Source organism: Bacillus sp. DC4300-2b2, assembly GCF_049895685.1.
Taxonomy (GTDB): Bacteria; Bacillota; Bacilli; order Bacillales; family Bacillaceae; genus Bacillus; species Bacillus safensis.
The window spans coordinates 402,494-460,164 of record NZ_JAFCSW010000001.1 but is presented as its reverse complement, the minus strand read 5'-3'; the positions used below and the strand labels follow the sequence as shown (position 1 = coordinate 460,164).

The window sequence follows — 57,671 nt, the reverse complement described above, 5'->3', positions numbered from 1 at the left end:
CAATCCGAATTTTCTCGGTGCAAAGTATGCGTATGAACAGCAATGGTTCACACCAGAGGCAGCGATTATTGGCGGGGCAAAATTCATTGGCAACAGCTACATCAATAATGCGACATACAAACAAGATACGATTTATAAAATGCGCTGGTCTGCTACAGCAACTCATCAATATGCAACAGATATTGGCTGGGCTTCTAAGCAAGTCACTCGTATGTATAGTTTGTATAACCTGCTTGATGACTATACGCTCTATTACGATATCCCAGTGTATAACAAATAAAAAAACGTCCGTGCTTCCTATTGAGAAGCCGGACGTTTTTTTTGTAAGAGCAGCTGCTGTTCAATGAATGAAAGGAGCTGCTGACTTGATTGTCCCTTTGAATATTGGTTCCATTCCTCAGCAAAGGTTTTGATTTGTTCTTTATTGGTTGATACGTTTAGGTGTAAAAGCTCCTGCAAAAGCATGTTTTGAGTAACGCAAGCCTTTCCAGGAATGATGTCTTCATACCGATCAACTAAGCCGCGTTTCTCCCGGTAAGTGTCTAAGTCATAAGTGAAGAACAAGACAGGCTTTTCGAGCAGTGCATACTCAAACACAATCGACGAATAATCTGTCACTAGGACATCACAAGCACAAAGCAATGTATAGAGCGGCTGATCGGACACATCAAATATCCATTCACCGTCTGTTTGTGCTTTTGCTAAATGTTTGACTGCAGGATGAAGCTTGACGAGCAGAATATAATCGCCATTCAGCTCAGTTTGCAATTGCTCTTTTGAAAAAGGCAGGACAAGGCTGTCCATTGCAAAGTCTCGATAGGTCGGTGTATAGAGCAGGATCTTTTTCCCTTTTGGGATATCATTCAGCTTTAATGAAGGCCGATGCTGTTCATAGTACAGATCCGTCAGTGGTACACCAGTTTGTAAAAAGCGTTCATCATTGGCCCCGAACGAAGTCTTGAAAATCTCACGCATGTGATCTGAGCCTGTCACGATGTAATCAAAAGAAGCATAGACGCGTTTGAAGCGTTTGATGTCACGGGGACTTCGTTCAGAATTTGAAGCATCTTCAAGCCCGAACTTTTTCAAAGCGCCATTGGCATGCCATACTTGAATACAGGTGGTAGAAGGCCGTTTTCTAAGCACACTGGTCATGAGAAAGTAATTATCCGTCACGACAACCTTGCTTTTAAACATCGTATACATACATTGAATGAGATGGAGAGGATTTTTTTCATGAAAATAGCGAAATGACAGATGAGGCCCGTCCTTTTCTATCGCAGAAGCATGCTTCGTATAGAGGACAGTAAGCTTCATTGTCATGTTCGCCTGTTGTTGATAAGTATGAATGAGAGCAGCCGCATTCTCTTGGAATGAAACAAGCAGCGTCACCTGGTTTTCACGCGGTTTCACGCCGCTCATCAGCCAACCAATGAAAGAAATAAAAGCTGCGTAACATGAAATCATCATTGAGCGTATATTCAACATTTGTCAGTCTCTCACAGCTGCTTCGTCTGATCCTTTACTTGCTCAGGATAGTAACGTTTTTTTCCTTTGCTTTCCTTCAATACGGCAAAAGCGTACTTAGGAATATTCAGCATTCGTTTCCATCTCCATGGATTCACAATCAATCTATACAGCCATTCTGTATTTGTCTTAATCATCCAGCGTGGTGCACGCTTCACCGTTCCGCTAAATACATCAAAGCTTCCGCCTAAACCGATGCAAACAGCCTGCGGGAATAAATGGCGGTATTCGTAAATAAAGTTCTCTTGGTTTGGATAACCTAATGCAACGAACACCATATCAGGTTTCGAGCGCGCGATTTGCTTTGCTACGAAACGTTTATCGGCTTGATAGCCGTCACAGCTTCCGGCAAGGATCACATTTGGATATTCCGTATCAATTCGCTGTTTCACAGCCTCAAGCACTTCTTTTTTCGCACCATATAAAAAGATTCTTTTAGACTGCTTGTTTGCTAGATCAAGCATAGACATGAAGACATCAAAGCCGGCAATTCTTGACTTAAGCGGACTTTGGGTCATGCGAGACATCAATACGACGCCTACACCATCCGGCAGTACATAATCCGCAGATGAGACGACTTGATGGTACGCATGATCTTTCATGACGGCATAGCCTATCTCTGGATTAACAGTCGCAATCATGGCGCCTCTTCTCTGAGAAATATGATGCTGATTCATATAGCTGATAAATTCATCTAAGTCGCCGTTTACATAAGAAAGGTTAGAGACCACTTCTGTTTGCATTGTTTAGACCTCCTTTTTATCTTGTTATCTATGAACGTTCATTGTAAATTCATTCTTCACCTACTCATCATTTTATCACAGATGCTCCATGAATTATTAACAATAACTTTACAAACCTTTAAATTTCGTGACATTTTCATCAATTCATATGGATGATACTCTGTAAAACATTGATTCCTCGGACTTTCCCTCCTGCACCCAATAAATTGGAAATAGTTTGTCTTTACATCCACTTAACGTTTGGTGGGCGCTGTGATATAATGAGGTTCCGAAGAGCGAATCGAATATCACAGAATTACGGATAAATTACTGCACGAATGCAGTCGAATAAGGATTGAAGAAAGGAGTTTATGTTTGCAATGAAGAAAGTTATTACTTACGGTACATTTGATTTATTACACTGGGGGCACATTAAGCTGCTAGAGCGTGCAAAGCAGCTCGGAGATTACTTAGTGGTGGCCATCTCTACAGACGAGTTTAATTTACAAAAATCAAAAAAAGCTTATCATAGCTACGAGCATAGAAAGCTGATTCTTGAAACCATTCGTTATGTAGACGAAGTCATTCCAGAAAACAGCTGGGATCAAAAAGTCCGTGACGTGCAAGAGCACGATATCGATGTGTTTGTCATGGGAGATGACTGGGAAGGTAAATTCGATTTCTTAAAAGAACATTGCGAAGTCGTATACTTGAAGAGAACAGAAGGCATCTCGACAACACAAATTAAGGAAGAAATTGCGGGACTTTAATAGATCGAAAAAAAGTACTTCTTATCTTTTGGTGAGAAGTACTTTTTCATGTAAAATACAATGAGCAAGTCATCATTATTTTTAAGGAGAGCTTCCTTTGTTTCAAAATTGGATGAAGAAAAAAGTTGAAGATACATTGGATCAATCTGAACAACATGAAACACTGGCATCAGTGGACATGCCTGATATGGACTACTACTTTATTATGGGTGATGTGCCAAAACAGGATGAGGGCTTAACGAAGTCTTTAAAGGCAAGAATAGAACCATTAGCTGATCAACATAAACGTACTGCAATTTTAACTTTGAATTATGATGTAAATATGAAGGAACGTATTCACCGCATGGAAGAAATTTTTTCTCCTGAGGTTGAGATCTTGAATGTGTATGAACACTATATTCTACCGGAAAGCGGAAGTAAAAGACGTTATTCGGAATTTATTGTCGGTGAATCATCGCATTCGATCAATGAAGCCGTAATTCCAGCAGAAGAATCCAAGATTCAGGTGACGAGATATGAACGGTCTTCTTCTCCCATTTGTTATATTGAACAATATAATGAAGAGCGGCAATTGGTGAAAAGGGAAGAATATAATTGGCAGGGCGTTTTATGCAGAGTACAAAGTTTTGTTCCCCATACAGGTGCACTATACTTGGAGGAATTGATCAATGACGATGGCAGTATTTATATGGAGTTCATCTACCATGGAGATGTAAAAAAGAATCCAGTTCGGCATATTAATTGGTATAAAAAAACAGGAATTCAAACATTTACAAAGAAGACGGATATTAAACAATTATGGCTATCCAGTATTCAATCCCAAAATGACCGTTTGAAATTGATGATTACAGAGGACCGGGATCAAGACCGCCACCTGTTTAAAATCGATCAGCCTGAAACAACATATTACGCTGCATTTGTGCATCATGCACATTATGAAGAAGATCTGCATCAAATCAATTCTCAATATGGAGAATTATTTAAACAAATAAGAAAACAGCAAGTGGATGCTGTCTTTTTTGGGGATACTAAGCATAAAGAAGATGTTGAGAAAGTCTTGGGAGAACAAGCTTATTTTTATCTTGTTCCTTCTGACGAAGAGACTGTTTGGAATACGGCCATTCATCATATGCTCGAAAATCGTAAGCATAAAGATGAACTGAGAGGAATCGTGGACCGTATGAAATGGGTCCTGCGTGATTTAAGCTCTGAGCATCATGTTCTTCACCTTCAACTCGATGTAAAAGATGAAATGAGTCATGCGGATCATGTGCAAATTGATTTTGCAGGATATGATCGAGTGAATGGAGCTGAAATCATCTCTCAAACAATCGATGAAAACCATCTAGTCAGCTTCCCAATCGGCCATTTTCAAACAAAGAAAAACATTGAAATCAATCAAACGAAATTTGTGGATTTTTACATTCGTTTTAAAACAGTAGAACTTCAAGAGGTTTTGCAGCGTCTAGAAATAGAAGGTGAGCTGCTTACGAATAAACCATCGTCTATCGATGGATGGTCATATCAAACGAAGCAAGGAAACTATTCTTGGAAAGTGAATTAGCCATATAACGGTAAGATTTCTGAACAGAGGAGATTAACGATTAATGATTGAAGAGGGAATTCATAAGAAGAAGAGTGTTGTTGAAGGGTTAAAAAATCACCATGAGAAATTAGAAATGCTGATTCGCATCGATGATGACATGCCATTAACAGATAGAGAATTTTATTTGTTTATGAGGGAAAGAGTATCAAAACAAGAGCTTTTCCTTCCGCTTGTTCATCAAGAAGAGAATCTATTCAAATTGGTATTGAGTGAATCATCGCTGCCGCTTGCGTTAGAACAAGGCCAGACATATAACTTGTATGTCACGGACTATTTAAGCACAAACCAAGAAGAGGATGAGGACGAGCTTGAGGACTCAGCTTATGATTCTGATTCCGAAGAAGAGGAAGAAGAAGTAAAAGAAGCAGATATCAATACAGATATTGAATCTGAAGAGAAAACGTCAAACTATAAACGCCGTTTAAAAATGGAAGTACAAAAGCCTGAGCTGACTTTTTTAGAAAATAAAGACGCCATGCTGTATATCATTCCATACCGCACAGACAAAGGGAATGCTTCTTTGAAAATTAAGCGTGAGCTAAAGGTTGTGAAATTCAATCATATCGAGCTCAACAAAGGATGTATGTTATCTTTATCCGGGTATGCAGGTGTTCTAAGTGCAGAACATCCATATGAGATCAAAGAAGCAAAACTTCTATTGAAGAAAAATGGTGAAGAACCAATTGAACATCGTTTTCCGGTCAATATCACCCATATAAAAGATGAAGTGATCGAATACCGCGATGATCAACAGGTACCACAGCTTTATCAATTTTTAGCAGAAGTTCCTTTAGAGGAATTGACCTATTCCTTGAACAGACGCCTTGTATATCGCTTCTATCTTGAATTTATCTGCGATGTGAACGGAGTAGAGGAAACATTAACAACCACTTCTTTAGTGCTTGGAGACCGCTCGAACAAACTCAAAGGACTTGTTCAAATCCATAAGCGTAACGATGTACCGATTCGATATGAAGTGTACCGAAAGAAAAAAAGACAAACGCTTGGCATCCGTATTAATGACTACACCATGAAAACACGTGCCAAGTATTACGTCAAAAGCAAGTGGAAGAAATTCAAAAAGAAGATCGGTAAAATCAAAAAAGTCCGTAACCGCCTTGTGACAAGAACGTTTAAAACGACCTTTAAACTGGCGAGTAAGCTGTCTGTGAAAAAGAAAACCGTTGTTTTTGAAAGCTTTAACGGAAAACAATTCAGTTGTAATCCGCGTGGTATTTATGAGTATATGAAAGAAAATCACCCTGAATATACGCTGATCTGGAGCGTTAAAAAGGGTCATGAAGCACCGTTTAAGGAAAAAGGCATCTATTATATCAATCGTCTGTCATTGAAATGGATTTTTGCGATGGCAAGAGCCGAGTATTGGGTCGTAAACAGCCGTCTTCCGCTGTGGGTTCCAAAGCCAGATCACACAACATACTTGCAGACTTGGCATGGTACGCCGTTAAAACGACTGGCAATGGACATGGACGAGGTGCATATGCCTGGAACAAACACGAAGAAATACAAAAAGAATTTCACGAAAGAAGCATCGAATTGGGATTATCTCATCTCTCCTAATGCCTACTCGACTGAAATCTTTACACGTGCGTTCCAATTTCAAAAGACGATGATTGAGTCAGGATATCCGAGAAATGACTTCCTTCACAATCAAAACAATGAAGAAACGATGAGAGCACTGAAACAAAAAATGAACCTGCCGCTCGATAAAAAATTGATATTATACGCACCGACATGGAGAGACGATCAATTTTATAAAAAAGGGCAGTACAAATTTGATTTAGACCTTGATCTGCATGAGCTCAGAGCTGCAATCGGAGATGAATATATCATCATTCTGCGTATGCACTATCTAGTTGCTGAAAACTTTGATTTAGGGCCGTATGAAGGCTTTGCCTATGACTTCTCTCATTACGAAGACATTAGAGACCTTTATATGATTTCAAATCTGCTCATCACAGATTACTCATCGGTGTTCTTTGATTATGCAAACCTCAAACGTCCGATGCTGTTCTATGTGCCAGACATTGAAACCTATCGAGACAAGCTCAGAGGCTTCTACTTCGACTTTGAACAAGAAGCACCTGGACCGCTTGTGAAAGAGACAGCAAGTGTCATTGACTGGGTGAGAGAAACAGAACAGCCATCCTTTACATTACCAGAGGCATTCTCGCCGTTTTATGAGAAATTCTGTTACTTAGAGACTGGAGAATCTTCGAAGCGAGTCGTTGAAGTAGTGTTTGATAAAAAACATAATGCTTAAAATTCGTGTATTATTGTATGAACAAGATTATGATTAAGAAGACAAACACCTTTAAGTTGATTTTCACTTAAAGGTGTTTTTTTATCCTGACTAGTAAACAAAAAAGCCAGTCGACTGTCTCGGACTGGCATCTTCAAAAAATAAATATTCTCAATATCGTTATTTAGTAGCTATTAATTAGAAAAGTTTTTTTTGTGTATGTTTCTTTTTAGATGTCTCTTAATTGTCTTAAGAGCTTTGAGTGTTTTTCGAGATTTACCTTTTAACTCTTTTACTTTTTTAACACTGATTGTGAAAAGATAGTTTCGGACTAGTGTTTGAATGGTCGCTATTTTTATATTTTGAAGAGTTTCTTTAGAAATTCTTGTTAAGGAAGCAATGATTGAAAAATCATCATCTTTTAAAGAAGATATTTCATTAAAAATTCTTTCGCAGTTTTTGTTATCAGTATACGTTAGAATTAAATCTCTTCTTTCTTCGACAAATAATTTCTCTCGGAAACCATTATGAATTGTATGAATAATTTCATTAACTAAGCTTGCTTGATCTTCTACAATTTCACCTAGGAAAGTTTCTTCCTTACTTCTTAAAATACCCTTATTGAAAAATTCTTCAAAATCAAAATGATAATATATAACTGGTTTTTTCATAAAACTTACATCAAATGACACACTAGAATAATCGGTAATAAGGAGAGAGGCTCTCATTAATAATTCTTGAACGTTTACTTCACCCAATTCCAAAATAGACACTACATCACTCTTATATTTGTTGAAATAAGAGATATATGGCTGCATTCGATAATGAGGATAAAATAATAGTTTCACTCTATGTTTTTTTAATTCTTGAAGCAGTTTTTTATCTTTTAGAATCGAAATATACTTCTCATAGTAATCTGATTTTAAGAAAGTTTCTTCTGTATTGAGCCATTCTCTCCATGTTGGCATGATTAAAATCTCTCTATCGCCATTATGATCTGTTGTCTTAGAATTAGCTAAATGATCAAATCTTGATAAGCCAGTCACCTTAACCTCTGATTCTTTGTAACCAAAATGATCCATCATCATTTTCTTTTCATAAACCGAGCTGACACAAACTATATGAAAAGGATATTGATAGAAAAATCGATGATATTCGGCTGATTTTCTTCCCATTACACCGTGTTGTAGAAAGATTCTTTTTGCTTTCTTCGTATGTTGATATTGTGGTATTTTAAATGGAAGGAAATATTCTAGATCATGAGAACCGATAAAGTGTGTAGCTTGTAGTGTTTTTTCAATATGTTCAGCTGAGCCAATGATCAGTACGTTTCCAAGATGTTCGATATTTCGAATATCTTTACTTCCTTCTTCAATAGCATAATAAACTTCTTTATCAGGATGCTTTTCTCTGCAATATTTGAAAAAGTGATAACCTGTATCTTGAGCGGTATCTGGTCTTTCTCCTATAATCCAAACTTCTTCTCTGTTTTCACTAATTTGATCCTCAGAAATAGAAGATTTAAAGGGAAGTACTTCTAGTTTTAGATTTCCCTTAGGAGTTGTTGACGAAAAGTTAAAAATCTTATTGTTATCATTACCTTTATATTTGATAATAGAAAGATACTTGTCTTTCTTATAAGTATACTTAACAAACCCTAGACGCCTATTAAATGAAAACTTTTCTGTATCGAATCTTATAAAGAAATCCCAAACTCCTTTTTCTTCAGGGAGTGTGGATGTATCAAATAACACTTTGAACCCACAGTACGTATAGTCTTTCTTGTCCCGTTTATAATGATAAGCAAATGTTAAGTCTCTTTTATTTTGTACGGGAATGGTTATTTCTTTTAAAGATGCGCGTTCTTTTAAGACTAATGAGCGCTTAACAGAATCTGAATGAGGCATTTCTAAGCCTCTTAAGATAGCAGCGCCCTCAATTTTTAAGTAGTGACCACGTATTTTTTTGACTTGATAGAGATTTCTTACGGTTCTAGCTTTCCTAACTGTAAAACTCAAGTTTTGACTGGCGGTTCGATGTAGTCCTACTTCAAAAGGTACTTTCTCAAATATATTAAGAACGTTATTTTCATCAAAAGTCAAAGAGGTATTTGTGACTTTGGCGAAAATAGTTTTCTGACTTTTTTTGTTTGTTAATAAAAAGAGCCAGTCAGATTGTTTCTGACTTCCATCTTGTAAGGCTTCAATGATACGTTTAAAAGGTATCTTTAAAATAAAATCTTCATCATTTATACGTTTTATTTTAGTTAACACAGTACTCTCTGTGTCTTTGTTATTTATCATGTGAATTTCAGAGACATGATGATCTATTAATGCTAATTGTTCACTTGCTATAGATATTTGGGCAGTCATCGTTTGATTTTGAATATAGCTCTCTTTAAAAGAAACAAGTAGACTTTCTTGTTTGACATCTAATATCAATCCACTATTTTTCTTTTTAAATTGACACTGAAAGAGATGATCAGTAGTTTTAAATGAATTTGTAGGAACCAATTTTTTTCTGTCTTTTATAAAAGATCCTAGTAGCTTACCCTCTATTTCTTCATAAAAATGCATTTGCCAGATACCCTCATATAAATTATGAAGGCCAAGTGAACTTAAATCTATGTGTGCAGACCAAATTCCATTTTCTGAAATTGAATCAACAGGAAATAATATCTTATCCTTTGAAGGTACTCTATGAAGTGAAATAAAGAATTTTCTTTGATTTAATGGAGCATCAATGTCTAAAATGTTTGAAACACCATTTATTGTGAGAGTATAATTTTCAAGCATGAAATCAATCATATTGGTTTTGTATAAATTTGTTCTTTTTCTAGCGTTTAAAATTTCGAACGTTATTTTTGTTTGTAAGTTTTCATTGCTTGTTCTTTTAATTAGTACAGCCAATTCTCTATGCAGAATCTTTCTTTGCCATTTGTGATGAACGGCATATTGTAGCGGAGTGAGTATTCCAACTTGATCTGCTACGAAAATACTGAAAGAGGAACCTTTTAGAGGGAGAATGTCTTTAGCACGTATTTCTGCTACGTAAAAACCATCTTTATTCTGCTGTAGAGGAAAATCAAATGATTGATTATCACGAATGAAATTTATTGTTTTTAGGTCTTTTTTATCATATGAATGTATGAACAAAGATAAGATAGAGTTACTAGTTAAAATACTTTCTAAAGAAACCATAGTCTCTCTCCTTAAAATCTAGTTAATAATCTATTTTTAATTAGTAAAAATAATACTGAATAACTATAATATGGATATCCAAATAATATGCTCTGATTATATAGTCAAGATAGTTTAACATACATTATTCTGAAATGTAAATATCATCCCAAATTTGCTTATAACCTATGATCAAGCAAATAATTCCTATACTTATGAAGGATAGCATCTTTGTTTTGTCTTTAAAGTGAAAAAATAAACAACATCTGTTACAATTATGAGCGGTGCTTTTAATTTTGGTACTCAAAACTTTTGTTAAGGAAGATAACAATGAACGCAATGTTGACGATACTAAAGGAGCAAATCAGCTCATTTCCGCTGATTATGCGACTTGCTGTTTATGAAACAAAATCAAAATATCAGATGAATTATTTAGGTGTTTTATGGCAGTTTTTAAATCCATTGATTCAAATGCTGGCTTACTGGTTTGTTTTTGGTATGGGCATTCGCGGAGGACAGCCAATTGTCATTGGCGGTGTGGAGATTCCATTTATCATCTGGATGCTTGCCGGATTAATCCCGTGGTTTTTCATTAGTCCGACCATTCTTGATGGATCAAACAGTGTGTTTAAACGCATTAATATGGTATCGAAGATGAATTTTCCGATTAGTGCGCTGCCGTCTGTGGTGATTATGTCCAACTTGTTCAGCTACTTTGTTATGATGGGTGTCTATCTGATTGTGCTGATTTCCTATGGCATCTACCCTGACGCGCATTGGCTGCAATATATATACTATTTTATTTGTATGATCGCGTTTATGTTTTCGTTTAGTTTGTTTAATTCCACGATTAGCGTACTCGTGAGAGACTATCAATTTCTTTTACAATCCGTGACAAGATTACTTTTCTTTTTGCTGCCGATTTTTTGGAATATTTCAGAGAAGCTCACAGGAGACAAAGCGTGGATTGGGGACATATTAAGATTGAATCCTCTTTTCTACATTATTGATGGTTTTAGAAATAGTTTGTTAAAGGGAGAATGGTTTTTCCATGATGTCAAATACACACTTTATTTTTGGCTGATCACGCTTCTTCTTTTAACTGTCGGTTCATTGCTTCATATGAAATTTAGGGATAAATTTGTCGATTTTCTTTAAAAAGTAAGGAGATTATACGATGAAACTAAAGGTTTCGTTTCGAAACGTATCCAAGCAATACGTCCTATATAAAAAGCAGTCAGATAAGATTAAAGGGCTGTTTTTTCCTAATAAAAATGAAAAAGGTTTTTTTGCTGTCCGTGATGTGTCCTTTGATGTATATGAAGGCGAGACGATTGGTTTTGTAGGGATTAACGGCTCTGGAAAATCGACAATGTCGAACCTTCTAGCGAAAATCATTCCACCGACAAGTGGTGAAATTGAGATGGACGGCCAGCCTTCGTTAATTGCCATTGCAGCAGGGTTGAACAACCAATTAAGCGGAAAAGATAACATTCGCCTAAAATGCTTAATGATGGGGCTGACGAATAAAGAGATAGACGAGCTTTATGAAAAAATCGTAGAGTTTGCGGATATTGGAGACTTTATTGACCAGCCTGTAAAGAGCTATTCAAGCGGAATGAAATCCCGTCTTGGTTTTGCCATTTCAGCGCATATCGATCCAGATATCCTGATTATTGATGAAGCACTGTCTGTTGGAGACCAAACCTTCTATCAAAAATGTGTGGACCGCATTACAGAATTCAAGGAACAAGGAAAGACGATCTTTTTTGTCAGTCACTCCATTAGCCAAATCCAAAAAATCTGTGATCGGGTGGCTTGGATGCATTATGGTGAGCTTCGTATGTTTGATGATACGAAAAAGGTCGTAAAGGAATATAAGGAATTTGTTGATTGGTTTAACAAGCTTTCCAAGAAAGAGAAACAAAAATACCAAATGGAACATAAGGAAGGCAGAAAAGGCGTACAAAAGACAGAAAAGGTGTCTCGTTATCAAGAGAACGGAAAACGGCGCTCATTGTTCGGACCCGCATTTCAAGTGACAGTTTTAGCGGCCTTAACGATATTGCTTGCCTTATCGATGTTTTCGGATCGCCCGCTTCGTACACTGGCGACATTTGGTGCAATCCCATCAGATAAGATAGAAGCGCCTCATTCGAAGAACCAAGAGACGAAGGGGGCACCCGATATGAAAAAGGTGGATCAACAGATGATTATCACGGCTGATCCACTCAAGGTTTACAAAGACCGAGCCATGAAAAAAAAGGCTGATGTCACTTTGCCATTTGGACAAGAAGTACAGGCTGTGGCTGAAAATAAACAAACCGTTCAAATTAAAACAGCGTCAGAAACGTATTTTGTTAAACCTGATGCGCTTCAAAATGCAGAGGATTTAAAGTCATTATCCATTGGACCAGGACAGTTTAATTCCTATGTATCGCCTGCATCAGCAGGTTCATATGAGTATTTACTTTCTTTCCTTGGAAAAGAAGAGTCTGTTCTAAAGCAAAGAATGCAGACGCTGAGCTCGATCAAAAGTGATCAAGGGGATACGATTGAGCGTTTGACCACAGAGAAAACTGACTATGTCATTCAAAATGGTCAGGCAAACACCATTGTGTTTCGAGAGGTGATGTCCATCTCTCCTTCCACACTTGGGCTGACAGAACAGAATGTCTGGATGAATGAGAAACAAACGAAATTCGCAGTGAAGGGCGAAAACAATCTGTTTGTCATTGATAATGAACAGCATACACTGACTATTTCCGTGATTAATTAAAAAAGCTGCCGATGCCGGCAGCTTTTTTAGTTCACTTCTTCTTTTTCGAGAAGCTGTTTCATAAATGGAATGAGTTTCTTTTTCAATTCTTCATCCTGAAGAGCAAACTCAAGCGTTGTTTCAATGAAGCCTTGCTTCTCACCGACATCGTATCGTTTCCCTTCGAAATCATAGGCGAAGACGCGCTGGATGTCATTCAGTTTTTGAATGGCATCTGTCAGTTGAATTTCGCCACCTGCACCAATTTCTTGCTGATCGAGGTACATAAAGATCTCTGGCGTGAAAATGTAGCGACCTAAGATGGCTAGGTTCGATGGTGCTGTTCCTTGCGGCGGCTTTTCAACAAAGTTTTTGACTTGATAGCGGCGTCCTTCTTGTGTAAGAGGATCAATGATCCCGTAGCGATGAGTATCGCTGTCTGCTACTTGCTGAACCCCAATGACAGATGAAAGAGTTTTTTCATATTCATCCATCAGCTGGCGAAGCCCAGGTGTTTCGGCTTGAACAATGTCATCACCTAATAAAACAGCAAAAGGCTCATCACCGATAAAGTTGCGTGCGCACCAAACCGCGTGTCCGAGTCCTTTAGGCTCTTTTTGACGTATGTAATGAATGTCAGCAATGTTAGAGGATTTTCTCACTTTTTCTAAAAGCTCGCTCTTTCCTTTTTCCTCAAGGTTGCGCTCTAACTCTGGTGCAAAATCAAAATGATCCTCAATGGCTCTTTTCCCTTTTCCAGTGACGATAATAATGTCTTCGATTCCAGATTCAACAGCTTCTTCAATAATATATTGAATGGTTGGCTTATCAACGATTGGAAGCATTTCTTTAGGCATTGCTTTTGTTGCAGGGAGGAAACGTGTCCCAAGACCTGCAGCTGGTATAATGGCTTTACGTACTTTTTTCAATGAACTTTGCACCTTCCTTACATATAGAAAAAATGATTTGGCTCTATTTTTCATCTTTCATAAAGTGTAACTTACAAATGATAGAAATGACAAATGATTTACGATAAATGCATGATCTGATTCAATGTTTATTGTAAAGAGTTTGTGTAAATTTTTATGTTGAAAAGAGTAAAGGTGATGTAAAAATTGAAAATAGAATGATTAGGCTTCGTTCCTAATCTTTTGTATAATACACTTATGATAAATGAGAAGGAAAGAGGCATCGACTATTGAAAACATTACATGTAATGACTGTATTCGGGACGAGGCCTGAAGCGATTAAAATGGCACCCCTTGTCCTTGAGCTGAAAAAACATCCGCAAATCAAATCCTCAGTCACTGTGACTGCACAGCATCGGCAAATGCTTGATCAAGTGTTGAAAGCCTTTAACATTCAACCAGATCATGATTTAAATATTATGAAAGAACGCCAGACATTATCTGAAATCACATCAAATGCACTATTGAAACTAGATCAATTATTCCAAGAGGAAAAACCTGATATTGTCCTTGTTCATGGAGACACAACAACAACCTTTGCAGGAAGCTTGGCCGCATTCTACCACCAAATTTCTGTCGGTCATGTTGAAGCGGGTTTAAGAACACACAATAAATACTCGCCGTTCCCTGAGGAATTGAACCGACAAATGACAGGCACGATTGCCGATATTCATTTTGCTCCTACAAATGAGGCGAAACAGAATCTTTTAGTCGAAAATAAAAAAGAAGAGACGATTTGTGTGACAGGAAATACTGCGATTGATGCTTTGCAAACAACGGTAACAGAACAGTATCAACACTCTATTTTAGAGAAAATAGGCACAGATAAAATGATCTTGTTAACGGCTCACCGAAGAGAAAATCTCGGCCAGCCGATGAAAAACATGTTTAGAGCGATTAGACGTATTGTAGAAGAGTTTGAAGATGTTCAGGTTGTATATCCTGTACATTTAAACCCTGCTGTTCGTGATGCGGCTCAGACAGAATTCAGTGATCTTAATCGTGTGCACTTAATTGAGCCGCTTGAAGTCGTTGATTTCCATAACTTCGCTGCTGCCTCACACTTTATATTAACGGATTCTGGCGGTGTACAAGAGGAGGCGCCTTCTCTAGGGAAGCCAGTACTAGTTCTGCGTGATACAACAGAACGCCCTGAAGGTGTGAAAGCTGGTACGCTTAAGCTCGCTGGTACAGATGAAGAGACCATTTACAACATGGCAAAACAGCTGCTAGTCGATCAGAAAGAGTACGACAACATGTCGAAGGCGTCTAATCCATATGGTGATGGACAAGCGTCAAAACGAATTGTTGAAGAGCTTCTTCATCGTTTTGGATTAAGCGAAGAAAGACCAGTTCCATTTCAATCATAAAAAAAGAAGACTACATTTCTGTAGTCTTCTTTTTTACTGCTCCAAACTTTCCTTCAATTCCTTCTTCACTTTAGCCAGACTGCTGTCATCAAGCTGGTAGTAATAAATGTTATTGATACGTGCGCCTGATCCTTTCAACTCGTGCTGCTCCACATGCTGTCTTGCATCACGATAATCATTCATCATCGTCCACATATCGTCAAATGACATGTTTGTCTTCATATTATTTTCCACGACTTTGAACATATCGCCGAATTTCGTTATAGATGAAATGTTGGCACCTTTTGCAATGATGCCCTCAATGACTTGGCGCTGTCTTTGCTGACGTCCGAAGTCACCCTTTGGATCTTGCTTTCTCATTCTCGTATAGGCAAGGGCTTGATCCCCGTTCAGGTTAATCTCTCCTGTACCAAATGAATGGCCGTCATAGCTAAATGCAAACGTGCTGTTCACCGTAATTCCGCCAAGTGTATCGACAATATCCTTAAAGCTTTCCATATTGACTTTAACGAAGTAATCAACAGGTACATCAAGCAGTTCCTCTACAGTATCTGCTGCCATTTGTGTACCGCCGAATGCATAGGAATGGTTGATTTTATCCATTGTGCCTTTTCCGACAATTTTCGTATACGTATCACGCGGGATGCTCACCATCTCGGTCGTTTTCGTTTTCGGATTTACTGTCATGTATATTAATGTGTCTGCACGGCCTCGGTCATTTTTTCGTTCATCGACTCCCATAACTAAAATAGAAATCGGGTCTTTCTTATTTAAATCGACATCTTTGTCACGCTTATCTGACTTCTTTAAATTCTCCTGAATGCCTGCGACGGTCGATGCTGCTGTGTTCCAAAGATGATATGCGTATCCGCCAGTTGCTAATACGAATAAGCCAATAATCGATAAAACAATCCAAAGAACCTTTTTCTTCTTTCTTTTTCTTTCAGCTCTCATAATGTCCCTCACCTTTTCTATGATTCTTCCATGATTATAGGTTTACGAATCTTGATAAACAAGTTATTTTTTTACTCTGAACCTAGATATAGACGTTGTAACAAAAAAAAGGTTTCAAAAAACCTTAAATTTACCTTAAAATAATAAGTTATAAGACGATACAAAGACATGAGGTGAAAAAAATGAAGAAAATCGTCGTTTTACCGTTCTTAATACTGCTACTAGGTATCGTGCTCACAGCATGTGGAACGGCTGAGCAGTCCACAGGAGAAAACAAGACAAGCAGTTCAACTCCTCAGGTACTGGAAGAGAAAGCTGAATTTATTGGAATGGCTGATGCACATACAGTCGAAGTGAAAAAAGTGAATACGACCCTAAGCTATGAATTTACGGATAATTTTAAAGATGTGTTAAATGAATTTAAACCAGGAGACACAGTAGAAATCTCTTACTTTATTAATGACAGTGGTCAAAAGGAAATCCAGAAGATTGAAAAACAGAATTAAAAAAGATGGGCGGGATGAACAAAATTGAAGAAAACAGGCGTTACACTAATCGTTCTCATGATACTGACTCTACTAGTTGCACCCTTTCAGTCTGCCATGGCAAGCTCGGCAATTTCAGTGAAATTGTCTAATTATATCGGAAACAAAACAAGCATGGATATCTCAACAACTGGGGAATACAAGCTATCAGGATCAAATGTTGCTGTGACGAAAAGATATGACGGCAAAAATAGATACGAAGTAGCCAACAGCATCGCATCTGCTGGCTGGAAAAATCCATCAACTGTCGTCATTGTCAGTCGTGATGCATTTGATCATGCGATTTCTGTATCACCGTTAGCATACAAATTGGGCGCACCTATTTTGTATACGAATATTGAAAAGCTTACGAAAACAACAGAAAACCAGCTGAAGAAAATGAAGCCGGATAACATTCTGATTGTCGGAAATACGAAGAGCATTTCAACAGCTGCTGAGAAATCTATTAAAAAGTATGGCAAAGTCAGACGTATTAGTGGAAAAGACAAGTTTGAAATCTCCCAAAAAATCGCTAAAGAAATGGGTAACTATAAGCAAGCTGTCGTTGTCGGCGGGAACTCATTTATGAATGGGATTGCCATTGCATCCTATGCATCGAGAAAGGGATACCCTATCCTGTTAACAAAAAAAGATTCCATTCCGTCTTATAGAATGCCAAGTAAAGTGATCATCATCGGCAGTACGAAAAGTACTGGACAAAAAGTTGAAAATCAAATCAAAAAAACCTCACAGGTGACAAGAATCAGCGGTGCCAATCGCTATGAATTATCTGTGAATATTATAAAGAAATTAAATATTAATGCAGATAAAGTTTATTTGGCGAAAGCCTCTAGCTATATTTATGCTATGCCGCTGTCGCAATTGGCTGCAAAATCTAACAGTACCGTTGTGTATGTGAAACCCGATTCTGTCACAGCGTCTTTAAAAGCACTGTTGAAGGAAAAAGGTACATATGCTTATCATCTTGCGGGCAGCACAAGTGCGATTAAAGATAGCTTGAAAAATTCATTAGCCAAACAAGTTTATCTGAAAAAAAATCAAAACTACCAATTGAATATTTCTAACGGAAAAATTTCATTAAAAGGCATAAAAACGTATAACACAGTAAGAGTTGTTCCTGAGAAATATTCAACAAAAAATGTCCTTCAAATTGCAGGAAAGCCGTATTTAGGCAGCGTAAACTTTGCAATTGAATCAGGGTATATCAGGCCGACTCTCGAAAATATTCCATTTGAAGACTATCTAAAAGGCGTAGTGCCAAATGAAATGCCTGCAAGCTGGCATGTTGAAGCGTTAAAAGCACAGGCGGTTGCCGCTAGAACGTATTCGGTGAAAAGTATTGGAAAAGTCGTCCCTGATACAACAGCCTTCCAAGTCTATGGAGGATATAACTGGTACACAAATTCGACAAAAGCTGTCGATGCCACAAAAGGAAAGGTTCTGAAATACAACAATCAGCTCATTTCAGCAACCTATTACTCTAGCAATGGCGGTTATACAGAGGCAAGTGAAGAAGTATGGGGAAATGCACTGCCATACTTAGTGGCCAAAAAGGACACAAAAGATCCAGTCAATCCATGGACACTGAAACTCTCTAAAAAACAACTCGGCACGACATTGACTGCTAGTACGGCAGCATCTCAATGGTCTAAAGCAAAAGAGACAAATGCAGCTGACCTTGCTGGCCTGAAATCATGGCTGCTTAAAAACAAAGAAACTGCTGCATCTGATATGAAAATCGCATCAATCTCAAGCCTGACGTTCTCAGGGAAAACAAAAGGCCAGCGTGCGAAGACGGTATCGATCAAACTGACATACCATCTGAAAAACAAAACAGGCACATATTCGGTGAACAAAAGCACAACGGCAAGTATGAAGATGACCGAGTTTCGATCAGTCATGGGCGCAACAAAAGTGAAAAGCACGTTTGCGTCAGTCAAAAATAACACAAATGACTTCACGATTTCAGGAAAAGGGTATGGCCACGGCATTGGTATGAGCCAATACGGAGCCAAAGCGAGAGCTGAATCTGGAAACTCATACTCTTCCATACTCTCGTTCTACTATCCAGGTACAAAACTAACAAACTATTAAAGGGTAAAAGGAGGACATAGAAGATGCGCTCATTGATGAAAACAGCCATCCTCAGCCTCATCGCTATTTTCGTTATCGTTCCAACAGCTTTGGCAGACAATTCAGTATCAAGAATTGATGGCGGGAGCAGATATGCCGTAGCGGCAAACGTAGCGAAAAAAGGATGGGGAACTGCAAGTACAGTCATTTTAGTAGGGAAAACTGCGTATGCAGATGCAACAGCAGGAATTCCACTTGCACACCAAAAAAATGGACCAGTTCTTTACACAAACAGTAAAAGCCTTTCGGGTGATACAAAAAAAGCCTTAACTTCATTAAAAACAAAAACTGTGATCGTTTTAGGCAGCACATCAAGTGTGTCAAACAACGTGGTCAATCAAGTGAAGAAAATGGGCATCTCCACACAGCGTATTTCAGGAAAAAACCGATATGAGCTATCTGCGAATATCGCGAAAAAAATGAAAAAGCCAGCAGGCGTCGTTGTCGTTGAAGGTTCTTTCTATGCACATGGTATTGCGATTGCGCCTGTAGCTGCACAAAAAGGATTCCCAATTCTATACACAGATAAAAAGGGACTTCGTTCTGAAATCGCTTCTGTTGCAAAAGCAAGCAATGTGAAACAAACCATTGTAGTCGGCGGAGAGAATTACGTCACAAAAGCAGCTTATAATAAATTGAAATCTCCAACGCGAATCAAAGGCTCGACTCGTTATGATGTTGCGGCGAATATTGTGAAAAAGTACAATATGAGCGTCAATAATACCTATGTAGGAAGAGGATTTGGCTATGCCACTTCATCTTCTGCAGCAGGAATTGCAGCAAAGCAAAACAAAGCATTGCTTCTAACGAATGAAAAGACGCTTCCAAAAGTAACAAGAGCAACAGTGAGCAGCAAGAAAATCACCAAATTTACTGTCGTAGGCAGTACAAATACTGTGACACCAACTGTTGTAAACCAGCTGAAAAACCCGGCTGTTGGGAAAAAAGTATTCATTGATCCAGGTCATGGTGCGCATGATTCAGGAGCTGTAGGTTACGGATTATATGAAAAGAATTTGAATTTAGATGTAGCAAAGCGTTTAAATACGAAATTAAACAACGCTGGTGCACTTGTGACCATGTCAAGAACATCAGACACATTTGACAGTCTTCAAACACGAGTGAGCAAAGGTGCCAATGCGAAAGCAGATATCTTCATTAGTGTCCATGCGAACTCAAATGATAACAGCAGTGCAAATGGAACAGAAACATACTATGACAAAACATATGCGGCTGCAAACAGCCTGAAGCTGGCGCAAAACATCCAACCTAAAATGGTCAGTGCACTAGGTACAAGAGACCGTGGTGTGAAAACAGCTGGCTTCTACGTCATTAAATATTCTAAGATGCCGAGCGTTCTTTTAGAAACTGGTTTTGTTTCCAGCCCAGTTGATTCAAACATCTTGAAATCTGCTACGTATAAAGATCGATTAGCGTCAGGCATTTCAAGCGGTGTGTCAGGTTATTTTAGATAAGAAAACACAAACCTGGGGGGTGCCTCAGATCCTCTTAGGCTGCTCGAGAACGTACTCGGCAGCCTTTTTTTAAAAGTCCATGAAGCATCCTGGGTGAAGGGTTCAAACCAAGGAGGTTGACTTCATGCGTTTTGATATCAAATGTATTTTACTGATTGCTATTTCACTATGTTTATATACACCATCCGTTTTTGCTCAGCACACTGTATCGAGGATAGAAGGAAGAAATCGGTATGAGGTGGCGGTAAATGCTGCGAAAAGGGGCTGGCAGGAAGCGCCTGCAGTTGTTCTTGTGGGCGGTGATGCTTATGCAGATGCCCTAAGTGCTGTGCCTTATGCCTATCAGCAAGGGGCCCCAGTCCTGTTAACGAATGCGGGCAGTCTTTCAGGTGCTGTAAAGACAGGGTTGCAGCAGCTGAAAACGAAGCGGGTAACGATTCTTGGCGGGACTGCAAGTATTTCTGAAAAAGTCGTGAAGCAGTTAAAAGCGATGAATCTATCCGTTTCCCGTATTCAAGGAAAGAACCGCTATGAATTGGCAGCAAATGTGGCTAAGCACATGAAGAGTGCTAGTGCAGCTGTCGTCGTGAATGGTTCTGCTTATGCTGATGCTGTCGCGATTGCTCCATACGCTGCCAAACAAGGCTATCCTATTTTATTAACAGATGCCAAAGGACTGCGCGCGGAAACAGCCAATCTATTAAAAAACAAAGCGGTCAAGCGGACCATTGTGATCGGCGGAGAAGCAAGTGTTAATAAAACCGCTTTTCAAAAGCTTCCATCACCAGTCAGAATAAGCGGAGCCGATCGGTATGAGGTGGCTGCCCACATTGCTAAAACGTATCCAATGAAGACCAGTCAAACATTTATAAGTCATGGGTATGCTTATGCAGATGCAGCAGCTGCGGCAAGTATAGCAGCGAAGCAGGAACAAATCCTTCTTCTCACAGACGCTCAAACGGTGCCGAATGCCATCAGAAAAGTCATTGGAGCAAAACAAATGTCAGCATTTTCTGTGGTAGGCGGAACATCAACCATTCAATCAAATGTCATCACACAGCTGAAAAATGCGGTGTTAGGCAAAACGATTTTTATTGATGCAGGTCATGGTGCGCAGGATGCTGGAGCGGTAGGGAATGGACTGCTTGAAAAGAACATCAATTTAGGAGTAGCATTAAAGCTGCAGTCCAGGCTTAATCAAGCGGGTGCCCTTACTGTCATGTCGAGAACATCTGATACATTTGACTCCTTGCAGACACGTGTCAGTAAAGGAGCGCAGGCAAACGCTGATGTATTCATCAGTATTCACGCCAACGCAAATGATAACAGCCGTGCGAATGGAACAGAGACGTATTATGATACGACATATGCGGCAGCTCATAGTGTCAAGCTGGCACAACAGGTTCAACCCCGAATGGTCAGTGCCCTTGGTACAAGAGATCGCGGAGTGAAAACAGCAGGTTTCTATGTCATCAAGTATTCCAGAATGCCGAGCATCTTGCTAGAAACCGGCTTTGTGACAAGCCCAATTGATGCGAGTATTTTAAAATCAACCGCTGCAAAGGATCGGCTGGCTTCTGGAATTGCGACTGGTGTGTCCAACTACTTTGCCGTAAAATGAATCGTGAATGATGTGTCAAGTTAAAAATACATTTCATTTTTGGTTATGTTTGTTATAATTGAAACATAGAAGGTGAATGGTTTACGCATAAATCTTCAAAAGACAGCAAACCGACAAATCATGAAGAGGTGACGATCTTGAAAAAATTAATCACAATGCCGTTTCTAGTATTGCTTCTAGGAGTATTGCTCACAGCGTGCGGCACAACAAATCAATCAAGCGATAACAAAAAGGATGACAGCAAAAAAGAAACAACTGAAGCAGCCGATCAAAACAAAGATAAGGCTGCAGACAAAAAATCAGAAGATCAATCATCAAATGAAAAAGCAGATGATCAAAGTAAAGAAACAGCTGCTCAAACAGAAGAACCAGCAGGTCAATCTGATGAAGAAGCAAAAGACAGCTCAAGCAAAGAAATCACAAAAGAAGAACCTGCTAAAGACCAATCAAAATCTGACTCAAAAGGTGACTCTAAAACAAAGAAAGAATCAACAACTAGTAAGAAAAATGAAGTCACCAAAGAAGGCACATATGTCGGTTTGGCTGATGGACATACAATTGCTGTCAACATTGATGGAAAAGAAGTAGCTATTCAATTCGGAAATACCTTTTCTAAACAAGTGAATAGCTTAAAAGAAGAATCAAAAGTGAAAGTAACCTATACAAAAGATGCAAACGGAACACTTCGATTGAAAACAATCGAATCTGTAAAAGCAAAATAAAGAAAAGACTCGGAGACCCGCAGAATTGCGGGTCTTTTTTACGTTGAAAAGGGCATAACTTGATATAAGTGCACATTCTTAACACAGTTTTACAAGACTTAACAGCGCATTTACATTTGCTTAATGTTGCTCTGCTAAACTGACTTTCATAGAACATCTCTTTACACAACAACTACTTTGAATGGTGAGGTGCAGGTCAGTGAGTGCAGAGAAAGCGATGAATCTTTACAGAGAATATGAAGTGAGACGAAATCACTCTTTTGCCTTAACAGAACATATGGTTCGTTATTTATTTGCAAAACGTTTCATAGATTTAATGTTCTCGTTCATCGGATTGATGTTGAGTACGCCAGTCATTTTGCTGTTTGCTCTTTTGATTAAGCTGGAAACACCAGGGCCAGCCTTTTATATGCAAGAAAGGGTTGGGAAAGACGGTGTTTACTTTAAATTATGGAAGCTCAGATCGATGAGAACTGACGCAGAAAGCGGAGGAGCGAAATGGGCTCAAAAAAATGACCCGCGTATCACCAAAGTGGGGGCATTCATCCGTAAAACAAGAATTGATGAACTTCCACAATTTATCAACGTGTTAAAAGGAGAAATGAGTATCGTAGGCCCTCGTCCAGAAAGACCGATGTTTACCGCAGAATTTAATCGGACGATTCCAGGCTTCACAAAAAGATTGGCAGTAAAGCCGGGGCTGACAGGTCTTGCTCAAGTAAATGGCGGATATGAAATGAGTCCAAGTGAAAAATTAACACATGACTTACAGTATATTCAAAACTTGACATTTTCTCTCGACACGAAGATTATGGTAAAAACGTTAAAAGTCATCATGACTGGTGACGGAGCCAGATAAGTAAAGTAGGGAAGAGAATGGCAAGTATGAAAAAACGCATGCTAGGCGGGGCAAAATGGACAAGCTTGTCCGCATTGATCATCACCATCATCCAAATTGCACAGTTCGCCTTTTTAGGGAACATGATGTCACTCAAAGAGTTTGGACTCGTTGGTATGATCACAACTGTCACAATATTTACGCAGATTTTACTTGATCTAGGAATTGGGGCAGCGATCATTCAAAAGGAACAAACGACAGAACGTCAATTATCTACATTATATTGGATCAACTTGCTCACAGGGATTATCTTGTTTTGTCTGCTCATCCTGCTAAGCCCAATGATAGCCGCTTTTTATAACCGGCCAGAGCTAGAGGGTCTGCTCAAGCTATTATCGATCATGTTTCTGATAGCACCGATTGGCCAGCAGTACCAGTATATGATGCAAAAAGACTTAGCCTTTAAAACTTTAAGCACCATTGAAGCCATTGCGACCATCATATCGCTGCTCGTTTTACTTGTTTTCGCCTTCTTCATGAATCCGATTGTCGCCTATGTCATCTCTCAAGTGGTGCTGCAATCAGGAAAAGGTCTCATGTATGCAGCGGCTTATTGGAAGAAGTGGCGTCCAGCACCTGTTTTTGCATTAGGAGAAGTGAAGGAATTTTTCTCATTCGGTGCATTCCAGCTCGCATCCAGATTGGTTAACCGAGCAGGATCGAACATCGACATGATTTTAATCGGACGGTTTCTTGGAGCGGAAGCGTTAGGTATTTACAGCTTGGCGTATCAAATTGTGACGATTCCCGTGCTGAAGATTAATCCGATTGTGACAAGAGTGGCTTTCCCAGTTTTCGCAAAAAGTCAGCGTGATCACTCCATGCTGCGTGAGGGCTTCCTAAGTATGACGAATATGCTCGCATTGGTTAGTTTTCCATTATTAATCGGCCTTGCTGCCGTATCAGACAGCTTTATAGAAGTCGTGTTTGGAGAGAAATGGCTAGTAGCGGTTCCGGTTTTAAATATATTGTGCATTGTCGGCCTGCTGCGTGTGCTAATGAATCCAAACGGTTCCATACTTCTTGCAAAAGGGAGAGCGGACTTAGCCTTTTATTGGGATACGGGGATGCTCATCGTGTATGGCTGCGCATTATATGCAGGTGTCATGACAGGCAGTCTGCTCACAGTAGCTTGGATCTACTCAGGTGTCAGCCTGCTCAACTTTATTGTCGGCAGATGGCTCATGGCATATGTCATTCAGCTTGATATGAAGGTGTATTTAAAATCACTTGGAAAGCCTGCTGTCATGACGCTGCTTATGGCGGTCTGTGCGATAGCTTTACATCAAGGGATGAAGCTGACGTCAGCAGATATTTCACTTCAATTACTACTGACTGTTTGTGTCAGTGCTGCATTGTATGGCTTGCTGCTCATCAAAATGTATCCGCAGGCTGCAGGCAAATTATTGAGAAGAGGTCGTTCGTCATGAAGGTACTATGGCTGACAAGTGTATATCCTAGTGAAAAACACCCGAGTGAGGGCGTATTTCATGAAACGCAAGTGCAGGAGCTGCTCAAACAAGGAATAAAAGTGACTGTCATTTGTCCTAATCCAGTGAATCCGCCGGTTTTACGGATGCTCAAGGCATCCTATCGGCAGAAAAAAGAGCTGCCTGAACAGGAAGTGAGGAATGGAGTGACGGTTTACAGACCGCCTTATCGAGCGCTCCCTGGACAGCTGAAATGGGCACAGCCGAGTAAACGAATAGCGGCTTCCGTTCTCGAAGCAATGCAGCGTCATCAGCTGTCACCAGATTTTATTCATGCGCACTTTGCCATGCCGTCTGGCGGAGCGGCGGCTGTCATTCAGAAAGAAACGCAAATCCCTTATCTCTTGACCTTACACGGCAGTGATGTGAACGTATATCCGAGCTATAGCAAAGGGGCACAGGTAGCCTTTGAAACGGCGGTGAAGCAGGCATCTGTTGTTCTGACAGTGAGTGAGGAGCTGGCTAAAAAGACAAATGATATGACGAAGGTAGAAGCAAAATGTCTTCCGCTTGGTATTCCGCTCCAATCATTTTCCAGAACGGAAGAAGATCAAAAAGGCATCAGAAAGCACTTAGGTTTACCGATTCAAGATAAGCTCGTTGTTTTCGTCGGGCGTTTAGTGAAAGAGAAGGGCTTGCTGGAATTAGCTGATGCTGTCAGCAGCATGGATGGTGTGAAAGCAGTCTTTGTCGGAAAAGGCCCCCTTGCAAAGGAGCTCACGGAACGGACGGGAGGAGCATCTATTATACTTCCAGGGCAGGTGCCGAATGAGCAGGTAAGAGACTACTTAATGGCAGCTGATCTGTTTGCACTCCCTTCCTACAGTGAAGGAATGCCAACCGTCGTTCTAGAAGCGCTCGCTTTAAAAGTACCTGTCATTGCAACACGGGTTGGTGGTCTCCCATCCTTATTTTCTACCTATCAACACCTGCTCGTTGAACCGCGTTCGACGCGTCAGCTGAAAGAGGCGATTCACGCCTGCCTTTATGAAAACAGATGGAATGAAGAAGTGAAGAATGATCTTCATGAAATGGTTCATACAAAATATTCATCAGAACATAATGCGAAGCATCTCGTTCAGCAATATGAGAAGGTGCTCAATCAATCAATCAACATCCATCGTTTAAACAAGATGAAATGTGCAAAGAATGATAGATAGATAAACAGCTTGGAACGGACAATATGCTTTTACTGAGAGGATGAAAAATGTTGAAGAAAATTGCTGTGATTGGAACAGGGTATGTCGGGTTAGTATCGGGTACTTGTTTTGCTGATATCGGAAATCGTGTCATCTGCTGTGACATTGATGAATCAAAAATCAACAGCTTAAAAAGTGGTGTCGTTCCCATTTATGAACCAGGTTTAAAGGAATTGATTCAAAAGAATACAGAAGAAGGAAGACTGTTTTTTACAACGAATATTCCTGCCGCTATTAGGGAATCAGAGATTATCTATATTGCCGTAGGGACACCGATGACACCACAAGGGGAAGCGGATTTAACGTATGTGAAAGCCGTCGCTCAAACGATCGGTGAACACCTGAATGGCTATAAAATCATCGTCAATAAAAGCACAGTGCCCGTTGGAACAGGCCGCCTCGTTCAAGCCATTGTGGAAAAGGCATCGCGCAGCAAATATCCCTTTGACGTCGTATCCAATCCAGAGTTTCTCCGAGAAGGCTCTGCAATTCAAGACACGATGAATATGGAGCGGGCGGTCATTGGTTCAACAAGCACTCATGCTTCCACCATCATCAAAAGGCTGCATGATCCGTTTCAAACAGAAGTTGTGGAGACCAACTTAGAAAGTGCTGAAATGATTAAGTATGCTGCAAATGCCATGCTTGCCACAAAAATTTCTTTCATTAATGACATTGCAAATATTTGCGAGCGGGTAGGCGCTGACGTTGAAAAAGTCAGTGAAGGAGTTGGATTAGACAGCCGCATCGGGCATAAATTTTTAAAAGCAGGCATTGGATTTGGGGGTTCTTGTTTCCCGAAAGACACGATGGCTCTTCTCAAAATTGCCGAAACATCCGGGTATCGGTTCAAGCTGATCGAATCTGTCATTGAAACGAACAACAACCAAAGAGCCAACCTTGTCAGCAAACTGATGAGTGTGTTCGGTGATATTAAAGGAAAAACCATTTCTGTCTTAGGCCTTGCATTCAAACCGAATACGAATGATATGCGTTCCGCACCTGCATTAGATATTATCCCAATGCTGAGAGAGCTAGGTGCTTTTGTGAAAGCCTATGATCCAATTGCTTATGTAGAAGCTGAACGGGAGCTTGGCCCGCAGGCGGTTTTCAGCAACGACCTGTATGAAACAGTAAAAGATACCGATGCCTGTCTCATCCTAACAGAATGGGACGACGTACAGAAGATGGATAAAGACCAGATCAAGCAGCTGCTTCGTTCGCCAATTGTAATTGATGGAAGGAATTTGTTTGATCCAGCAGAAATGAAAGAGAGAGGATTTATTTACCAGTCTATCGGCCGCCCAAGTGTATGGGAAGCAGAATTGGTATCGAAGGCACAATAACAGGGGGAGCTTTGATGAAGAAAGTATTGGTTACTGGGGGAAGCGGATTTATTGGATCACATACGGTAGAGGCTTTACTAGAAAAAGGCTATGAGCCCATCGTTCTTGATAACTTTTCAACTGGATCTCGAGAAAATATTGCCCATCTTTCCGTGCGATGCATAGAGGCAGATGTCACAAAGCCAGCGACGATTGATTTGATCAAACAAATCGCACCGGATTACATCATTCATCTTGCAGCACAAGTGAGTGTAGCCATTTCCGTTAAGGATTTCGTTTATGACGAAGAGGTCAATATCAAAGGATCTCTGCACGTCATGAAAGCTGCGGCTGAAGCAGGAGTGGAAAAAGTCATCTTTGCCTCTTCAGCAGCTGTCTATGGAGACCCGGTATATCTGCCAGTAGACACCGCACACCGGCTGAAGCCTGGTTCACCTTATGGCTTAGCAAAACTGACAGTAGAGCGGTATTTAGAAATGGCAAAATCACTCTATGATGTGGACTATTGTATTCTCAGGTACAGCAATGTATATGGTCCGCGCCAAGACGCACTTGGCGAAGGCGGTGTTGTCTCTATTTTCTCTGATAAGTTTGCAAAGGATGAGGCCCCTTTTATCTTTGGAGATGGGGAACAAACAAGAGACTTTATCTATGTGGGTGATCTAGCAGCAGCAAATGTTGCGGCTTTAACAGCCCAATCAAACGTTTGTTTAAATATTTCGTGTGGTGATTCCATCACTGTGAATGAACTGTTTCAAACGATGAAACGGGTAACGAGTTCACAGCTTGAACCGATTTACAAGCCGCAGCGTGCAGGAGATATCGTGCATAGTACTTTAGCAAATGAGGAAACGAAACAAGTCTTAGCTTGGGAGCCTGTTGTGAGTTTACAGGAAGGTTTGGCTCGTACCATTTCCTACTATAAACAGGAAGTCAAGGCTTAATCCCTCAAATCGGATGGGTTGCTTAGGAGGAAAATGGGTATGAGCGTGAAACAAACAGCATGGCAAATCTTGATTGGATGTATATTATTTGCAGCAGGGCTAGGACTTGTACAAATGGCGTCTGCGCAGCCCATCGGGTTAAAAAAGATCGTCGCCATTCCGGTCCTGCTTTTGGTCCTGACGGCTTTTATTGTGTTAATGAAGCTATACATGAACGGTGAGCAGGTGTTCATGTCAGCCATTTATCTTTTAATTGCATTGACCTTTCTCAACAACGCTTTCTTTTCTATTAGTGCCGGATTCTTTAGTCTTTTTCTCTACCGTATCATGCTCATTGCTGCCTTTGCTTTATTCATATGGCGGATGAGAGATAAGGGGACATACATATCGCAGTGGCAGCAGATTCGTGTAAAAGGGATTCTTGGCTTTTTTGCTGCATGGTTTCTTTACGGGCTCATCTCACTGATGTGGGCTCATTCGGTGACAGACGGTCTTAAATATATGTCCCTGCTTGCTATGGGGATGGGATTTGTCTTTCTTGTAGTCATGTACATTCAGCGAATGGATCAAGTGGTCACCTTTTATAGCATTTGGCTCGTCATGACTGTATTTGTCATGGGGATAGGGTTTTATAATCACTTTACTTTGAACCATTTACCGAATACTTCATTGTATCTTGGGCCGGCGTATAAACAGCACTATCCTACAGCTGTCTTTTTTAATCAAAATGACTTTGCGACGTTTTTATCGATTAGCTTTTTCTTATATTTAGCTTGTATGCGGCAAATGAAAAATGGTTATATCAAAGCATTTGGATTATTTGGCGCCATTGCAGCACTGTATCTCATTTTGTTAACAGAATCCCGCGCGAGCCTGCTTGGCATATTTGCGGGAGTCGCCATCTATGTGTGGCTGCTCATGCCGCGCTTTCTCAAAAAGTGGTCACTCATCGCAGCCGGCGGACTTGGTGTCATCTGTATCGCTGTTTTTTCAGCCAAGATTTATTCAGTCTTTTATGACTTGTTTCTCGCTTCTCAGGTCGCGCATTCTTTTAGTGAACCACTCCCATCCAACATTGCGAGAGCGAATTTGATCAAAAATGCATGGCATTTCTTTACGGATTCATACGGATTTGGTGTCGGAGCGGGGAATGTGTCTTACTACTTAGCCCACTTTTCGATCTTTGATACAGATCAAGTCGTTGAAGTGCACAATTGGCTGCTGGAAGTGATGACGAACTTTGGATTTGCAGTCATGCTGGGCTATATCTCCGTCTACGCTTATCTCATGTTCACGCTGTATAAACAATACCAATGGGCTGACACAAGATCAGCAAAAATGATCATTGAAGGTTTGTTCGCTGCCATGCTGAGCTTTCTCGTTTCAAGTATCAGTCCTAGTTCTGTCTCGAATTTATATTTCCACTGGGTCTTTTTAGGACTCGTGATCGCAGCGGTGAATATGTTGAAAAACAAACAGCGGTTTAAGACTTGGTAAACCGTGTGTGATGCTGCACTGGTATGGCTACACTAGTGAAAAAGCAAATACGTCAATGTTGGGAGAATGAACATGTCTGGTTTCATATCTAGAATAGGGAAGCGAATCAAAAAGTATATCGTATGGCTCGTGCTGCTGCCTGTCGTATTAGGCGCTTTTGGATTCTTTTTTGCCAAAGGAACAACGCAGCAGTCTAGTTACACAGCTGCTGTTACTCTCACGCTTGGCAAATATGATGACGGAGTGTATAACAATATAGCTGAAGTGACATCTCTATTAAAAAGCGATGCATTTCTGAATGAAGCACTCAGTGACGTCAAAGAAGAAGAAAGGCAGGATGTGAAAAGTCGCCTCGTCCTCACCAATCAATCAGATACACAATTACAGCTGTCCTTCACAGATGCTGATAAGGATCATGCTTTAGCTGTCGTAAAGCAGGTGTCGGATACATTTCTGAAGCAAGACAAAGCATTATTTACAAAAAGGCAGCAGGTGATTGAAAGTAGATTATCTGCTCTAGAAGACGAATCTGTCAGTAACGATTCCAAAGTAGATAAAGAACGATTCTTATATGAATTGGAGTCTACAAAGCTTGGAATGAAGCAGGCGAAGATTGTTGACCCTGCTCAAGTTCTTGATGAAGGCAATAAAGGCATGTCAGCGAAAAAGCGTGCACTGCTTGGACTTGTCATTGGCTTTAGTATCTCGCTCATGTTTGTGGTCTTACCCGAAGTGTTCAAAGAATCTTAATGATGAACTGGAGATGAGTCTTAGGTGAACAATCAACCGTTAGTATCAATCATTACACCGGCCTATAATGCGGAACGTTATTTAACGGATACAGTTCATTCCGTCCTTGCCCAAACCTATTCCAATTGGGAACTGATCATCGCAGATGATTGTTCAACAGATGGAACAAGGAAGCTGCTTGGGGACTTAAGTGAAGCAGACGACAGAATCAACGTCATTTATTTAGAGCAAAATGGGGGAGCCGCCATCGCTAGAAATACAGCCATCAAACAGGCAAAAGGCCGCTTTATTGCTTTTTTAGACAGCGATGATAAGTGGAAAGAGACGAAGCTCGAAAAGCAGGTAGACTTCATGCTGACAAACGATTATGCCTTTACATTCACGGCATATGACATCATTGCAGAAAATGGAGAACCACTAGAAAAAACCGTCACTGCACCCGTAAGATTAACTTATGATGAAGCTTTGAAAAATACCATTATCGGCTGTTTAACGGTGATGCTTGATGTACAGAAGATCGGACATATAGAAATGCCAAACATCCGTACAAGACAGGATTTAGCTACGTGGCTGTCCATATTAAAAAGAGGATTTACAGCTTATGGTATGAGTGAACCACTCAGTGAATACCGCATCGTTGGGAACTCGATCTCTAGTAACAAGTGGAAAGCAGCGAAAAAAACGTGGTTCGTCTACAGAGAAATTGAGCAGCTTCATTTTGTCAAAGCATCTTGGTGTTTTATGCACTATGCGACAAATGCTGTGAAGAAGCGCTTATAAACAGAAGGGAAAAAAGGTGATAAAGGTGAAAGCAGACTCGATCATACATGTTATCGTAGCGACGGGAGAATGGGGACAGGACGGCTTGAGGTACAGACGGCATCGACTGGCGGAATTTCTAGCATCTGATCCAGAAACGAAAGAGGTCATCTGGGTATGCCCATCTGCATTCCGTCATAAAGCTCCCTTTCAGCCCATAACCGATCGAATGAAGCAATTGACCATTCCTGATGTGCTTAAGAGCAAATTTTTTCGCTTTGGCCGATATCAAGACATGTTCTATATTCATAAATTGTCCCCCCTTCTTGAGCATTTGCGGCAGGAGGAAAAGAAGGGAATCGCTGTTTGCTTATGGTATACGTTTCCGGGCTTTCCGCTCTTATCTTCTTTATTTGAATGGAAACATATTGTCTATGATTGCAGTGACCTGTGGGGAGAGCCGATAAGCGGCAAAAATAATTTGTTTTCTTATATGAGGCAGCGTGTCATTGAGAAAGCAGAAAATCGAATTATCAAATACGCACACAGCATTACATGCTCTTCTCAATACTTACACGATCAAATTAAAAAACGTCTCATGGGTGAACCGAAAGATGTCTTTACAGTGGAAAATGGCGTTGAGTACGATGTGTTTGCCAAAAGCAATCTTCCATGTAAGGAGGATGTGTTGGGAGGAAGAGAAGGAACTGTTCTTGGCTTTATTGGAGGCATCAAGCCGAAGCTCGATTTTGACATGATAGCAGAAGCTGCTCGCATGCAGCCTGATTGGACATTTTTATTTGTCGGTCCGGATGGAACAAATGGCGATCCATCTTTTCAGCATGCACTTAAACTGCCAAATGTGATCTGGACAGGTGCTGTTGCACCAGAAGAAGTGCCTGCGTATATGAAGCTGATTGATGTAGGCATGATGCCATACAAACAATCTCCTTACAATCAAGCCGTGTTCCCACTCAAGCTATATGAATTTTTAGCCGCAGGAATACCGGTTGTTGGTTTAAATCTTCCGTCAACGGAAAGGCTAAAAGAGAATGATGTGTATGAATATTTAGAGGGCGAAGATCCTGCACTCTTCGTAGAAGCCTGCCAAAAAGTGATCAGCAAAAAAGACGACATGGACTATAGACATCTAAGACAAAGCCGGGCGAAGAAAAAAGATTGGCACGCGCTGTTCACAAATATGGTGGAACTAACGAATATTAAAGAAAACGCATAATTCATCAGGGATTGTGCGTTTTTATTTGTTTCTTCTTCACAGGGGGAGCTTGTGATCATCCTCTATTCAATTGTATAATGGAAAGAGCGGCCAATATACAAAATACAGATTTCAATTTAGAAGGAGACTGACCTATGGATTACGAACGCGCCTTATTAGCGTTTTTTGTCTCTCTGGCTACAGTTTTAATTGTGACACCAATCGTCAAAAAGTTTGCAATTAAGATTGGTGCAGTGGACCAGCCGAATAAACGAAAAGTTCATGATAAAGTAATGCCTCGAATGGGCGGTTTGGCAATTTTTATTGGGGTAGCGGCTGGAGCATTAGCAGGCGGGCTGTTTCTACATAATAAAATTACAGCAATTTCAGTTGGTGCCGTACTTATCGTCATTCTAGGTATATTTGATGATAAATATAATTTAAGTGCAAAATTCAAATTTCTCGTACAAGTTCTTGTTGCTTGTCTGATTGTAAGCACAGGCTTAAAAATGGACTTTTTTTCTGTTCCTTTCTTAACAGATCGAATTGAGTTAGGCTGGATGGCATATCCCCTAACCGTGTTATGGATTGTCGGAATCACAAATGCCATTAATTTAATTGACGGCCTTGATGGACTGGCTGCCGGTATTTCTGTCATCGGTTTATCAACCATTGCCGTGATGGCATTTTCAGCTGATAAAATTTTGATTCTTTCTTTATCCCTTGTTGTCATTGGTAGTACCATCGGCTTTCTTTTTTACAACTTTCATCCGGCGAAGATTTTTATGGGTGACACCGGCTCGCTTTTTTTAGGTTATATGATTTCGGTACTGTCACTATTAGGGCTGTACAAAAGTGTCACTTTGTTTAGTGTTGTTGTTCCAGTGATCATCTTAGGTGTCCCAATTTTCGATACCACCTTTGCCATCATTAGACGAATATTAAACAAACAGCCGATCTCAGCACCTGACAAATCTCATATTCATCATAGACTGATGGCTTTTGGCTTGTCCCATCGTATGGCTGTCATCGTGATTTATATGATTGGCTTAGTCTTTAGCTTAAGTGCGATTTTGCTGACAAGCGCCACCATTTGGTTATCACTGATTATTATCTTTTTACTGGTCATGTTCATGCAAGTGATTGCAGAAGTCACAGGCTTGGTGAATGAAGAGTTTAAACCATTTACGAAATTTTATAAACGAATGGTCAAAAGGCAGTAAAAAACAGCCCGTTCCTAGGAACTGGGCTGTTTTTATTATTGTCCAGGTGTGCTGGTCGATGAGTTAGTTGTATCACTTGACCCTGTTTCACCAGAGGACGGATTGGTTTGTGAATCTGTTTCAGTTGGAGATTCAGTAGGAAGCTTTAAATGGGTCCGTAATTCATATTGGACGTTAGCTAGATTGGTTGGATCTGGCTCAAAGTAATACGTCCGATTCGGACCTAAGTAAAGGTCTTTTCCTTTAATAGAAAGTGTTTCTGTGTCGTCTCCTTTAAATCCGCTGTAGATTTGCTGAAGCGCAAGACCTTCTGTGATACGGAAATTGGTCGTAATGTGATCACTGACTTCTTTAGCAATGTTATCGACGTTCGCAATGTTATTTGGCTTCGCCATTTGATCAATCATTGCACGTAAAATTTGTTTCTGACGATCGTTACGTCCGAAATCACCGCGTGGATCTTGTTTTCTCATCCGTGCGTAAGCAAGTGCTTCTTCCCCGTTTAAATGCATATTGCCTTTTTTGAAGTAAATCTTTTTCGATTTTTTAACATCACTTTTTTCATTGAAGTCAAATGGAACATCGATATCAATTCCGCCGACTTCATCGATGACATCCTTGAACCCGTCAAAATCAACGGTTGCATACTTATCAATCGGAATATGCAAGAATTGTTCGACAGTTTCAATCGTTTCGTCTTTACCACCTTTAGCAAATGCTGCATTGATCTTTTCTTTACTTCCTGTCGTATCACTTGCAAGCTGTACGCGTGTGTCACGAGGGATACTAACCATTTTCATCGTTTTGTCTTGAGGGTTAATCGTTGCGACAATGAGTGAATCTGAACGGCCATGATCACCCTTTGTGGCATAATCCTCAATTCCGACAAATAATACAGAGAAAGGTTTTTTCTTAATATCAATGACAGCATCACGAAGATTCGATTTCTCTCCGCGATCTAGTTCATCATATGTTTTGTCAGCAGCTTGAAGAGTATTGACGATTTTATATACTGCAAATCCGCCCATGCAGATGATAAGAAGTAAAAATAAGACCAGAATACGTTTGATAATTCTCTTCTTCTTACTCTTTTTCTTTCGTACACGCACTTTTACTCGTTGTGCCATTCATCTGTCTCCTTTATCGGACCAATGTCCTTTTCTAAATAAATCAATTCGCCTTCTTTTGTAACACTCTTTCCATTTGTCAGCTCAGTCATCCACTCAATGAACTGCTCTGTTTGTGTTTCTTCGACATATGTCTCAAAAATAACATCTTCTGCATAATGGATTTCTTTTAGCTGAAAAGATGAGGCTCTAAGCTCATTCTCTACCTTTCCAAGCCATGTATAATCTATTGTTGTGTGCATTGTACGCATTAAACAGCGCTCTACCATTCCAACATGGTTGATAGCTTCTGATACAGATTTTCCGTAGGCACGAATCAATCCACCGGCACCTAGCTTGATACCGCCGAAATAACGAGTGACCACAACAACTGTATCTTTCAGCTTCCGTTTTTTTAGCACTTCAAGCATTGGGACACCTGCTGTACCGCTTGGTTCACCATCATCATTCGCTTTTTGAATCAGGTCATGTTCACCAATGAGATAGGCTGAACAATTATGTGTGGCATTCCAATGTTGTTTTTTAATGGATTGTATAAATGCTTGTGCTTCTTCTTCTGAGACAGCACGCTGTATATGACAAATAAAACGTGATTTTTCAATGACGATCTCATGCTCGCCACGACTTTTTACTGTAAGATAGCGATTCAGCAAAAGACATACCCTCCTGACAAGCAAATTGTAAGACTAGTGAAAATTTGCATTGGTTTTAGAATTTTACAGCGTATTTTGTTATGATGATAGGAGTGGAAAAAGGGTCGTCATAAAAACTTCATGATTTATACGCATTCTTTCATTATAATTCGACATAAAATGCAGATCAATGACATTTATAATAAAAAAAGATGACATCACTGTTACGGGAGGGAAAAGCCATGACAACACCCAAAATGGATCCGAAATTATTGGATTCAATCATCATGAAAATGCTAAGTACAGTTGATGGCAGCAAGGACGAAGTATTTAGAATAGGCGAACAGTCCCGTCAACAATATGAAAGCCTAGTAGAAGAGCTCAAGCAAATCAAGCAGCAAGTAAACGAAGTAATTGATTTTGGGGACAAGCTGGAAGTCCATACAAGACATGCTAGAAATCGCTTATCTGAGGTCAGCAGAAATTTCAACAAATTCAGCGAAGAGGAAATTCGTGAGGCCTACGAAAAAGCACATAACTTGCAGGTGGAACTCACCATGATTCAGCAGCGTGAGAAGCAGCTGAGAGAAAGAAGAGACGATCTTGAAAGACGATTATTAAGCTTACAAGACGTCATAGAACGCTCTGAAACGCTTGTGAGTCAGATTACAGTTGTTCTCAACTATCTCAACCAGGATTTACGTCAGGTCGGCGTTTTACTTGAAGATGCTCAGGCAAAACAAGATTTTGGGCTCAGAATTATTGAAGCCCAAGAAGAAGAACGCAAAAGAGTGTCTCGGGAAATTCATGACGGCCCTGCTCAAATGCTGGCAAACGTGATGATGCGTTCCGAATTAATTGAACGTATTTTTAGAGACCGCGGTACAGAAGAAGGCTTTAAAGAAATTAGAAGTCTCAGACAAAATGTGCGAAATGCACTGTACGAAGTGAGAAGAATCATTTATGATTTAAGACCGATGGCTTTAGATGATTTGGGTCTGATTCCAACACTGAGAAAATACTTAAACACAATTGAAGAATATGATGGGAAAACCAAAATTACGTTCCAATGCCTAGGTGATACAGAAAGCGAAAGAATTGCTTCTCAATTTGAAGTAGCACTGTTTAGACTAGCCCAAGAAGCTGTCACAAATTCATTAAAGCATTCAGAAGCTGAAGAAATCTCTGTCAAAGTAGAAGTAACGAAAGACTTTGTGACCTTAATTATTAAAGACGATGGAAAAGGCTTTGATATGAAAGATGTGAAAACAAACAAAAACAAATCCTTCGGTTTACTTGGTATGAAAGAACGCGTAGACTTACTGGAAGGTAAAATGACCATAGACTCAAAAATAGGTCTAGGGACATTCATCATGATTCGCGTGCCGCTAACATTGCAAAATAAAATTGTAAAATAGAGTCAAAAGACATATTGACCATAAAGTTCAGGTGTAGAACAATAAACATGGGGAGGCGTAGCTTGTGACTAAAGTAAATATTGTAATTATTGATGACCACCAATTATTCCGTGAAGGTGTCAAACGGATTTTAGATTTTGAACCTACTTTTGAAGTAGTTGCAGAAGGAGACGACGGTGACGAAGCTGCACGTATCGTAGAACACTATCATCCGGATGTTGTCATTATGGACATTAATATGCCGAATGTAAATGGTGTTGAGGCTACAAAGCAGCTTGTTGAGCTTTATCCCGAATCAAAAGTCATTATTCTATCTATTCATGACGATGAAAACTATGTAACACATGCATTGAAAACAGGAGCGAGAGGCTACCTGTTAAAAGAAATGGATGCAGACACACTTATCGAAGCAGTGAAAGTTGTAGCTGACGGAGGCTCTTATTTACATCCGAAAGTCACTCATAATTTAGTAAATGAATTCCGACGCCTAGCAACTAGTGGCGTTTCAGCACATCCACAGCACGAGGTATATCCTGAAATTCGCAGACCACTTCATATCTTAACTAGACGTGAATGTGAAGTTCTTCAAATGTTAGCTGACGGAAAGAGCAACAGAGGAATCGGTGAATCGCTCTTTATTAGTGAGAAAACAGTCAAAAACCACGTGAGTAACATTTTGCAAAAAATGAATGTAAACGACCGTACACAAGCTGTTGTTGTAGCTATTAAAAACGGCTGGGTAGAAATGAGATAATGTTCCGGACAAGTACTCCTTTTTCGCCTGTTTTTTGTTCTCTCACATTTAGCTGGAGAGATATGATAGACAGGGTAAGGAGTCTTTTTCGGATATAGCGGGCTTGCCTATTGATTAGGCAGGCTTTTTTGATTACTATTATAAATCTAATGAAAAAATGATCATTCTTTTAAAATAAAAAAGAGTAACTTAACGAATAAGGAAGGTATTTAAGAATGAAAATAGCCGTTGTAACAGACAGTACTGCTTATCTACCACAAGAGCTGCGTGATAAACATAATATTCATATGATCCCCCTCAACGTCATCTTTGGCAGTGAATCATACCGTGAAGAAATAGAAATGGACTGGAAGACATATTATGAAGAAATCAAAAAACACAAAGATCTTCCAACAACCTCTCAGCCTGCTTTCGGTGAATTAATAGCCTTATATGAAAAACTAAGTGAAACATACGACGCCGTGATTAGTATTCACCTTTCAAGTGGAATTAGTGGAACGTATAATAGTGCTGCCTCAGCGAATGATCTAGTTGACGGGATTGATATTTACCCGTTTGATACAGAAACAAGCTGTATGGCACAAGGTTTTTATGTGTTAGAAGCTGCTGAAAAAATCCAAGAAGGTGCTTCTTTAGAAGAAGTGTTAGCACATTTAAATTACCTGAAAGAAAGTCAGCGGGCGTATTTTATGGTAGACGATTTAACTCATTTGCAAAGAGGCGGCAGATTAAATGGTGCACAGGCTTTTATTGGAAGCCTCTTAAAGGTAAAGCCTATTCTGCATTTTGACAACAAGCTAATTGTCCCTTTTGAGAAGATTCGCACACGTAAAAAAGCCATTTCACGTATTTTTGAATTATTTGATGAAGATGCATCACGTGGTGTTCCGATGAGAGCAACCCTGATACACGGTAATAGAGAAGAAGAAGCAGAAGAATTAATTGCGCACTTATCAGAAAAATATCCTCATGTTGAATTTTATAAAAGCTACTTTGGTGCAGTGATCGGCACCCATTTAGGTGAAGGCTCTTTAGCCCTTGGCTGGGTAATTAGATAATTCCTAAAAAACCTCTTTTCGTATAGAAAAGGGGTTTTATTTTTCTATGTTAACTGTTGGACGAAAGATCATGTCTTTGCGCATAATAGGCAAACATCAATTGAAAGGTGTTTGGTGAAGTTGAATATGGACAAAGCAATGGAACTAATGCGGCAGCTGCATTCACGCCATCTGCTCACCGCCGAAACAAGGTGCCCACAGTCCAATTTGGATTGGTTGGAGGAGAAGGGCTTAGTCAATCGAACACCTGCCATTGAGAGGAAAGCAAATGGTTTTACATGCTGCCGGTGCGGTGTATCACACAAGCGGTACTTTGCTCACTCTCCATGTGAAGTGTGTCAAAAGGATTGTATATACTGTAGATCATGCATCATGATGGGAAAAGCAACTGAATGTGGGTTTCTTTATGAATGGACAGGTCCACAAATGGTAGAAACATATCGAGCTGAATTAACATGGCAGGGAGAGCTGACTAAAGGGCAAAAAAGAGCGTCAGAAGGAATGATTGAAGCTATCAAAAACAAATTTGATCTACTTGTTTGGGCGGTTTGCGGAGCAGGGAAAACGGAGGTGCTTTTTCACGGAATCGAATATGCGTTAAATCAAGGAATGAGAGTCTGTATTGCGACACCTAGAACAGATGTTGTGCTTGAACTCGAACCACGACTTAGAAAAGCATTTCAAGGGATGACAATAGCCGTACTTTATGGAGGCAGTTCTCAAAGGTTTCAGATTGCACCGCTTGTGATCGCCACAACCCATCAGCTGATGAGGTACAAAAATGCATTTGATGTCCTCATTGTAGATGAAGTCGATGCCTTCCCTTATTCAATGGATGAGCGTCTCCAATTTGCTGTTCTAAAGGCGATGAGTAGGAACGGAGGGGTTAGGATTTATTTAAGTGCGACACCCTCTAAAAAAATGACGAGAGAGGTTTCTAGTGGAAAACTGGAAGCGATAAAAATTCCTCTGCGTTTTCATAAACAACCATTACCCGTACCGACCTTTCATTGGATTGGACATTGGAAAAAGAAATTAAAAAAGAATCAGCTGCCCCGTAAAGTGATGAATTGGATGCAGAGACATATTGTAAATAAAAGAAGAGTATTACTTTTTGTTCCTTCAATTGCTACCATGAAGAAGGTAACGAAGATTCTTCGAGAACACTCCTTAAACGTGGAGGGAGTATCTGCTGATGATCCAGATAGGAAACAAAAGGTTCAGTACTTTAGAGATTACGAATACGATGTACTAGTTACAACCACTATTCTAGAAAGAGGCGTAACCATTCCAAATGTTCAAGTCGGGGTTTTAGGTTCGGAATCTACTATTTTTACAGAGAGTGCACTTGTTCAGATTTCTGGAAGAGTAGGCAGACACCCGGATTATTGTACAGGAGACGTTTTCCTTTTTCATTTTGGTTTAACGAGAAGTATGAAACAAGCAAAGAAGCATATCGTAAAAATGAATGATACGGCTGCAAATGAGTTTTCTGAAAAACAGTGTGGGTTCAACTAAATCATGGTACATTATATTCACAATACACAAATGGCAGGAGAGACAAAATATGCTACTCAATGCAAAAGAAATACTACTCAAGGAAATTCTCTATCAATATCTCAACCAATTAAACATGATTTGTCATTGTGAAAAGTGTATGGAAGATGTATTAGCAATTTCACTGAATCAAGTGAAACCACAATATATAACAGATATCGATAAAATATCTTACAGTAAATCTGAAATGGTGGATAAACAGAAGAATACTGCTATGCTGGTAATTCTGACAGAAGCAGCTTCCAAGGTCTCCGCATTTCCAAGATGTGAAAATCGTCTGCTGCTGAACAAGGAAACCAATTGATTTGCCAAATTTGTGAGGGACATTTTGTGCCTGCTTTTACATGGAAATCATTCCTACTATTAAATGATGATCGTCTTTGTGTAGCATGTAAGAATGACTTAGTTAAGATTGAGCGTCCTATTTGTCCAACGTGTGGAAGGGCGCAGTCAAATGACGAAATGTGCCAGGACTGTGATAGATGGAATGAACGCCCTGATTCTACTAAAGTCCTTTTGAAAAATAGGTCAGTTTATACTTACAACGAGTTGATGAAAGATGTCCTTGCCCGCTTTAAATTTCGGGGTGATACGGCTTTAGTTGAGCTGTTTAAACGAGATGTACAAGCAGCATTTAAACATTCCTTCAGCAAAAAAGAACAATTGCTGATTCCGATCCCTTTAAGTCATGAAAGACTAAAAGAAAGAGGATTTAATCAGTCCGTCATCATCGCTTCCTTGATAGGTAAGCCAATATTGCAGCCACTCGTGAAAATACATCAAAGTAAGCAGTCCAAAAAAAAGAAAAATGAACGCCTAGATCAAAAAGGATTGTTTCAAATAAAGCATACAGATGTGATTGTTCAAAGGGATATTATATTAGTTGATGATATCTATACAACGGGAGCAACCATTTATGATGCAGCAAGAATTTTAAAAGACGCAGGTGCCAAAAGTGTTTCTTCTTTTACGTTGATACGTAGTTAAAAATCATGATAATTAACCGATAATAAGTAAAGAAAATAACGTAAGGGGTTTTGGTTATGAATCAATTGGCAAACTGTCCACAATGTAATCAGCTATTTTTAAAAACCACCATCCAAACGGTTTGTAACAAATGCTATGAAGAAGAAGAACGTTCTTTTGATATCGTATATAAATTCTTGAGGAAGCAAAGTAATAGACAATCAACCATTGCTGAAATAGTAGATGCAACTGAAGTTGATGAAGAATTAATCTTGAAATTTATTCGTTTGAAAAGACTGCAAATTAGTCAATTTCCGAATATTAATTATCCTTGTGAAAGATGTGGCAAAGCGATCAGGAAAAACAAGCTATGCAGCCAATGTGAACAGGATATTCATTCGCAAATCAGCCAAATGAACCAAGAAGAAGAGCGTAAAAGGGAGATTGAATCTAGGAAAAAAGACACCTATTATGCCATTAATCCTAAAAACGACTGATTCCCTAAACTAAGTTGCAGTTTGGTCGATAAAATGGATAGAATCAAGACAGACTGTAACGGAAAGCGAGAGGAATCCCGTGAAAATTAATCGATATGGAACACAACCAGTAAATCCTTACAAGAAAACATATGAGAAACAAACGTTGCAATCGAATCAAGCAAAATCAACTGATAAAGTCGAAATTTCTAAAAAGGCAATCGAAATGCAAAAGGTGCCGAATATTATGAGAGAACGTCAAGATAAAATTGACCAAATTAAAAAAAGCATTGAAGCCGGAACATATCAAGTAGATACAAAAGGCATTGCAGATAAAATGCTGAATTTTTATAAACAACAATAACAAAAGGGAGCAGCGTGAATGTCAGTTAAAATAATTATTGAAGAACTGCATCGTCTCTATGGATTGCATGAACAGCTATTAAAGTTGTCTAAGGATAAAACAGAAATGCTGAAAAGCAATGAGATTGATGCTCTTTCAGAGGTTCTGAATTTGGAGCAAAAGTATATTCAGGCCATTTCTCAATTAGAAGAAAAACGAATTGAAGCGACCGTTCAATTTTTACAAAGTGATCAATCACCAACCATCACTGCATGTATCGAAAAGGCTGAAGGTACAGATCAAGAAGAGCTCATTTCATTATATGAGAAACTAAATGACATCATGGTGGAACTAAAAGATGTAAATGAACTGAACAAGCAGCTTATTCAGCAGTCACTTCAATTTATTTCACTGACATTCGATCTCGTTAACCCTAATAAAGAAAATTTGAATTACGGACAAAATGGTCTTGAGAGTTCAAAGCCTAAACAGCAAAGGGCTTTGTTTGATTCAAAGGCGTAAACAAGGAGGATACCAATGGGTTCTACATTCATGGGACTAGAAACGGCAAAAAGAGGAATCACAGCCCAGCGTGCAGGGCTTTATGTCACATCAAACAACGTCTCCAATGCAAATACGGAGGGCTACTCAAGACAAAGAGTGACCTTTAAAGCAGAAAATCCTTATCCAGTCCTTTCTGTTTATGATGGAAAGACGTATGGTCAAATGGGGACAGGTGTACAAGTTGGAACGGTTGAAAGAATTCGAGACAGCTTTTTAGATCTACAATATAGAGATCATAACAACAACTTGTCTTACTATTCAACGAAGTCAGATGCCCTTTCACAGATGGAAGGGGTTATGAATGATTTGACGGATGAAGGCTTGAACAGAGCTTTTGATAACCTATGGAAATCATTACAGGTCTTATCAGAAACAAAAAATGCTGATACAGCTTCTGCACGTACAGTTGTTAAAACAAGTGCACAGGCTCTAGTTGACCAATTCCGTCTGCTCAATTCTTCTTTAACAACGGTACAAAAGAATTTGAAAACGGAACTCGATTCAACTGCCAAAGATGTAAACACTCTTTTATCTCAAATAGATGAAGTGAACAAACAGATTGCAGCAGTTGAGCCAAATGGATATCTTCCAAATGATCTTTATGATACACGTGATACTTTGGTAGATCAATTATCCTCACTTGTTGATATTAAGGTCAGCTACAATCCACCTGGTGGTAATGCACTCAAAATTGCTGAAGGAACTGTCAACATCGACATTATCGGTGCAAATGGACAATCTGCTGGAAACATTTTGAATGGTATTACAAATGAAAAGTCTGAACTGCAAATCTCTTACGATAATACTACGGGACTTGTTAACTCACTTCAATTCGGAACAACAACTATTGCAGCGGATCAATTACAAGTAAACGGTAAAGTAAAAGCACTTGTTGAGGCTTATGGCTACATGTCAAACGGTGCTGAAAAAGGCATGTATCCAGATATGCTTGCAGAACTGGATGAAGTAGCACAAGTATTCATGGATACATTTAACGATGTACATAAGCAGGGGTACACGTTAACTGGTGCAAGTGGACAAGACTTTTTTGATATCGAGAATAACAATGAGTTGAATAAAGGTTTGGCAGCTCGTATTAAAGTGAGCGATGTCATTTTAGCATCAACAGATAATATTGCAGCATCTCTCAATCAAACTCAAGGTGACGGTTCGAATGCTACGAAATTAGCTAATATACAAGACTTAAAATTACCAATCGGCGGAAATACAACGACCATTCAGGATTATTACCAAAATGTTATTGCTGAGATGGGGGTACAAGGGAAAAAGAACATGACGCTTGAAAGCAGTTCAGCTGCTCTTGTCAATTCAGCCAATGAACGTAGAATGTCGACTAGCGCTGTCTCCATCGATGAAGAAATGACGAATATGATCCAATTCCAGCATGCATATAATGCGGCTGCGAGAATTATGACATTACAAGATGAAGTACTGGATAAAGTAATAAACGGCATGGGTGTCGTAGGAAGGTAGGGATAACGGATGCGAGTCACACAAGGTATGATTTCTCAAAACTCACTTCGAAATATTAGTAAAAGTTATGAAAAACTTTCTAAAATTAATGAGCAGGCACAAACAGGAAGACGTTTCACGAATACGTCTGATGATCCTGTTGCAGCAGTAAAAAGCCTTCAATATAGTACTGCCTTGTTTCGAAATGAACAGTATAAAAATAACTTAAATGAAGCACAAAACTGGATTGATACATCTGAAACAAGTGTCACTGAAATTATTGATATTATGTCAAATATACGAGATAAAGTGCTTGATGCGGCAAACGGAACAAAGCAGCCAGAAGATTTAGCAGCTATCGGAGTGGAAATTGGTCAGATGAAGAATCAAATCATCGATGCAATGAACACTCAAATGCTAGGTAAGTTCGTATTTAATGGGACGAATACAAATGTTAAACCAGTTGTTGAGAATGCAGACGGAACGTATACATTTAACTTCGGAAATTATACAGATGCGAATGCTGTTCAAGCAAATATTTCTGATGGGATTACTTTAAATGTAAACTCAAATCCAATCTCAGCGTTTGGTGGACAGGCCAATGGTCAAAATGTCATTGAAATGCTGACTGATTTAGAAAATTCATTGAAAAATGGAACATTCGCGAATTCTGATGATGCATTAGGAAGTATTGATCAGTTTAAAGAAGTGATGAGTGCTGAGCGATCTGACCTAGGAGCACGTTCGAATCGTGTTGACTTAGTAGGAAGTCGTTTGACTTCACAATACCAAGTATTGAAAAATGCTAAATCAGATAATGAAGATGTTGAAAGTGAAAAGGCCATTCTTGATCTTCTTCAACAAGAGACGGTGAATAGAGCTGCTTTAGCGACAACAGCTAAAGTCATTCAGCCATCCCTTGTTGATTTCTTAAGATAATAAAAAGCATCCGATGGGTGCTTTTTTGCATCATGGAGGTGAACATATGCAAATCCCTAGATTGTTAATGCAGCAAACCTATGCAAAACTTCAAATGTCGACAACACCTTCCCGTCAAGAAGTAGAGCAGCCACGAGCTGATCTTGAGATTCAGCAGCCACGAGCTGTCATGAATATCAAAAGGACACCGTCGAAATTAACCATTGATCAAACCGAGGCATTTGCCGATATGGACATCAAGTCGATTTTTAGACGTTCTGAGGAATGGGCAGCTGAGGGGAAGCGTGCTGTTGGAGAAGGAATGGGTCGAAGAGCGGAAGAAGGAAGTGAACTGATCAAGATCGAGAATGGCGGGAATGCGATTGCTGAGTTTGCCAAGATCAACGGCAGTCCTCCAGCAAAACAATTCACCATTGGTGTAATACCTTCATTCTTTAGTGTGAAAATCCACTATCAGCCTTCTGAGCTTCAAATTGATGTGGAGCCGCAAAAAGCTGTCATAGAGGCAACACCTCATAAACCAATCGTTAACTACCAGCCAGGTAAAGTCAATATTGATATGTTACAATACCCGGAATTAAAAATAGAAGTTGACGAAACGGGCCAAAATGGTGATAAGGTATAGTTAAGAAAAACGAAAAAGGTCGTGAATTATGATCATTCAAACAAAATACCATGGTGAAGTGACAATCAAAGAGGAGCAAATTATTAACTTCTCTAACGGGATACCAGGATTTCTGGATCAAAAACAGTTTGTCATTTTGCCTTTATCAGAAGAATCTCCGTTTTTAGTTCTTCAATCATTGAAAAACGCAGCATTAGGCTTTATCGTCAGCAGTCCGTTTTTATTCTTCAATCAATACGAATTTGATTTAGACGAAACGGTTGTAGACATTCTGGAAGTAGAAGATGCCAATGATGTGGAAGTAATGGTTATTTTAACAATGGAATCATCTATTGAAAAAACAACAGCTAATTTAAGAGCGCCTATTATTGTGAACCGGAAAAACATGAAAGCCAAGCAGGTGATTTTGCATGATTCAGCCTATCATACAAAACATTTGTTAGAGGTGGCATCCTCATGTTAGTGCTGTCTCGTAAATTAAACCAGTCAATTCAAATAGGCGATGATATTGAAGTCAAGATTATTTCAATCGAGGGCGATCAAGTGAAAGTCGGGATTGAGGCTCCTAAGCACATCGATATTCACAGGAAAGAAGTGTACCTGTCTATTCAAGAAGAGAACAATCGTGCTGCGAGCTTATCCTTAGATCTCCTCTCTCAATTATCCTCACAAAAAAAGTGAGGATTTTTTTATTGCATTAAGCTGTCCTTCTCCGTGTGAACGTGTTCCGATACAGATGTTCATGATCTATAGGAAACTTTAACAAATCGGTCCATTTATATTTAATTTGCAAATTCAAAGCCGATATAAAAGATAGATTAAAGCACAGGAGCTGAATAACTATGTCTGTTGGTAAGTTGACATCACTAGAGCCAATTATCGATGCATTTCAAACCCGTGTTTCTAATAACCAGAATGACAATGTAAACTCTGACTCACAAGCAAATGGCAGGGCTGTTTCAAAAGAAGAAATTGAAAAAACGCTTCAAGGCGCAAACAAGCTGATTGAACCTACTCAATTTCATCTTCAATTTGAATTACATGAAAAACTCAATGAATATTATGTCAAAGTCGTAGATAACCAAACAGAAGAAGTTATTAGAGAAATTCCTTCCAAGGAATGGCTTGATTTCTATGCGGCAATGACAGAAATTGTCGGTTTATTTGTAGATAAAAGAATGTAAATGAAGGGAGAACATAAACAATGGTCAATCGTATTACTGGATTTTCAAATGTGTTCGATATTGATGAAATCGTATCAAAGCTGATGAAAACGGAGCAGGCACCACTTGATAAAATGACACGCCAGAAACAAACACTTGAATGGCAAAGAGACAGCTATCGCGAGGTTAACTCGAAAATCAAAGAATTAGATGATTTGATCAACAGTTTAAACTTAACGCGTCCAAGTACATATGGCGCAAAAAAGGTAACAAGCTCTAATGAATCTGCTGTCACAGCAACTGGGTCAACAAATGCGACCTCTGGCTCTATTCATGTCACTCAACTAGCGACAGCTTCTGTCTTCAAATCCTCTGGTACATCTGGATTTACACCAGCAAATGGCACGTTTACGTTTGAAGTGACGACACCAGATTCAACAAAACCGAAAATGGTGACGATCAATACCTCTGATTCCGATACAATCGATGACATCGTGAAAAAGCTGAACAGCGCGCAATTAGGTGTGACGGCTTACAAAGGCCAAATCTCTGATGGCACTAACTACGTGGATACAATTGCTCTTACTTCTCGGACAACGGGTGAAGGCGTCAGTATTAAAGCAGCTGATGGCAATTCGGCTTCATTTTTAACGCAATTAGGATTCCAAGTAGATGGAGATAACAAATTAGTTGCGACCACTCAAGGACAGAAGGCGCAATACGAGATTAATGGTCTGAAAATGGAGAATAACAACAATACATTCACACAGGCTGATATTACGTACGAGCTTAAAGCAACTACAGATAAGCCCGTCAGCTTAAACGTTTCAACAGATGTTGATGCCATATATGATAAAATTAAACAATTTGTTGATAAATATAACGAACTCGTTGAGCAGATTAATGGAAAAGTCAATGAAAAGAAAAACAGAGACTATCATCCATTAACGGCTGAAGAGAAAAAAGCGATGTCTGAAAAAGAAATAGAGCTATGGGAAACGACCGCGAAGTCTGGCTTGCTGAGAAGTGATTCCATTTTACGATCTGGTGCCTCTAAAATAAGAAGTGATTTTTATGCTAATATTACGACAAGTGATGGGGATAAAATCCAACTCACACAAATCGGTATTTCGACATCATCCAGCTATAAAGATGGCGGGAAGCTTGAATTTATTAAGGGTAGTGATGGAGTAGAGAAATTAAAAAAAGCCATTGAAGAAGACCCGGAGAAGGTCAGACAAATGTTCATCTCGGGTAGTTTAAATGTGGATTCAAAAGATAAAGACAAAGCGCAGCAGCAATATCAAGAACAAGGAATCATTTATCGTGTCAAAAATTCCTTATCAGCCTTAACGAAAAGTATTCAAAAAAAGGCTGGCAGCACAACAATGGAATCAAAGGAATACGGACTTGGTAAGGACCTTGATTCTTTGACAAAACGAATGAGTACATTCCAAGATCGTTTAAAAATGGTTGAAGCCCGTTACTACAAAAAGTTTAACGCCATGGATAGTGCAATTCAAAAGCTAAACAACCAATCTGGCTACCTTTCTCAACTGCTTGGACAATAATTGGAGGTTTATAACATATGGCAATACAGAACCCTTATGCCGCCTATCAGAAAAATTCTATTGAGACCGCAACACCTGCCGAGTTGACGCTTATGCTTTATGAAGGCTGCTTAAAGTTCATCAGACTAGCGAAGCATGCCATTCAAAAAGAGGATGCAGAAACGAGAAACTTGAACCTGAAAAAGGCCCAAAACATCATTCAAGAATTAAATGTCACCTTAAATCGTTCCTATGACGTATCAAAGAGTATGGCAAGTATGTATGATTACATTTATCGCAGACTGATAGAAGCTAATCTTCAAAATGACGAAGAGATATTGAATGAAGTAGAACAGTACGTAACTGATTTCCGTGATGCGTGGAAGGAAGTCATTCAAACCGATCGAAAAGGCCGTCACCACTCTATCGGGGGCTCTCTATGAGTATTGTGGACCAGCTGCATGATCAAACATTAAAAATGGCAGCCGAAATAGCGGAAAATCCGCAAAGTGAGACACTGGTTGAAGACTTTGATGCCTTTTTAATTGAAAGAGACGAATTAATGAGAGATATACAGCATGAATTGACGGATCAAGAAAAAGAGAAAATCCGAGAAATCATACAAACAGATCAACAGATGACGAAGCAATTAACGGTTATCCAAAATGGGATAAAAGCAGATATTCAAGCCATTCAAAAAAAGAAAACAAAACAGCTGAATTATCAAAATCCATACCAGCCCCTAACAAGTGACGGCGTATACTACGATAAACGGAAATAAATAGGTGAGACCTGTGGCGTATCGTTCAAATGACTATATTTTATTAACCACATATTATGAACTTCTATACACGATAGAAGAGAGTCTAAAATATTTAGATGAAATTGAGAAGGATTTTGACAAAACAGAAGGGGATCGGATCTTTAATGATCTGATCCATGCCTTCTTTCATTTAGACACAACACACCCCCTTCTGCTTTCAATTATTGAAAATGAACACTTTGCCAAAACGATTCGTTCGTTTGATCAAATATTTTTAAGTTTTGATATACTAGCTTTCTATACATTCCCTTCAAATCACTTCCAATCATTCCTGAAATCATATTTTATACCTGAATATAGAAAGTGGATGGATGAAATACATGCCTGTATGAGGCCGTATGTCATTCATTAATTTTTGTCCAATTCAGACCATTCGGAGGAAATTATGAGACTAAAAAATCAATTTTTATTTGGGCTTATTGTCATATGTGTATTATTTGTCAGTATGTTAGGATTCTCAAGCTTTCTCTATTACAAAACAGATCAATCCTATAAAGCGTTATTAAGCAAGGAAGTGAAGCTTTATCAGACCTCGCTGGAATTAGAGGCGCTTCTGCAAAAGCAGGAAGCACAGATCAAAACATATGTTGTCGTCCAAGATGCAGAAAATTTGCAGAAAATTGAGCAAACATATGAAGATATTAATAAGAAAACAACAGAAGCTTCAAAATTAAGTACGGTCAAACAAGCAAAAAATCTATTAGATCAAATCTCAGAAAAAAATTATCTCTACTACACCTCAACGAATCGATTATTTAATTCATTAAATATGCAAAATCAAAAAGAATTCAACACCCGCCTCACTCAAGAATTACAACCTATCGAACAAGAAATACATACCTTTACAAAAGAATTCGCTCAAAACCAGCTAAAACAACGTGATCAAAAAATCAATCAGCTCAATCAAGATAGTAATCAATTATTGCTTACACTCATTTTGGTCAGTGCAGCGATTATTGTTGGCTTTCTGGTGATTGGTGTCAGATTCGTTCATCGCATGACAAAACCAATTGTTTCTGTCACAAATGCCGCAAGAAGGATGGCAGATGGTGACCTGACCCTTGAAGAGATTGAAGTGACCTCTAAAAATGAGATTGGTCAGCTCGGCACAGCCTTTAATCAAATGACGGCTCATTTGCGTCAGCTTATTTTGCAGGTGCAAAGCGGATCAAGACAGCTTGCTGATTCTGCTGCTCAATTTGAGGAAACCATCAGTCAAACGATATCGGCTAGTGAGCAGACATCTAGCTCGATCGAACAGGTCAGTGAAGCTTCACGTGAACAATCAGATGCGGTCGGAAAAGTCGCCTCTGCCATTCAAGAAGTATCGACTGGCATGCAAAATGCAGCTGTACACACGTCCGATGTTTCGGGTCACTCAATTTCAGTGACTGAAAAGGCTGAAGAGGGTGCCGCCCTTATTCAACAATTTGTGAAACAAATGAGTTCTATTAAAGAATCTGTGAATGAACACCATTCCACAATGGCCAATGTACAAGCGCAGTTTACAGGCATTCAAGGTCTGTTAGGTCATATCCATGCCATTGCTGACCAGACGAATTTACTTGCTTTAAACGCAGCCATAGAAGCAGCAAGAGCTGGAGAACATGGAAGAGGTTTTGCAGTTGTAGCAGATGAAGTGAGGAAGCTGGCAGAAGAATCTAGTCAGCTGACAGATCAAATTAGTCAATTACTCGAGAACGTGAACAAAGATACAGAAAGGTCATCGCAATCGATGACGAAGGTTGAGCGGGATGTAGCAGAGGGTGTAAAAGTATCACAATTATCTGAACAGAGCTTCCATGAAATCCTGGAATCTATTCGTGATATTTCAATGAAAGCCGAAGAACTGTCAGCCACTGCAGAACAGATTTCTGCTAGTACAGAGGAAATTTCTCAAACGGTTGGTGTCATTGAAGAAGGTGCGAAACGAAACTCAGAAGAGACGGAGTATATGTCTGCTGCTGTTGAAGAATCATTAGCGGCCAATGAAGAGATGAAAGCCGCTGCGGAGGATTTAAAATCCTTGTCTCAATCGCTGAAAACATCGATTTCATCTTTTACCATTTAATGTGCGCTGGTCTTTTTCAAGAATCAGCCGAATATATATTCATCACCTATCAAGCAACAGTTGAAGCACCGCAAAATTCGACAAATTTCAATAAATATTCACATTTTTTTTACGTTTGAGCAGGAGAAAAGGAGGGAAAAGTAGAAATAGGTTTACATATCCTTAATTTTAAAGGAGGCGTTCTTTACATGAATTACAATGTCAGAGGAGAAAACATCGACGTAACACCTGCACTAAGAGATCATGTCGAGAAAAAAATTGGAAAGCTGGAGCGTTATTTTGAGACAGATGTTGATGCTTCAGTCAACGTGAACTTGAAGTTTTACAACGATCAAGAATCTAAAGTTGAGGTTACCATTCCAATGACTGATCTAGCACTTCGAGCTGAGGTGCATAATGAGGATATGTACAATGCAGTAGACCTAGCAGCCAGTAAATTAGAACGTCAAATTAGAAAGCACAAAACAAAAGTAAACCGTAAATTCCGCGAGCAAGGTGCCAAAAAGCACTTATTTGCTGGAGGAAATGGTACGGCTGAAGTAGCAGTTCAAGATGACGAAGAGATTGATGAAACAGAAATCGTCAGACAAAAACGTTTCAACTTAAAGCCGATGGATAGTGAAGAGGCCATTCTCCAAATGAACATGTTAGGTCATAGTTTCTTCGTTTTCACAAATGCTGAGACAAATTTGACCAATGTGGTTTATCGCCGAAATGACGGTAAATATGGACTCATTGAGCCAAACGCTTAAATATCAGTTGATGCTGATTCAAAAACAACCTAAATAAAGTAAGCCCGTTCCTTTCATAAGGGGCGGGTTTTTTGTGCGAAATTATGGCAAATTCTTTGGAAATGAAAGAAGGTATGGTATGATAAATGCAGGTAAATATGGACCTGTCAAACTTTTGGACATGCCGAAAAATTGCATGAAATAGAGGAGCGTTATTATATGCTTGGAATCTTAAACAAAGTGTTTGATCCTACGAAACGTACGATCAGCCGATATGAAAAAAAGGCAAATGAAATCGAAGCTCTCGCTCAAGATTTTGAAAAATTATCTGACGAGGCTTTACGAAATAAAACGATTGAATTTAAAGAAAAACTTGAAAAAGGACAATCCGTGGATGACCTGTTGGTTGAAGCATTTGCTACGGTTCGCGAGGCTTCCCGCCGCGTAACAGGAATGTTCCCATTTAAGGTGCAGCTTATGGGGGGGATCGCACTTCACGAAGGCAACATCGCTGAAATGAAAACAGGTGAAGGGAAAACATTGACATCCACAATGCCTGTTTACTTAAATGCTCTTTCTGGAAAAGGCGTCCACATCGTGACAGTCAACGAATATTTGGCAAGCCGTGATGCGCAGGAAATGGGCAAAATTTTTGAATTCCTTGGTTTAACGGTCGGCTTAAACTTAAACAGCTTAGACAAAGATGAAAAAAGAGAAGCGTACGCCGCTGATATCACGTATTCAACAAACAATGAACTCGGCTTTGACTATTTACGAGATAACATGGTGCTTTACAAAGAGCAGATGGTTCAAAGACCACTTCATTATGCTGTGATCGATGAGGTTGACTCCATTTTAATTGATGAAGCGAGAACACCTCTTATTATTTCTGGACAAGCTGCGAAATCAACAAAGCTTTACGTACAAGCCAATGCATTTGTCCGCACATTAAAAATCGAAGATGATTTCACGTATGATATTAAAACAAAAAGTGTGCAGCTGACTGAAAGCGGAATGACGAAGGCGGAAAAAGCATTCGGCATCGAGAACCTGTTTGATGTCAAACATGTCGCGCTGAACCATCACATCGCTCAGGCGCTGAAAGCACATGTTGCGATGCAAAAAGACGTGGATTATGTGGTAGAAGAAGGCCAAGTAGTCATCGTAGACTCCTTCACAGGACGTTTAATGAAAGGACGCCGTTATAGTGAAGGTCTGCATCAAGCCATCGAAGCAAAAGAAGGTCTTGAAGTGCAGAACGAAAGCATGACACTAGCAACAATTACGTTCCAGAACTACTTCCGTATGTATGAAAAGTTATCTGGTATGACTGGTACAGCAAAAACGGAAGAAGAAGAATTCCGTAACATTTACAACATGCAGGTTGTGTCAATCCCGACCAATCAACCAGTAGTTCGTGATGACAGACCTGATTTAATTTACCGCACAATGGATGGTAAATTTAAAGCAGTGGCTGAAGATGTTGCGCAGCGCTATATGACAGGACAGCCAGTTCTTGTCGGAACAGTAGCAGTTGAGACATCTGAGCTTATTTCTAAGCTGCTTAAAAATAAAGGCATTCCTCATCAAGTGTTAAACGCGAAAAACCATGAGCGTGAAGCCCAAATTATTGAAGAGGCTGGTCAAAAAGGTGCTGTGACCATTGCGACAAACATGGCAGGACGTGGTACAGACATCAAGCTTGGAGAAGGTGTAAAAGAACTTGGAGGTCTGGCTGTTATCGGGACAGAGCGTCATGAATCCCGCCGGATTGATAACCAGCTTCGCGGACGTTCTGGACGTCAAGGAGACCCAGGGATTACCCAATTCTATCTATCCATGGAAGATGAATTGATGCGCCGATTTGGTGCAGAGCGAACGATGGCGATGCTTGACCGCTTTGGCATGGATGACTCTACACCAATCCAAAGTAAAATGGTGTCTAAAGCCGTTGAATCATCTCAAAAACGTGTAGAGGGGAACAACTTTGATTCCCGTAAGCAGCTTCTGCAATATGACGATGTGCTTCGTCAACAGCGTGAAGTGATCTACAAACAGCGTTTTGAAGTCATCGATTCCGACAACTTAAAATCAATTGTCATCAATATGATCCAATCTTCAATTGAGCGTGCTGTGGGATCTTATACGCCAAAAGAAGAGCTGCCTGAAGAATGGAAACTAGATGGTCTTGTTGAATTAATCAACACGAACTATTTAGACGAAGGTGCCATCACAGTCAAAGATATCTTCGGTAAAGAAGCAGATGAAATCACAACTTTCATCATGGATCGTATTAAAGAAAAATACGATGCAAAAGAAGAAACATTTGGCGAAGAACAAATGCGTGAATTTGAAAAAGTCATCGTTCTTCGTGCGGTGGATTCGAAGTGGATGGACCATATCGATGCAATGGATCAGCTGCGTCAAGGTATTCATTTACGTGCGTATGCACAAACGAATCCGCTACGTGAATACCAAATGGAAGGATTTGCGATGTTTGAGCATATGGTTGCTTCAATTGAAGATGATGTGGCCAAGTATGTCTTGAAATCAGAAATCCAAAACAACCTAGAACGAGAAGAAGTAGTTCAAGGTCAAACAACGGCTCATCAGCCACAAGAGGGCGATGAGGAGAAGACAGTGAAGAAAAAGCCGGTACGTAAAGTCGTCGACATTGGACGAAACTCTCCATGTCACTGCGGAAGCGGCAAGAAATATAAAAATTGTCATGGGAAGACAGAATAAGTAATGGAAAGAGGTGAAAACCTCTTTCTATTCATGTCAGCCCCCATACATCTATGAGGTGAAGGATATGGAATTAGTAGAAATTAGACAAGAGCTTGAAAATATGGCTAGCAGGCTAGCTGATTTTAGGGGGTCTCTTTGACTTAGAAACAAAAGAAGCCAAAATCGCAGAGCTTGAAGCGACGATGTCAGAGGCTGATTTTTGGAATGATCAGCAAAAGGCTCAAGGCGTTATCAATGAAGCCAATGCACTGAAGGATTCTGTGAATTCCTATCATGAGCTCAGTGAATCGCATGAAGAGCTGCAAATGACGCATGACTTATTAAAGGAAGATTATGACGAAGAGCTTCATGCAGAGCTTGAAAAAGAGCTGAAGAACTTAACGAAGCAATTTAACGAATTTGAGCTGCAGCTTCTCTTAAGCGAACCTTATGATAAAAACAATGCCATTCTTGAGCTTCACCCAGGTGCGGGCGGTACCGAATCACAGGATTGGGGTTCTATGCTTCTGAGAATGTACACTCGCTGGGCAGAGCGCAGAGGCTTTAAGGTCGAAACGCTTGATTACCTTCCAGGTGATGAGGCAGGAATTAAGTCGGTGACATTGCTGATCAAAGGGCATAATGCGTACGGTTATTTAAAAGCAGAAAAAGGTGTCCATCGTTTGGTCCGTATTTCTCCTTTTGATTCATCTGGCCGTAGACATACGTCCTTCGTTTCCTGTGATGTCATGCCGGAATTCAATGAAGAAATTGATATTGATATTCGGACAGAGGATATCAAGGTGGATACGTATCGTGCAAGTGGAGCAGGAGGCCAGCACGTTAATACGACGGACTCTGCTGTTCGTATTACACACATTCCAACCAATGTCGTCGTGACGTGCCAAACAGAGAGATCACAAATCAAAAACAGAGAACGTGCGATGAAAATGCTGAAATCGAAACTTTATCAAAAACGGATCGAAGAACAGCAGGCAGAATTGGATGAAATCAGAGGAGAGCAGAAAGAAATTGGCTGGGGAAGCCAAATTCGCTCTTATGTATTCCACCCTTATTCTCTTGTGAAAGACCATCGAACCAATACGGAGATGGGAAATGTTCAAGCGGTGATGGATGGAGATTTAGATTCATTTATCGATGCTTACCTACGTTCGAAATTATCATAAAAACTCGGCTTCTTGCCGGGTTTTTTTAATTGTGAGAAAATATAATGAATATAAAGGAATACATACGACATACTGATTCTATATCCTTTGTATGATGAAATTAGCAAATAAAGGGGGAAATATTTTGGGATTAACACCATTGCAAGAAACGTGGGATTTAGATGCCTTTTTTAAAGGAGGCAGTTCTTCACCAGAATTTAAGACATACCTGCAAACCATTCAGCAGCTATTAGATGAATTACGACAAAAGGTGGATGCCTTTTCAAAAGAAGGTACACACATTGAAAGTAAATTAACGTCTGTCCTTGACACGTATGAAACTACATATAAAAAATTGTCTCAAGCAGGTTCATTTGTATCCTGCCTCCAAGCTCAAAATACGAAGGATATGAAAGCAGGCAGCCTTCGAGGTACGATTGCCAAGCTGGAAGCTGATTTAGGAACCATTCTTGCACTGTTTGATCAAGCGCTTGCTGCTATCCCTGCAAACAAGTGGGAAGAACTGATGAATTCAGCAGCCTTTTCAGATGTCCGCTACATATTAAATGAGCGAAGAGACCGTGTGAAGGATCAATTACCTGTTGAACAAGAAACACTGATCCAAAAGCTGGCTGTAGATGGGTACCATGCATGGGATGAACTTTATTCCAGCTTAGTGAATAAAATTACCATTCCGTTTGAACAGCATGGTGAAACGCAGATGATCTCTGTAGGCCAAGCGGAAAATGCTATGGATGATTCAGATCGTGAAGTCAGAAAGGCCGTTTACCACAACCTAGAGCATGCATGGACGCAGGATGAACATTTATTTGCTAGTACGCTCAATCACCTTGCTGGTTTTCGTTTGCAAGTGTATGAAGCAAGAGGCTGGGATCACATTTTAAAAGAGCCGCTTGAAATTTGCCGTATGAAACAAGAAACCCTAGATGCGATGTGGTCTGTGATTGATGAACATAAGCAGCCATTCATTGATTATTTACACCGAAAAGCTGAGATGCTTGGAGTGGATAAGCTGAGCTGGTTTGATGTTGGGGCTCCTATCGGCAGTGAGACCAAAATCTATCCTTATCAAGAAGCAGCTGCTTTTATTGTGAAACATTTCGCTGGATTTGGAGAAGAGCTCGCTGCTTTTACTGAAAAAGCCTTTAACGAACGCTGGGTAGAAGCTGAGGACCGTCCAAACAAACGGGTAGGCGGCTTTTGTACAAATTTCCCTGATAGCGGAGAATCACGTATTTTTATGACCTTCTCAGGAAGTCCATCCAATGTGGCGACACTAGCGCATGAGCTTGGTCATTCGTTCCATCAGGAAGTGATGCAGGATGTTCGCATTCTGAATCGTAAATACGCAATGAATGTAGCTGAAACAGCGTCCACCTTCGCAGAAATGATTGTAGCTGATGCTTCATTAAAAGAAGCGGCAAATGAAGAGGAGCGTCTCAGCTTGTTAGAGGATAAGCTGCAGCGCAGTGTAGCATTCTTCATGAACATTCAATCTCGTTTCTTATTTGAACAGCGATTTTATGAAGAGCGTAAACAAGGAGAAGTGCCG

53 protein-coding genes and 1 pseudogene (2 of these 54 running past the window's edge) are annotated in these 57,671 nt (G+C 39.7%); 47 read left to right on the top strand and 7 right to left on the bottom strand.

What is annotated here, in order from left to right:
• Positions 1-280: the 3' end of an N-acetylglucosaminidase gene (locus ACP69X_RS02395; RefSeq protein ID WP_426052387.1), read on the top strand. The gene continues 2,351 nt to the left of window position 1, outside the view; the window shows 280 of its 2,631 coding nt (coding positions 2,352-2,631); its start codon lies off the left edge, out of view; the stop codon is at positions 278-280.
• A gap of 17 nt (positions 281-297) precedes the next feature.
• Here the strand turns inward: ACP69X_RS02395 and ACP69X_RS02390 are convergent, their stop codons facing one another.
• Positions 298-1,488, bottom strand: coding sequence for a CDP-glycerol glycerophosphotransferase family protein (locus ACP69X_RS02390; protein WP_052468256.1), 1,191 nt, complete (start codon positions 1,486-1,488; stop codon positions 298-300).
• A gap of 11 nt (positions 1,489-1,499) precedes the next feature.
• Positions 1,500-2,270, bottom strand: a complete 771-nt coding sequence (locus ACP69X_RS02385) for a WecB/TagA/CpsF family glycosyltransferase (protein WP_041087979.1) — start codon at positions 2,268-2,270, stop codon at positions 1,500-1,502.
• Positions 2,271-2,629: 359 nt separating this feature from the next.
• On the opposite strand from ACP69X_RS02385, the gene tagD reads away from it, so the two are divergent.
• The 3 genes from tagD to ACP69X_RS02370 all read left to right on the top strand — a co-directional run bounded on the left by tagD (position 2,630) and on the right by ACP69X_RS02370 (position 6,909).
• A complete protein-coding gene (tagD, locus tag ACP69X_RS02380; RefSeq protein ID WP_008343212.1) occupies positions 2,630-3,019 on the top strand; it encodes a glycerol-3-phosphate cytidylyltransferase in 390 nt (129 codons plus the stop codon).
• A gap of 97 nt (positions 3,020-3,116) precedes the next feature.
• Complete coding sequence (locus ACP69X_RS02375) at positions 3,117-4,583, top strand: alpha-glucosyltransferase N-terminal domain-containing protein (RefSeq protein ID WP_426052386.1); 1,467 nt, start codon at positions 3,117-3,119, stop codon at positions 4,581-4,583.
• Positions 4,584-4,626: 43 nt separating this feature from the next.
• Positions 4,627-6,909 carry a CDP-glycerol glycerophosphotransferase family protein gene (locus tag ACP69X_RS02370; protein ID WP_426052385.1) on the top strand — a complete coding sequence of 761 codons (2,283 nt, stop codon included), beginning with the start codon at positions 4,627-4,629 and terminating at the stop codon, positions 6,907-6,909.
• Between the two features lie 173 nt (positions 6,910-7,082).
• Here ACP69X_RS02370 and ACP69X_RS02365 read toward each other — a convergent pair whose 3' ends face one another.
• Positions 7,083-10,088 carry a CDP-glycerol glycerophosphotransferase family protein gene (locus ACP69X_RS02365; RefSeq protein ID WP_426052384.1) on the bottom strand — a complete coding sequence of 1,002 codons (3,006 nt, stop codon included), beginning with the start codon at positions 10,086-10,088 and terminating at the stop codon, positions 7,083-7,085.
• 309 nt (positions 10,089-10,397) lie between these two features.
• Here ACP69X_RS02365 and ACP69X_RS02360 point away from each other — a divergent pair, with 309 nt between their 5' ends.
• Both ACP69X_RS02360 and tagH read left to right on the top strand, forming a co-directional pair.
• Positions 10,398-11,225, top strand: a complete 828-nt coding sequence (locus tag ACP69X_RS02360) for an ABC transporter permease (protein WP_024426273.1) — start codon at positions 10,398-10,400, stop codon at positions 11,223-11,225.
• Positions 11,226-11,244: 19 nt separating this feature from the next.
• Positions 11,245-12,846, top strand: a complete 1,602-nt coding sequence (gene tagH, locus ACP69X_RS02355; RefSeq protein ID WP_426052383.1) for a teichoic acids export ABC transporter ATP-binding subunit TagH — start codon at positions 11,245-11,247, stop codon at positions 12,844-12,846.
• Positions 12,847-12,872: 26 nt separating this feature from the next.
• Here tagH and galU read toward each other — a convergent pair whose 3' ends face one another.
• A complete protein-coding gene (gene galU / locus ACP69X_RS02350; RefSeq protein ID WP_008343198.1) occupies positions 12,873-13,754 on the bottom strand; it encodes a UTP--glucose-1-phosphate uridylyltransferase GalU in 882 nt (293 codons plus the stop codon).
• A gap of 269 nt (positions 13,755-14,023) precedes the next feature.
• On the opposite strand from galU, the gene wecB reads away from it, so the two are divergent.
• Positions 14,024-15,163, top strand: coding sequence for a non-hydrolyzing UDP-N-acetylglucosamine 2-epimerase (wecB, locus tag ACP69X_RS02345; RefSeq protein ID WP_426052382.1), 1,140 nt, complete (start codon positions 14,024-14,026; stop codon positions 15,161-15,163).
• Positions 15,164-15,196: 33 nt separating this feature from the next.
• On the opposite strand, the gene ACP69X_RS02340 is transcribed toward wecB, so the two are convergent.
• Positions 15,197-16,117, bottom strand: coding sequence for a LytR family transcriptional regulator (locus ACP69X_RS02340; protein WP_041087989.1), 921 nt, complete (start codon positions 16,115-16,117; stop codon positions 15,197-15,199).
• A gap of 182 nt (positions 16,118-16,299) precedes the next feature.
• Here ACP69X_RS02340 and ACP69X_RS02335 point away from each other — a divergent pair, with 182 nt between their 5' ends.
• From ACP69X_RS02335 to ACP69X_RS02265, 15 genes are all read left to right on the top strand, one after another.
• A complete protein-coding gene (locus ACP69X_RS02335) occupies positions 16,300-16,623 on the top strand; it encodes a hypothetical protein (RefSeq protein WP_041087991.1) in 324 nt (107 codons plus the stop codon).
• A 24-nt stretch (positions 16,624-16,647) separates the two neighbouring features.
• Complete coding sequence (locus tag ACP69X_RS02330) at positions 16,648-18,756, top strand: SpoIID/LytB domain-containing protein (protein WP_075612007.1); 2,109 nt, start codon at positions 16,648-16,650, stop codon at positions 18,754-18,756.
• A 23-nt stretch (positions 18,757-18,779) separates the two neighbouring features.
• Positions 18,780-20,270 (top strand): N-acetylmuramoyl-L-alanine amidase, encoded by a 1,491-nt coding sequence (locus ACP69X_RS02325; RefSeq protein WP_041087995.1) that lies wholly within the window; start codon positions 18,780-18,782, stop codon positions 20,268-20,270.
• Positions 20,271-20,394: 124 nt separating this feature from the next.
• Positions 20,395-21,891, top strand: a complete 1,497-nt coding sequence (locus ACP69X_RS02320; RefSeq protein WP_426052381.1) for a cell wall-binding repeat-containing protein — start codon at positions 20,395-20,397, stop codon at positions 21,889-21,891.
• Positions 21,892-22,019: 128 nt separating this feature from the next.
• Entirely contained in the window at positions 22,020-22,613 is a 594-nt protein-coding gene (locus tag ACP69X_RS02315) for a hypothetical protein (protein ID WP_241768926.1), read from the top strand.
• A gap of 199 nt (positions 22,614-22,812) precedes the next feature.
• Positions 22,813-23,472: a sugar transferase gene (locus ACP69X_RS02310; protein WP_041088002.1), complete on the top strand. Its 660-nt coding sequence runs from the start codon at positions 22,813-22,815 to the stop codon at positions 23,470-23,472.
• Between the two features lie 17 nt (positions 23,473-23,489).
• A complete protein-coding gene (tuaB, locus tag ACP69X_RS02305) occupies positions 23,490-24,941 on the top strand; it encodes a teichuronic acid biosynthesis protein TuaB (protein WP_041088004.1) in 1,452 nt (483 codons plus the stop codon).
• Complete coding sequence (gene tuaC, locus ACP69X_RS02300; RefSeq protein ID WP_426052380.1) at positions 24,938-26,161, top strand: teichuronic acid biosynthesis protein TuaC; 1,224 nt, start codon at positions 24,938-24,940, stop codon at positions 26,159-26,161. Before tuaB ends, tuaC begins: the two co-directional genes overlap by 4 nt.
• Before the next feature lie 47 nt (positions 26,162-26,208).
• The gene (gene tuaD, locus ACP69X_RS02295) at positions 26,209-27,546 is read left to right on the top strand and encodes a UDP-glucose 6-dehydrogenase TuaD (RefSeq protein ID WP_426052379.1); all 1,338 of its coding nucleotides are present in this window, start codon (positions 26,209-26,211) and stop codon (positions 27,544-27,546) included.
• Positions 27,547-27,560: 14 nt separating this feature from the next.
• On the top strand, positions 27,561-28,490 hold the full coding sequence (locus ACP69X_RS02290; RefSeq protein ID WP_041088010.1) for an NAD-dependent epimerase/dehydratase family protein: 930 nt from the start codon (positions 27,561-27,563) through the stop codon (positions 28,488-28,490).
• Between the two features lie 39 nt (positions 28,491-28,529).
• A complete protein-coding gene (tuaE, locus tag ACP69X_RS02285) occupies positions 28,530-29,987 on the top strand; it encodes a teichuronic acid biosynthesis protein TuaE (protein ID WP_041088012.1) in 1,458 nt (485 codons plus the stop codon).
• Positions 29,988-30,059: 72 nt separating this feature from the next.
• On the top strand, positions 30,060-30,737 hold the full coding sequence (gene tuaF / locus ACP69X_RS02280) for a teichuronic acid biosynthesis protein TuaF (RefSeq protein WP_041088014.1): 678 nt from the start codon (positions 30,060-30,062) through the stop codon (positions 30,735-30,737).
• Positions 30,738-30,761: 24 nt separating this feature from the next.
• The gene (gene tuaG / locus ACP69X_RS02275; RefSeq protein WP_041088016.1) at positions 30,762-31,517 is read left to right on the top strand and encodes a teichuronic acid biosynthesis protein TuaG; all 756 of its coding nucleotides are present in this window, start codon (positions 30,762-30,764) and stop codon (positions 31,515-31,517) included.
• 16 nt (positions 31,518-31,533) lie between these two features.
• A complete protein-coding gene (gene tuaH, locus ACP69X_RS02270; protein ID WP_082179326.1) occupies positions 31,534-32,733 on the top strand; it encodes a teichuronic acid biosynthesis protein TuaH in 1,200 nt (399 codons plus the stop codon).
• A 134-nt stretch (positions 32,734-32,867) separates the two neighbouring features.
• Positions 32,868-33,935 (top strand): glycosyltransferase family 4 protein, encoded by a 1,068-nt coding sequence (locus tag ACP69X_RS02265; protein ID WP_034660156.1) that lies wholly within the window; start codon positions 32,868-32,870, stop codon positions 33,933-33,935.
• A gap of 35 nt (positions 33,936-33,970) precedes the next feature.
• Here the strand turns inward: ACP69X_RS02265 and ACP69X_RS02260 are convergent, their stop codons facing one another.
• Positions 33,971-35,062, bottom strand: coding sequence for an LCP family protein (locus ACP69X_RS02260; RefSeq protein WP_041088032.1), 1,092 nt, complete (start codon positions 35,060-35,062; stop codon positions 33,971-33,973).
• On the bottom strand, positions 35,047-35,715 hold the full coding sequence (locus ACP69X_RS02255) for a YigZ family protein (protein ID WP_012011434.1): 669 nt from the start codon (positions 35,713-35,715) through the stop codon (positions 35,047-35,049). The genes ACP69X_RS02260 and ACP69X_RS02255 overlap by 16 nt, the downstream gene beginning before the upstream one ends.
• A gap of 221 nt (positions 35,716-35,936) precedes the next feature.
• Between ACP69X_RS02255 and ACP69X_RS02250 the strand changes: the two genes are divergently transcribed.
• The 25 genes and pseudogenes from ACP69X_RS02250 to ACP69X_RS02130 all read left to right on the top strand — a co-directional run.
• Positions 35,937-37,112, top strand: a complete 1,176-nt coding sequence (locus tag ACP69X_RS02250) for a sensor histidine kinase (RefSeq protein ID WP_003213166.1) — start codon at positions 35,937-35,939, stop codon at positions 37,110-37,112.
• A 64-nt stretch (positions 37,113-37,176) separates the two neighbouring features.
• The gene (degU, locus tag ACP69X_RS02245) at positions 37,177-37,866 is read left to right on the top strand and encodes a two-component system response regulator DegU (protein ID WP_008348273.1); all 690 of its coding nucleotides are present in this window, start codon (positions 37,177-37,179) and stop codon (positions 37,864-37,866) included.
• Between the two features lie 215 nt (positions 37,867-38,081).
• Entirely contained in the window at positions 38,082-38,924 is an 843-nt protein-coding gene (locus tag ACP69X_RS02240; RefSeq protein ID WP_041088038.1) for a DegV family protein, read from the top strand.
• Between the two features lie 120 nt (positions 38,925-39,044).
• Positions 39,045-40,442 carry a DEAD/DEAH box helicase gene (locus tag ACP69X_RS02235; protein WP_269199592.1) on the top strand — a complete coding sequence of 466 codons (1,398 nt, stop codon included), beginning with the start codon at positions 39,045-39,047 and terminating at the stop codon, positions 40,440-40,442.
• Positions 40,443-40,491: 49 nt separating this feature from the next.
• On the top strand, positions 40,492-40,785 hold the full coding sequence (locus ACP69X_RS02230) for a late competence development ComFB family protein (protein WP_041088040.1): 294 nt from the start codon (positions 40,492-40,494) through the stop codon (positions 40,783-40,785).
• A gap of 26 nt (positions 40,786-40,811) precedes the next feature.
• A complete protein-coding gene (locus ACP69X_RS02225) occupies positions 40,812-41,468 on the top strand; it encodes a ComF family protein (protein WP_258954542.1) in 657 nt (218 codons plus the stop codon).
• Positions 41,469-41,524: 56 nt separating this feature from the next.
• Complete coding sequence (locus ACP69X_RS02220) at positions 41,525-41,944, top strand: TIGR03826 family flagellar region protein (RefSeq protein ID WP_039181808.1); 420 nt, start codon at positions 41,525-41,527, stop codon at positions 41,942-41,944.
• A 79-nt stretch (positions 41,945-42,023) separates the two neighbouring features.
• The gene (gene flgM, locus ACP69X_RS02215; protein WP_024423620.1) at positions 42,024-42,287 is read left to right on the top strand and encodes a flagellar biosynthesis anti-sigma factor FlgM; all 264 of its coding nucleotides are present in this window, start codon (positions 42,024-42,026) and stop codon (positions 42,285-42,287) included.
• A gap of 18 nt (positions 42,288-42,305) precedes the next feature.
• A complete protein-coding gene (locus tag ACP69X_RS02210; protein ID WP_047201874.1) occupies positions 42,306-42,788 on the top strand; it encodes a flagellar protein FlgN in 483 nt (160 codons plus the stop codon).
• Between the two features lie 15 nt (positions 42,789-42,803).
• The gene (gene flgK / locus ACP69X_RS02205) at positions 42,804-44,324 is read left to right on the top strand and encodes a flagellar hook-associated protein FlgK (protein WP_041088045.1); all 1,521 of its coding nucleotides are present in this window, start codon (positions 42,804-42,806) and stop codon (positions 44,322-44,324) included.
• A 9-nt stretch (positions 44,325-44,333) separates the two neighbouring features.
• A complete protein-coding gene (gene flgL / locus ACP69X_RS02200; protein WP_426052378.1) occupies positions 44,334-45,242 on the top strand; it encodes a flagellar hook-associated protein FlgL in 909 nt (302 codons plus the stop codon).
• A 46-nt stretch (positions 45,243-45,288) separates the two neighbouring features.
• Positions 45,289-45,867: a DUF6470 family protein gene (locus ACP69X_RS02195; protein WP_041088049.1), complete on the top strand. Its 579-nt coding sequence runs from the start codon at positions 45,289-45,291 to the stop codon at positions 45,865-45,867.
• A gap of 28 nt (positions 45,868-45,895) precedes the next feature.
• Positions 45,896-46,330, top strand: a complete 435-nt coding sequence (fliW, locus tag ACP69X_RS02190) for a flagellar assembly protein FliW (protein ID WP_041088051.1) — start codon at positions 45,896-45,898, stop codon at positions 46,328-46,330.
• On the top strand, positions 46,324-46,548 hold the full coding sequence (gene csrA / locus ACP69X_RS02185; protein ID WP_008360181.1) for a carbon storage regulator CsrA: 225 nt from the start codon (positions 46,324-46,326) through the stop codon (positions 46,546-46,548). The genes fliW and csrA overlap by 7 nt, the downstream gene beginning before the upstream one ends.
• A gap of 161 nt (positions 46,549-46,709) precedes the next feature.
• Positions 46,710-47,051, top strand: coding sequence for a flagellar protein FlaG (gene flaG / locus ACP69X_RS02180; protein ID WP_039181788.1), 342 nt, complete (start codon positions 46,710-46,712; stop codon positions 47,049-47,051).
• Positions 47,052-47,071: 20 nt separating this feature from the next.
• Positions 47,072-48,601: a flagellar hook-associated protein 2 gene (locus tag ACP69X_RS02175; protein ID WP_426052377.1), complete on the top strand. Its 1,530-nt coding sequence runs from the start codon at positions 47,072-47,074 to the stop codon at positions 48,599-48,601.
• Positions 48,602-48,618: 17 nt separating this feature from the next.
• Positions 48,619-49,023, top strand: a complete 405-nt coding sequence (fliS, locus tag ACP69X_RS02170) for a flagellar export chaperone FliS (RefSeq protein ID WP_041088057.1) — start codon at positions 48,619-48,621, stop codon at positions 49,021-49,023.
• Positions 49,020-49,361, top strand: coding sequence for a flagella biosynthesis regulatory protein FliT (gene fliT, locus ACP69X_RS02165; RefSeq protein WP_041088059.1), 342 nt, complete (start codon positions 49,020-49,022; stop codon positions 49,359-49,361). The genes fliS and fliT overlap by 4 nt, the downstream gene beginning before the upstream one ends.
• 13 nt (positions 49,362-49,374) lie before the next feature.
• On the top strand, positions 49,375-49,755 hold the full coding sequence (locus ACP69X_RS02160; RefSeq protein ID WP_039181775.1) for a hypothetical protein: 381 nt from the start codon (positions 49,375-49,377) through the stop codon (positions 49,753-49,755).
• A 33-nt stretch (positions 49,756-49,788) separates the two neighbouring features.
• A pseudogene (locus ACP69X_RS02155) lies at positions 49,789-50,535 on the top strand (HAMP domain-containing protein); the annotation flags it as partial.
• Positions 50,527-51,474 (top strand): methyl-accepting chemotaxis protein, encoded by a 948-nt coding sequence (locus tag ACP69X_RS02150; RefSeq protein ID WP_404841323.1) that lies wholly within the window; start codon positions 50,527-50,529, stop codon positions 51,472-51,474. The pseudogene ACP69X_RS02155 and the gene ACP69X_RS02150, both read left to right, overlap by 9 nt.
• A gap of 188 nt (positions 51,475-51,662) precedes the next feature.
• Positions 51,663-52,226 carry a ribosome hibernation-promoting factor, HPF/YfiA family gene (gene hpf / locus ACP69X_RS02145; RefSeq protein ID WP_024423608.1) on the top strand — a complete coding sequence of 188 codons (564 nt, stop codon included), beginning with the start codon at positions 51,663-51,665 and terminating at the stop codon, positions 52,224-52,226.
• A gap of 198 nt (positions 52,227-52,424) precedes the next feature.
• Positions 52,425-54,950 (top strand): preprotein translocase subunit SecA, encoded by a 2,526-nt coding sequence (gene secA / locus ACP69X_RS02140; RefSeq protein ID WP_034281086.1) that lies wholly within the window; start codon positions 52,425-52,427, stop codon positions 54,948-54,950.
• 67 nt (positions 54,951-55,017) lie between these two features.
• Positions 55,018-56,119 (top strand): peptide chain release factor 2 gene (prfB, locus tag ACP69X_RS02135; RefSeq protein WP_098677688.1). Its coding sequence is split into 2 segments (ribosomal slippage): positions 55,018-55,089 and positions 55,091-56,119, totalling 1,101 coding nucleotides; the frame shifts between segments, so codons are not numbered across the junction.
• 124 nt (positions 56,120-56,243) lie between these two features.
• Positions 56,244-57,671, top strand: partial view of a M3 family oligoendopeptidase gene (locus ACP69X_RS02130; protein ID WP_426052376.1) — the 5' portion only. 366 nt of this gene lie beyond the right edge of the window; only the first 1,428 of its 1,794 coding nucleotides appear in the window; the start codon lies at positions 56,244-56,246; the stop codon falls past the right edge of the window.

Bases quoted from the DNA above. Each gene is read 5' to 3' on its own strand.
- ACP69X_RS02250 (WP_003213166.1), top strand. From the start codon at position 35,937: ATGACAACACCCAAAATGGATCCGAAATTATTGGATTCAATCATCATG.
- ACP69X_RS02220 (WP_039181808.1), top strand. From the start codon at position 41,525: ATGAATCAATTGGCAAACTGTCCACAATGTAATCAGCTATTTTTAAAA.
- ACP69X_RS02385 (WP_041087979.1), bottom strand. From the start codon at position 2,270: ATGCAAACAGAAGTGGTCTCTAACCTTTCTTATGTAAACGGCGACTTA.
- tuaF (WP_041088014.1), top strand. From the start codon at position 30,060: ATGTCTGGTTTCATATCTAGAATAGGGAAGCGAATCAAAAAGTATATC.
- ACP69X_RS02175 (WP_426052377.1), top strand. From the start codon at position 47,072: ATGGTCAATCGTATTACTGGATTTTCAAATGTGTTCGATATTGATGAA.
- flgK (WP_041088045.1), top strand. From the start codon at position 42,804: ATGGGTTCTACATTCATGGGACTAGAAACGGCAAAAAGAGGAATCACA.
- fliT (WP_041088059.1), top strand. From the start codon at position 49,020: ATGAGTATTGTGGACCAGCTGCATGATCAAACATTAAAAATGGCAGCC.
- ACP69X_RS02240 (WP_041088038.1), top strand. From the start codon at position 38,082: ATGAAAATAGCCGTTGTAACAGACAGTACTGCTTATCTACCACAAGAG.
- ACP69X_RS02150 (WP_404841323.1), top strand. From the start codon at position 50,527: ATGACGGCTCATTTGCGTCAGCTTATTTTGCAGGTGCAAAGCGGATCA.
- secA (WP_034281086.1), top strand. From the start codon at position 52,425: ATGCTTGGAATCTTAAACAAAGTGTTTGATCCTACGAAACGTACGATC.
- tagD (WP_008343212.1), top strand. From the start codon at position 2,630: ATGAAGAAAGTTATTACTTACGGTACATTTGATTTATTACACTGGGGG.
- fliS (WP_041088057.1), top strand. From the start codon at position 48,619: ATGGCAATACAGAACCCTTATGCCGCCTATCAGAAAAATTCTATTGAG.
- ACP69X_RS02365 (WP_426052384.1), bottom strand. From the start codon at position 10,088: ATGGTTTCTTTAGAAAGTATTTTAACTAGTAACTCTATCTTATCTTTG.
- ACP69X_RS02230 (WP_041088040.1), top strand. From the start codon at position 40,492: ATGCTACTCAATGCAAAAGAAATACTACTCAAGGAAATTCTCTATCAA.
- tagH (WP_426052383.1), top strand. From the start codon at position 11,245: ATGAAACTAAAGGTTTCGTTTCGAAACGTATCCAAGCAATACGTCCTA.
- tuaB (WP_041088004.1), top strand. From the start codon at position 23,490: ATGGCAAGTATGAAAAAACGCATGCTAGGCGGGGCAAAATGGACAAGC.
- tuaC (WP_426052380.1), top strand. From the start codon at position 24,938: ATGAAGGTACTATGGCTGACAAGTGTATATCCTAGTGAAAAACACCCG.
- ACP69X_RS02265 (WP_034660156.1), top strand. From the start codon at position 32,868: ATGGATTACGAACGCGCCTTATTAGCGTTTTTTGTCTCTCTGGCTACA.
- ACP69X_RS02195 (WP_041088049.1), top strand. From the start codon at position 45,289: ATGCAAATCCCTAGATTGTTAATGCAGCAAACCTATGCAAAACTTCAA.
- csrA (WP_008360181.1), top strand. From the start codon at position 46,324: ATGTTAGTGCTGTCTCGTAAATTAAACCAGTCAATTCAAATAGGCGAT.
- ACP69X_RS02260 (WP_041088032.1), bottom strand. From the start codon at position 35,062: ATGGCACAACGAGTAAAAGTGCGTGTACGAAAGAAAAAGAGTAAGAAG.
- hpf (WP_024423608.1), top strand. From the start codon at position 51,663: ATGAATTACAATGTCAGAGGAGAAAACATCGACGTAACACCTGCACTA.
- ACP69X_RS02290 (WP_041088010.1), top strand. From the start codon at position 27,561: ATGAAGAAAGTATTGGTTACTGGGGGAAGCGGATTTATTGGATCACAT.
- ACP69X_RS02340 (WP_041087989.1), bottom strand. From the start codon at position 16,117: ATGAGAGCTGAAAGAAAAAGAAAGAAGAAAAAGGTTCTTTGGATTGTT.
- tuaE (WP_041088012.1), top strand. From the start codon at position 28,530: ATGAGCGTGAAACAAACAGCATGGCAAATCTTGATTGGATGTATATTA.
- ACP69X_RS02390 (WP_052468256.1), bottom strand. From the start codon at position 1,488: ATGTTGAATATACGCTCAATGATGATTTCATGTTACGCAGCTTTTATT.
- tuaD (WP_426052379.1), top strand. From the start codon at position 26,209: ATGTTGAAGAAAATTGCTGTGATTGGAACAGGGTATGTCGGGTTAGTA.
- ACP69X_RS02210 (WP_047201874.1), top strand. From the start codon at position 42,306: ATGTCAGTTAAAATAATTATTGAAGAACTGCATCGTCTCTATGGATTG.
- flgL (WP_426052378.1), top strand. From the start codon at position 44,334: ATGCGAGTCACACAAGGTATGATTTCTCAAAACTCACTTCGAAATATT.
- ACP69X_RS02320 (WP_426052381.1), top strand. From the start codon at position 20,395: ATGCGTTTTGATATCAAATGTATTTTACTGATTGCTATTTCACTATGT.
- ACP69X_RS02370 (WP_426052385.1), top strand. From the start codon at position 4,627: ATGATTGAAGAGGGAATTCATAAGAAGAAGAGTGTTGTTGAAGGGTTA.
- ACP69X_RS02325 (WP_041087995.1), top strand. From the start codon at position 18,780: ATGCGCTCATTGATGAAAACAGCCATCCTCAGCCTCATCGCTATTTTC.
- ACP69X_RS02335 (WP_041087991.1), top strand. From the start codon at position 16,300: ATGAAGAAAATCGTCGTTTTACCGTTCTTAATACTGCTACTAGGTATC.
- flaG (WP_039181788.1), top strand. From the start codon at position 46,710: ATGTCTGTTGGTAAGTTGACATCACTAGAGCCAATTATCGATGCATTT.
- ACP69X_RS02360 (WP_024426273.1), top strand. From the start codon at position 10,398: ATGAACGCAATGTTGACGATACTAAAGGAGCAAATCAGCTCATTTCCG.
- fliW (WP_041088051.1), top strand. From the start codon at position 45,896: ATGATCATTCAAACAAAATACCATGGTGAAGTGACAATCAAAGAGGAG.